Origin of the sequence: Collinsella sp. HCP3S3_D1 (genome assembly GCF_052064015.1) — a bacterium.
Taxonomy (GTDB): domain Bacteria; phylum Actinomycetota; class Coriobacteriia; order Coriobacteriales; family Coriobacteriaceae; genus Collinsella.
This window is the reverse complement of record NZ_JBQHWK010000005.1, coordinates 57672-115342: the sequence shown is the minus strand read 5'-3', so window position 1 is coordinate 115342 and position 57671 is coordinate 57672. Positions and strand designations below refer to the sequence as shown.

Sequence of the window (57671 nt, the reverse complement as noted above, 5' to 3'; positions counted from 1 at the left end):
GTGGCCTGGAGCTCCTCGACCTCGGTGATGACGGCACGACGCTCATCGTCGAGCTCAAAGAACTTCTCGCGATCCCAAGACGTCTGGCGGTTAGCCATGGCGGTATCGATGGCATCGGGGTTCTCGCGAACAAACTTGATATCAAGCATTAGATCCTCCGGCGATATACATTCCATTTAGGTTGCAACCTTGTACATGTATGGGCAAGTATATACTTATGAGCGTTTACGACCCAACTCAACTACGCAAGAAGGCACCCAATGGACGCAGTTTTTTCCTTTTTGTTTGGCACCCGCACCGGTTTTGCCATCCTTTTCGCCGGCGGCATCCTGCTGTTTGCGATTCTTGCCTTTGTAATGGAGAAGCGCACCCATAAGCTCTACGTCGACCGCGGGCCCAAATCCGAAGAAGATCAAGACAGCTTCTGGGACTAACCTGCCATTTAGGGACAGGTTTATTTTGGTCGGTTTTATCTGGGCAAACGCAAGCGCCCCGCAACCGGTATCAACCCGGTTGCGGGGCGCTTTTCGCTATAGAGATAAAACCGCAGGAAAAACCTGCCAAAATAAACCTGTCCCTAAATGGCAGGTTTACTGAAGGGTGGCGTCGATGGCCTTGACCAGGGCGCTGCGCATTCCGGCGTCCTCGAGCGCGACGACGCCCTTGATGGTTGCGCCGCCGGGCGAGCACACGGCATCCTTCATCGCCGCAGGATGCTGCCCAGTTGCAAGCTGCAGTTTCGCCGTACCCAGAACCATCTGGCTCACAATGCGATAGGCGTCGGCGCGCGGAATGCCGTGCTTGACGGCCGCGTCGCCCAGGGCCTCAATCGCCATGGCAACAAATGCCGGGGCACAACCGCCCACGGTACCGCCCACAAACAGCAAGCTCGTATCGAGCTCAACGACAGTGCCAAGCTTTCCGAGCAGGTCGAGCACCACGGCACGCTGCTCGCCGTTGAGCGTAGAGGACTTCTCGCAGGCGATGACGCCCTCGCCCACCGAAACCGGTGTATTGGGGACCGTCGAGATGTGCGCGACACCCGGCAGGACCTGCTCCCACTTGGCACTGTCCCAAGTCCAGGCGACCGAAAGGACGACCTTATCGGCAAGAGTATCCTTGAGCGGAGCGAAGACCTTCTCGATCATGTACGGCTTGACCGCAGCAACCACGATATCGGATACAGCGACAACCTCCGCCGCATCACGACAGGCAAGTATCCCACGCGCCCCACAGCGCTCAACCAGGGCATCGTAACGGCCCGCGCAGGCACACATGTCGCTCGCAGCCACACCGGCGGCAATCCAGCCATCGGCCATAGCGCTCGCCATATTGCCAAAACCGACAAATCCAATCTTCATATCTCATAGTCCTCTCAGACAGGTTCTTCAAATCGAGAGCTATTGTCCCACGGCATTGTTTCGTGTTGCCGACCTATTTGTGATACGGCTCACCACGGCTAATCTTGCAGGCGCGGTAGACCTGCTCCAGCAGCACCACGCGCGCCAAGTTATGCGGCAAGGTAATGCGTCCAAAGCTGAGCATTTCGTCAGCTCGTGAGCGAACATCGTCGCTCACGCCGTCCGATCCGCCAATCACAAAGGCGATGTCGCTGTTGCCTCGCAACATAAGATCATCGAGCCGCGCCGAGAGTTCCTCACTCGAGCGCTCTTTGCCCTCAATGGCCAGCAGGATCACATGCGCTCGGGGCGGCAGGGCTGCAAGAATCGCCGCTCCCTCCTTGTCGCGCGCGGCATCCACGCCGCCCGCCTTGGCCGGGTCGATATCGGCCACCTCGCGCATATCCACCTTGGCATAGGCGCCCAGGCGCTTGGTGTACTCGGCGCAGGCATCCTTCCAAAAACGCTCTTTGAGCTTACCGACGCATACAACGGTGCACTTCACGCGCGCCTACTCCTTCGAATCGTTTTGAACTTTGCCGGCGGTCAGCATCTGCTCGAACATAGAGGCCGACTGCGAAAAGTCGCTCGGCAGCACGACCGTCGATGTTTTACCCGTGCGAGCGAACTCCGTCATCATCTCGGACCATTGCGTAAACATGAACAGCTGGTTGGCCTCATCGTTGCCGACGCCCGTCTCCTGGATAATCTCGAGCGAATCCTTGATACCCAGCGCGATGGCCTTGCGCTGGTTGGCGATGCCTTCGCCAGCCTTTTCCATTGCCTCGGCTTCGGCGGTCGCCTCGGTAACGCGCTTGATGCGGTCGGCCTCAGCGAGCTCCTGCGCAGCAGCGCGCTTACGCTGGGCGGCGTTGATGTCATTCATAGAGTTCTCGACCTCGGTCGGCAGCGCGATCTTGGTGATGAGCGTCGACACGAGGGTAAAGCCGTAGGCGGCCATCTGCTCGGATACGGTGGCGTTGACGTCCTTGGCAATGTCATCCTTCTTGGCAAAGACCTCATCAAGGGTATAGACAGGGATGGAAGAGCGCAGGGCATCGGTAATGAAGTCGCGCATCTGGTCGACGGGCTCCTGCAGCATGTAGTAGCTCTTGTAGATGCCCGAATCTGCCGGGCCGGCTCCCATGTCATAGCTCACGTGGTACTGAGCAGAGACCTCAAGGCCGATAGTCACGTTGTCCTGGGTCTTAACGTCGATCCCAAAACCGTTTTTCATGGTGCGCAGACTCACCGTGGCGGCCTTGCGGTCGATCACGGGCACCTTCATGTGGAAACCCGCGTTGACGATGCGGTTAAACTTGCCCAGGCGCTCGATGATCACAGCATGCTGCTGTTCAACGACATAGCAGGCGTTGGGAAGCAGTAGCAACAAAATGATGATGGGAAGTAGAAGGCTCGTAAGGGCAGCGATAATACCGGATAACAGCATGGTCTCTCCTCCGATGGGCACACGTTGGCACTAGGATACCCGCACAAAGCAGCCATGTGACACCATCAGGAAGCCCATAACAAAAAAGCTCCCATTGCTGGGAGCTCTTTCAATCAATGGTGCGGGCGAAAGGACGTCCGCGTATCCGCTGCGCGGATCCGCACCGGCTTCGCCCGCCTGCCGGCGGACTCGCCAGCTCGCTAAAAACGCTCCGCGTTTTCTTGACGCTCGCTCCTTCGCAGGTTCAAGTCCCTGCGATGGGCCCATAACAAAAAAGCTCCCATTGCTGGGAGCTCTTTCAATCAATGGTGCGGGCGAAAGGACTTGAACCTTCATGGGGTTGCCCCCATACGGACCTGAACCGTACGCGTCTGCCAATTCCGCCACGCCCGCGTGCAGGAATTAGAATAACGGAGCGCCACCGTGAACGCAAGAACTATTTTTGAAAAAGTTTGCGGGCATTGTCCCACGCAGCTTGCGCAATTGCCTCTGCTTTCTCTCCAGTACGATCGACACGGTCGTTAACCAGCGCGTTTGCTGTGATGGAAATCATTGCAGGCTCGCACTCAAGACCGCGAATGGGCTCCGGCGCCATATAGGGACAATCCGTCTCGAACAAAATACGGTCGAGCGGGGTCGCCGCGAATGCCTCGCGCACATCATTGTTGCGCTTAAAGGTGGCCGCGCCGCCATAGGCGATATAGCAGCCCAAACCCACAAAGCGCTCCATCGTGGCGCGATCCTCGCCAAAGCAGTGCAGTACGCAACCGGCCTGGGGCACGCCGACCTCGCGCAACACGTTGTACGCATCCACATGCGAGGAGCGCTCCTCGTCCGTGTCCTCATGACGCAGATGCAGCTCTACCGGCACATTGCGGCGTACGGCAACCTCGAGTTGGCGCGCCATACAGTCGATCTGCACGCTGTGGGGCGCCGGCGCGATGTCGTCGTCGTAATCCATGTGGTAGTCCAGACCTATCTCGCCGATACCGACGCATAAGGGATCATCAAGCGCAGCAACGACCTGTGCATGAATGTCATCGGTATAGTCCGGCGCGCCATAGGGGTGCACACCGGCGAGATACTTTATCTGCGGAATATCCCGCATCGGCAAAATCTCGCACACCAGCCAGTCGCTATAGTCCGTCACGCTGCGTTTGTCGGCAATGGGATCAAAAATCGTCACCAACAGGTCGACGCCTACAGCCTTGGCGCGCACAAGCGTCTCGGGTACTTCCTTGCCCCAAAACGAGAGCAAGTGCGCGTGCGTATCGGCAAGCGGCGCCAAGGGCACGGGGCAAGCAACCGTCTTCTTTTTCTTGGTAAACGTCACGCGCTCGTCATTAGGCATCATGGATTAGCTCCTGAGCCAGACGGACAAAATCGGCAACGCCAAGCGTCTCGGCGCGTGTGGTGGGCGCGATGCCGCAAGCCTCAAAGGCGGCATCGAGCACGTCCTTGGCAAAGCCGTTGGCGCTCATGGAATTGCGAATGGTCTTGCGACGCTGAGCAAACGCAGCGTCAATCACGCGGGCCACAAACTCGCAATCAAGCCCCTCGGGTGCTACGCCGTCAACACGGTCGATGCGCACGACGGCCGAATCCACATGCGGCGCCGGCATAAAGCAGCGCGGCGGCACCTCAAAGCGACCCGTCACCTGCGCATACAGGCCGAGCTTTGCCGTATAGCCGCCGTAGGTCTTGTTGCCCGGCGTTGCGACAATGCGATCGGCAACCTCCTTTTGAACCATGACGACGGCGCGCTTGAGCGCGGGCATCGTCTGGAAGAACTGCAGAATGATCGTCGCTGCCACGTTATAGGGCAAGTTCGCGACAAATACCGTCGGCTCACCGCCCGCGGCCTGCTCAATCTGCTCCGGGCACACCTTGAGCGCGTCGCCCATGATAAAGCGGAAGTTGGCATAGTCGGTGGCATGGGCATCGAGCACCGGCTCGAGCTCGGGATCGGCCTCAATCGACGTGACGCACGCCGCCTCCTGAAGCAGCGCAAGCGTGAGCGTTCCAACGCCCGGACCAACCTCGAGCACGCGCTCATCGCCCGCAAGTTCGGAAAGCTCGCAAATACGCTCGATCACATGGTTGTCGATCAGGAAGTTCTGGCCCAGGCGATGCTTGGTCGCAAGGCCAAACTCCTCCAGCAGCTCCCTTGTTGCCGTGGGGTTTGCCAAAGGCGAAGTTGTCATAGTTGCCTCCTTAGCATGGTGGCGGCGTCTTGAAACAAAAGGGCATGGACCGTTGCGGCCATGCCCTTACACCTAAACAGCAGATTGCCGATATGGCGCGCGGCGTCTTAACCCAGACGCGGGAACAGCGGCTCACCCTTCTCGACGGGCTGACCACCGGCAAGCAGACCCCAAGCGCAAATGCCCTTGAGGTCGTCGCTCGCGGCCTCGTCCTCGCACGACAGGCGGCGCAGGGCCTCGGTAGAAGTCTGGGGCATGAGCGGCATCAGCAGGTGAGCGGCAATGCGGATGGCCTCGAGCAGGTTGTAGATCACAAACGCCAGCTCGTCGGCCTTGGCCTCGTCCTTGGCAAGTGCCCAGGGCTCGGAGTCCTCGATGTAGTGGTTGGCGGCGTGGATGAGCTCCATAACCTCGTCTTTGGCTCCACCGTAATCGAGCACGTCCATCTTGGCCATGTAGCGCTCGGCCAGGCCATCGGCGATCTTTGCCAGCGGGTTATCGAACGCATCGAACGATGCGGGCTTGGCAGGCGCGCAACCATCAAAGTACTTACCGCTCATGTTGAGCGAACGCGAGATGAGGTTGCCCCAGCTGTTAGCGAGATCGGCGTTGTAGACCTGCTCCATGCGATCGAAGCTGATAGCGCCGTCGGTGCCGGGGACCACGTCGGTCATAAAGTAGTAGCGATAACCCTCGACGCCCAGCATGTCGATAACATCCTGCGGGGCAATGGCGTTGCCACGGCTCTTGGACATCTTCTCGGCCTTGCCAGTCTCGGCATTGCGCACGGTCAGGAAGCCGTGGGCAAAGACGTGCTCGGGCAGAGCCTCGCCAATGGCCATGAGCATAGCGGGCCAAATGACGCAGTGGAAGCGAATGATGTCCTTGCCCACAATGTGGAACTGCGCAGGCCAGCGATAGGCCAGCTCGGCACGGGCCTCGTCGGTGTCGACACCGTAGCCGACAGCCGTCATGTAGTTGAGCAGCGCGTCGAACCACACATAGGTCACATGGCCCTCATCGAACGGAACCTGGATGCCCCAGTCAAAGCTCGTACGGCTCACGGAAAGGTCGTTGAGGCCACCCTCGACAAAGCTACGCACCTCGTTCATGCGGAATGAAGGCTCGACGAAATCGGGATGCTCGTCATAGAGCTTGAGTAGCTTGTCCTGGAAGGCGGAAAGCTTGAAGAAGTAGGACTCCTCCTGCACGCGCTCGAGCGGACGATGACAGTCGGGGCACAGGTGCTGGCCGACGCTGCCGTATTCCTCGTCACCCTTCTGGACCTGCGTGTCGGTAAAGTAAGTCTCGTCGGGCACACAGTACCAACCGTCGTAGCTGCCCTTATACAGGTAGCCAGACTCCTTCATGCGCTCCCACAGATACTGCACCGCATGATGCTGGCGCGGCTCGGTGGTGCGGATGAAGTCGTCGTTGGAGATCTCGAGTTTGCTCCAAAGCTCCTTGAAGTGCGGAGCCTGGCTGTCGGTCCACTCCTGCGGCGTCATGCCATGCTTGGCTGCGGCCTCGGCGACCTTCTCGCCGTGCTCGTCCATGCCGGTCAGGAACTTGACGTTATAGCCAGCGGAGCGGCGATAGCGAGCCTGGACGTCGGCGATGATGGTGGAATAAGCCGTGCCCAGATGCGGATCGGCATTGACGTAGTAGATAGGCGTCGTGATAAAGAACGAAGGCTTGCTTTGATCCATGGGGTTTGTCCTCCAGAAAAACGTTGCATACAGGGGATGATTCTAACGCAAGGGCTGGATATCCTCCATCTATTGCATATTGAGCACCATGGCATAGACATCGCGCTTGCGGCGTGAATACTTCTGAGACAGGCGCTTGGCCACCGCAGAGGCGGGCTCCCCCTCCTCGAGCGCGGCGCGGATATCCGCGCGCAGGGCCTCATCGGGATCCGCTGCCGCTGCGCCAACCGGCACGATGCCGGCCTCCTCGTCTTCACTCGGTGGCGCGATGACCAGCGCAATCTCGCCCTTTACTTCGCCACGGGCACGCAGCCCCTCGGCAAGCTGGGCGGCGGGCCCGCGCAAGACCTCCTCGTGCAGCTTGGTGAGTTCGCGGCAGACGGCAACCTCACGCTGGGGAAAGACCTCCGCCACGGCCTCGAGCGTCGCCACGATGCGATGTGGAGACTCGTAGAAGATGAGTGCGCCGGGCACCACGGCAAGGCGCTGCAAACGGCGCACGCGGTCGCCGTGCTTTCGGCCCAAAAAGCCCTCGAAGAAAAAATGCTCGCAGGGAATGCCGGACGAAACGAGCGCTGTGACGCAAGCAGAGGGCCCGGGAATAACTTCGACGGGCACATCGGCCTCACGCGCCGCCTCGACCAGCGCCTGGCCGGGATCGGACACGCTCGGCATGCCGGCATCCGAGGCAAAGGCAAGGGTCTCACCCGCCAGCAGGCGGTCGACCAGACCGGTGGCGCGGCTGGCGATCACATTCTCGTCGCAACGGACAAGCGGCTTGGAAATGCCCAGGTGCATCAGTAGCTTTGAGGTCACGCGCGTGTCCTCGCAGCAGATCGCATCGGCGGCGGCAAACGCCTCGCCAACGCGCGGAGACAGGTCGCCCAGGTTGCCGATGGGTGTTCCGACCACATAGAGTTTGCCCGTATGGGCGCTGTTTTGCGTCATATCAACCTATTCAATCATGCCGCGCTCGAGCGTACCGAGCGCCGCGCGGGCGTCCCATGCTGCGATGCGTTTCTCGGTCTTCCACGTTTGGAAGAACCAACCGGCAGCCGGCGCAAACGAAGCCAGCTGATTGGCGATAAACACGCGCTCGTAGGCATTGCGGCCCTCGGGCGTAACCGACGAGTTGGCAAAGATCGCCGCGCCCGACCATTCGCCCACCAGCACGGGGAACCCAGTTGAAATCGCTTCTTTAAGCTCGCGCTTGTTACGCGAAATCGCCGTCGTCAGCCCGCGGGGGCTCGTGATGTCGAGCGCATGCTCGTCGCGGTAATGGTACAGGTGAAGGTCCATGTAGACGTTCTTGTACTTGGCGCCGCGCATAAAATGCTTCCACTCGCCGGGATGTCCCGACGACGAGAAGACGACGATCTTATCCTCGGGCATATACGAACGGACGAGCTCGTAGGCATCGCGATAGAAGTTGCGCAGGTAGTGCGCCGGAATGCCATCCGTCATGGTAAAGAGACTCTTGCGGACACTCATCTGCGGCGTATCCAGCAGCTCAATGCCCAGCAGGCTTTCGGCTTCGCCGTAGCGATCGGCCAAACGCTCCAGCACGTCGAGCGCAACGTGACGACCGTTGGTGGACGAATGCCACTCGGCAACAGCCTCCGGCGTGGTGGGCGAATCGTTGGAATCGCCCTGGCCACCGGGCACAGTCGCTAGATCGAGCAGCACGCGAATGTCGTACTTGGCAGCCCACTCAATTGCACGGTCAATGTAGTCGATAACCGAAATGTAGGACGCATCGGACTCCTGCGAGCCAAAGGCATACCAGGGCACCGGCAAACGCACGGCATTGAGACCAATCTGCGCCATACGGCGAAAATCATCTTCGCTTACGAATGTCTCATAATGGCGACGCATGCGCTCGTTATAGGCAGCAGTGCCCATGGCTTCTTGCAGTTCCGCCGCATTGGACGCACCTGTCGCCGCGTACAGCGACGGGGTCACCCAAGGCTCGGGAATAAACCAGCCAGAGAGATTAACGCCGAGTATCCTCTCCATCACGGCCCCCTTCGAATCGTGCAGGGCGAACCCGCATCGTATTGCATAGGAAAAGTATCGTTTTGAGTATACCCGCGCACACGGACAGCCGATCGAACGGTCTGCAAAGTGGCGCAAAAGTAGGAGTAATGTCTGGGCGGGCACACCCGAGATGGTACGCCAAGATGTGCACGCGCGCCGAAGGCAGGCGCCGGAAGGCGCATCCCGTTTTTTGCTCAATAATGGAATGCATTTTCCGCCAGCAGGCCCAACCGGAAAGCATGTCCCGTAATTTCACGTCATTCCGGGTCGCATTTTCCCAAGCGCCCCTAAAGCGGAAAGCGCATCCCGCTCAGGATTGAAATTCTGGGATGCGTTTTCCGCGGGTCCACATAAAAGAAAAGGACCCCTTTGCAGAGGTCCTAGTCAATTCAAGGTGGCGGGGAAGGGAATCGCGTCCGCGCGCTGCGCGGACGGACCGCTGCGGCGCTTGCGCGCCTTGCGAGCTACGCTGGCAAACGCTATCGCGTTTCCTCAGCTCCGCGCCCTCGCGGGGTTCGATTCCGTGCGGGGGCTACATAAAAGAAAAGGACCCCTTCGCAGAGGTCCTAGTCAATTCAAGGTGGCGGGGAAGGGAATCGAACCCCTGACACGAGGATTTTCAGTCCTCTGCTCTACCAACTGAGCTACCCAGCCATTTGAGGTGTGCCTTGTTTCAAGGCTTGATTAGTATAACCAAGGACGCGCTCCGGTCAACCGAGAATTTGAAAAAAGTTTTTGGACACCGCCTCGGTTCTGTAAAGCAGCACGTCAGAGACATCAACCGGCCGCAAGAAGTTTTTCGCCCAGGGCCTTCAAGCCTGCACTCGTTGCAAGACATCGGGCGATACAAGGATTGAAGGGCGTTCCAGCACCGCCCAAGCACCGGGACAGGAGCACATGCGCCAGGGGCGGACATTTTCGTAGCGTGCAAGGATATTGCCGCTGCAATCAATAAAGGCAATGTCGATGGGATAAGCCATAAAACAGGTGTGGACCGAAGAGCAGGACGGAAACGCCATGACGAGCGGCAGTCCGTCAGCCGTAATCGGCACGCGGCCCAGCATGCCGCGCAAGCGTGCGCCAAACGATTCTGCCACCATAAACTCTGCCGGCGACCAACCGAGCCTATTGAGCGCACGCGCGTAGGCGATATAAGACAAGACGGCGCTCACATGACCACCCCCGGTCGCCACGGATCGACCGTAACCGCGCGCTCGTGCGACAGCTTCGCCGGCGTCCCCAGAGAAACGCCGGCAATGCTGAGCAATCTAGGCCACGGCTCATAGTACATGACGCAGGCATAGGTCCTAAACGTCCCGGACAGAGAGAGCAAGCCGCCGTCAGACGACGCCGAGCTCTGCTCGCTCGAGACCTCGACCTGCAGATTATAGCCCTGCATAGCCGCCTGAATCTCGGACTGGACACGCACCGAGGCATCGACAGAGCTCTTGTCGCCCTCCCCTTCCGGCGCCACAGCGTGCGCCAGCACGATATCGGGCACCACGCGATCGAAGCGCGCAACGGCGCCGGCAAAGACCATGACGTTGTACACAATGAGCGCAAGCGCCAGCAAAACGGGAGCGACCACTGCCATCTCGACCGTCGCCTGGGCGCGCTCCTCGCGCAGACGCATGCGGATACTCATTACGACCCACCGCCCAGAGCGCCAACCAGCGTGGCGACATCGACGGTAAGCGGGATGGAACCACCGCCGGGCAACGGAATCTCCGCAAGTGTGAACACTGTACCGCTAATGGTGCGTTCGACTTGATATTCCAACGCCTCGCAAAGCGCCTTGGGATCGGTCACGCCCAACGGAATACTTCGCAGTTTGTCTTGCGCTTGAGAGAGACCGGCAATGTCAGACCCCGGACTCTTAATGACGTTAGCGGAATCGGTCAGCACCGGCTTTCGCAGGCGCAAGTCGCACGGTTCCAAACCCAGCGCCGCCACGGACGCCGAAACGGTATCGCCGAGCCACGATGCAATGGAGCCCAACGCGCCGCTGCCCCCTCCTAGGTCTTTAATCATCTCGTCCATAAGTTCGTCGGCCGAACCTTGGATGTCTCCGTATCCCACAAGCAGGCGTCCCCAAACATCCATGACGCCATCGAGTACGCCGGCAACGCCGCCCGAGCGCTCTTCCACTGTCGAGAAAAACTGCGAGAGCACGTTGTTTTGCGCCGTCGCGTTGTCGGGAGCCAAGACCGCGGCAGAGATTGCACCGCGACTGCCAAGCGTAACCGGCTTATTGAATGAAGAGTTGAGCTTACCGGGACTGGTCATATCGCCCGAGACCGCAAAGGCGACCACGCCGTTTCGGCCGGGCGGGGCGATACGCGGCCGCTCGCCCGAAAGCGCCTTGATGGCCTGGTCAAACGCATTACCCGCGCGATCGGCCTCGTCCTCGGTCTGACGCATAAGCTCGAGCTCTTTGTTGCGACATTCGACGTAATCTTCCAGAGCCCTTTTAAACTCGTCAAAGTGATACTCGAAGCCGTTTTCGATAGAAGTCGAAGGCGCTGCAACGGCGCCGAGCGACGAAACGCCAAAATGGCATCTGTTGCATCTGTCCTGCCCGTCATAATCAGCAACCGAGGCTAACCCGCCTGGCGACCCCTTCTTATAGTTGGGGCAACTCGTTCCGTAATGCAGATACGTCTTGTCATCGATGGTACTAATTGGCCACGCCGCATCGGTATAGAGTTCCGTCGCTCGCACCTCTTCAGAGTTGCGCGGCAACAGCGGGATATGGGAAGTGACTTCATCTCCGTCCTCGGTTACATATGCACGATTGACCTCTGTACTCGCATAGGTGTAAAACGCCTTGCGCGCCGCCGACTCCGCCTTCGTCTCGACGCTTGAGCCCTGAGGTGCCTCGTTTGCAAGGCGCGAGCGGTAATAGGCCTTCGCGCGATCGAGCGCCACCTGCGGCTCCCATGTGACACTCGAGGCATAGTGCGGATTCTCAATATCCGAAAGCTTCGCCAAGCTCCTCGCGCGTTCCCACATGCACGAACAGCTTCCGACTGCGCCTCTGTCCGATCCGCCGCAGTCGGCAAACCAGGCGCGTTCCTTGGCCTTTGACGTTTTCTCGGACGCTTTCTTCAGTTCCTTGGCAGCATAGTCAAGGTCTTTTGAGGTGCTCTCGATGGCATCGGTCGAGATCTCTGACCCTTTGAGCGCAGCGAAGTCCGACTCGGATGTCCTGGGCACGGCGAGCGCTGTGCCGGTATAGGTCACGTTATCGGTATCCTGCGCCGAAACAGCCTGCGTAGCTCGCGCGGCAACCAGATACGGCAGAGCCGTTTCGACTTTTTGCAAACCCTCCGACGCACTTTTGGCAAACCTATTGCGCGTTTTAATAATCTCAATCCCGGTATCGACCATATCGCTTGCGGCCATTTTCCCACCCGGCACCAGCATGGCAACCAAGCCGGTGCCGATTGTGGCAAACCCCGCCAGGCCCAAGCTCAAAATGCTCGCATCCACCACCGTGGCCGCTGTATGGTAGGACGATATCACGTTGGCACCCGCCAGAGCACCGCTATCGGCCGCCACCTGGGTATCCCCGGCACGCGACATACTCCATATCGCCGCCGTCGACGAAAACAGCAGCGTAAGCACCACAAGTATGACGACCGCCGAAGAAAGCGTAGTATAGGCACCGTCCTCGATAAACAAGTCGATACCGGAGCGGCCCATGAAGCCGCCCCGCTTGCGGCGGGCATTCGACCGGCAACGGCACACGAGCCCTCGCATCATTCGCAGCAGGCGACGCCTAATCCCACGCGGCAATCCACGAATCATAGTCTTCCTCCAGCCATCCGGGACGCGATCGATACGAAACGTCGACTTTCAACTCAACATTTCCTCCTCCCCCCACATTGCCCATGGCCTGCGCAAACGCGCCGATCACGGGCAGTGGCTTTACATCACCCGCGATAGATACAGACGAAACGCCCCCTGCGTCCGCCCGGCCAAGCTCGATATCCCACGACAGCGGTCCGCCGGCGTGAAAGATCGAGACATCGGGCACCGCGGCGAGACGGCGGAGGGCAAACTCCTTGAGGTCGTCGTCCTCCGCCGTCGTCGTGGTCATGAGCCGCGCCGTCTCGGCGGCGGCAGACTCCATGACCGCACGCGTATAGAGCAGGCACACCGGCTGCAGCGCAAGCAGGATGAGCGTCAAAAACGTCGGCAGCAAAAAGGCAGCCTCGACCGTGGACTGCGCCCAATCCTCGCGCACGATATCAATAGAGCGCGATGTCTTTGGCGCCTGCGGCGGCGTCGATAACCGATGTCGAGGCGACGCCATGGGACGCCGCCCGTGCAGCCAACGCCGCCAAGCGTCCGTCGGTGCCGGCGCGCCAAAGCCCCGCAATCGCCAGCACGATGGAAAGCAGCGCCATGGTGACGATGGCGTACTCAACGGTCGATTGGGCAGACTCCTCGCGCAAAACGTCAAGCATTTCACGATCCCTCCTTTGACCCCGATGCTTGCGGAACCAAGCGCACCGCGCGTAAGCGGCACGAGGCGTCGCCGGCATCCGCGGCAACCGTCACCATATCGACCCAGCCGCGCCCATCGCGCACGATGGCGCCCCATACGTTGCCCTTAATATCGAGATAGCCGCTCAGGGCGAGCTGAGCTGTGGGCACCTCGCGATAGACACGCAACAGGTCCGCGGCAGCCTCGGTCATCGGTCGCTCCTCGGCCCATGTCAGCCGGGCTGCGACTGCGTTGTCCGCAGATGGACCAGCCGCAGCATCCGCCCGTTCGTCGAGGGCGCGCAGAAAAGTTTGTGCCGTGACGGCGGCATCCCTGTCGGCCGTGTCCCGCGCTTTGTCATCGGGAGGCGCCACCGCGCCCGAGCTCCCATCCGCGACGACCCCAGAACGCTGCTGTCGCACGGCATTCAGCCCCCAGAGCGTCGCCGCTATCGCCACAATCAGGCAAGCGAGCACCAGCAGCACGCCAACAGAATGCCCGCCTTCTACAGGCTGTTGATGCCGTCTTTGATCGCGTTCCATAGCTTTTCGACGTTGCCCTTAAATGCAACGATGGCAATGATCGCGATTACCACGAGCACGCCGACCAAGATGGCGTACTCGGTGGTACCCTGCGCGCTTTCCTCCTGTACCAGCGCCTTGGCACGTTGACAAGAACGCATTGCACGGTAAAGCGTCCGGCTCCAAACCCTACCCATAACGTCAGCCATTTTGTTCATGTATTCCTCCCTACATCATCCCGCCTGCTCCCAGCAGCGGGCCCAATATGGATAACAGCAGTGCCGGCAAGATGAGCGTGCCAGTGGGAATCAGCAGCTTGACGGGCGCTCGTTCAATCTCGCGCTCGACCGCGGCACGATGGGCGGCGCGGATCTCGCGACTTTGGGCAGCAAGGGTCTCGGCAAGCGGGGCACCCAGGGCGAGCGCTTGACCCACCGTAATGGCAAAGGTCTCGAGCGCCCGCACGTCCAGGTCCTGCGCGGCCGCCAACAACTCGTCCTCGCGCGCTCCCACGCCCACCTGCCACGCCATGCATGCCCGTTCAAGCCGAACAGTCAGCGCCGATCGACGATTGGCGCAAAAGATCTCGAGCGCCGCATCGAACGAAAGGCCGGCGGAAAGCCCCAGGCGCACCACATCAATCATCTCGGACACCTCACCGAGCGAAACCTGCGCTGAGTTGTCCACGCCAAATGCGCCCCTCACCCACGCAATAGCGGCATCGATCACCGAATGGGCCGCAGCAACGACTAGCACCGCCTCGCCCCTGAAAATCTCCATGGTCTTGCGCACATCCGAGCGCTCCAGGCCCGTCGCGACAAATACGCCGAAGGCGCACAGGCAAGCCGTGGCGGCAACCAGGGCGCTCACAGCTCCACCCGCATAATGCGCCGGATAACCACCAGGGCGACGCCGTTAAGGGCAAGCCCCAGAACCACGGCACCGGCGCCTACCGGCGTTGCGAGACCGTAGCGAAAATCTGCCGAAAGCAGGGCCAGCACCGCGCACATACCCGCCGGCATCGCCGCGACCATATGCGCCGACATGCGCGCCTGCGACGTTTTGACATCCAGGCGGCGCTTGAGCTCGATACGCTCCCCCACCATGCTCGACGCCTCGGACAGCAGATCGGCAAGCGGGGCACCGGTCCGCTGCGACACCTTGAGCGCCAACGTGACAAGCGAAAGCCCGGGGGCGTCGATGCGGACAAGCAGGTCGTCGAGCGCATCGGCAGCCGAAATGCCGCAGTCGATCGCCGCCGCTACCCGCAGAAACTCGGTATGCACCGGCTCTTGCGCGTGAGCGCCCACAAACCGCATGCCCTGGGCCAGCGAATGTCCCGAGGCAAGCGACATGGAAAGTGCCGTAAAGGCCTCGGGCATGGCTTCCTCCACATCGCGCTGCTCGCGTCGGTGGTCAAAGACGTCGCGTGCGGCGCCCGCGGCAAAGGGCGCAACCGCTCCCAAAACAAAGCCGATGGGCGATAGCGACACCACGGCAAGCGCAAGGCAGCAGACGCCACTCGATAGCAACAGGAACGCTAAGCGTGAAGCATCATCCTCAACGACAAGACCGATGCGGCGCACGGGAGCCAACGATGCCCACGAACGGGCGATCTTTTTCAGCAGATCGTTTTCCACCAGCTCACGTGGCAGCTTCTCTGCCGCCGTCTCGAGCGTCTGGCGCACCAGCTCCGCCGGCGGCACCCTCGGCACATGAGGCTCCACTCCGCATACCGTCGCGACCGAAAACCCGGCAAGGCCCCCTACGACGAGGGGCACAACGACCTCCATTCGTCCACCTCCTCCTGTGTAAGCGTTCCCGAGCGCAAGCCCTCTGCGATAAACGGCGGCTCGCGGTTGAGGGTCCAGGTGCGCTCGGCGGCATCGAAGGTCACGTAGCGCTCGAGTTCCACGCCACCCGACGCGCCGCGTCGCACCCCCGAATAGGAGGACACAAAACGCCGGCCGTCCGCATGGCGCTCGGACATCACGATGCCGTCGAGCGCCATAGCGATTTGTTCCTCGATAAGCTCGCTCGGCAGATCGATGCCATAGCGCGCAAGCAGCGTCAAACGCACCACGGTCTCTTGCTCGGTGCCCGCATGAAGCGTGGTGAGCGACCCATCGTGCCCGGTGTTCATGGCCTGCAGCATGTCGCAACATTCCGCACCGCGTACCTCACCCACCACAATACGGTCGGGACGCATACGCAGGGCGTTGGTCACCAGGTCGCGGATTGTCACCGCACCCTCACCCTCAATTGAAGCCTCGCGCGCCTCCAGGCGAACCACATGCGGGTGATGCGCGAACTTGAGCTCGGCGGAATCCTCGATCGTCACGATGCGCTCGCCGGTAGATATCTCGCACGATAGCGCGTTGAGCAGCGTAGTCTTGCCCGACCCCGTACCGCCCGCAACCGCCAAATCTTGGCGCAGCGACACCGCACACGAAAGCAGTTGCGCATACCAAAGCGGCAGCGACCCCAGGCCCACAAGCTCGTCCAACGAACAGATGCGATCCGAGAACTTGCGGATAGTGAGGATCGGCCCATCGATCGCCACGGGCGGAATCACCGCGTTGACGCGATAACCTGTCTTGAGGCGGGCGTTGACGATGGGACTGCGCTCGTCGATACGCCTGCCCAGCGGTGAGATGATGCGGTCGATGAGCACGCGAATCTGCTCGTCATCCTCAAACGCATGCTCGATGGGGTATAAGACCCCGCCGCGCTCAAAGAAAGCCGAGCGGCAACCGTTGACCATAATCTCGGTGACGGTGTCGTCCTCGATGAGCGGCTGCAGCGGGCCCAAGCCCACCACGTCATCCAAGATCTCGTTGATGATGGTCTCACGCTCGGGCGTCGCCAGGTCGGTCGGTTCTTCCACGTTGAGTGCCGCCTCCACCGCAGGACGCAATTCCGAGCGGGCAAGAACCGGATCGATGTAGGCACTGATGCGTGCCACCTCGTCGTAGCCCACGCGGTCCATCACGGCCCGCTTGGTGCGGCGCTTGACCGCACGGTGCCGTCCCACATCGACAGGTGCCGTCGCCGCTGCCGCACCGGCTGCTTTAATTCTCGTTTGCAGGCTCATCGGCAATCACCCTCACGCGACCAGGGAAGGCGGATGCGCGGGCGTTCGGTGCGTGTTGCACGGTCGGCGACCATATCGCTCCAAGGGCCGACGGCGCACCCCAGTTCCACGAGCATCTCACGCGTGGCCTCGCGCACGCTGGTCGCGAAAGCGCTGGTCTGCCCCACTGCCTCGTCAGCGCGCCCAAACGCCATGAGCGCGGCGAGATCCTGCCCGCCATCGGCGATACGAATCTTGGAGCTCAACGCACAGGCAATCTCAAAGCGCATGGCGACATCCTCGTCCGCCCCACGCGCGCCAAATCGGTTGAATACGGCGCTCATGCGCGTGCGCGGCACGCCCACACGGCTCGCCAGCTCAATGACGCGCGCTGCAGACGTCGCGGAAGAAACTGCCGCATCACCCACGACAAGGCAACGGTCGCACGCTGCCACCGCAGCCGCCACGGCATCGCCCCAAAAGACCGAGGTATCGATAAGGACCACGTCGGACTCACGACGCAAGATGTCGAGCAGCAGCTCTACCGGACGCGCCATGAGCTCGGCGCGCTCGGGCGCTGCGACAGGCCCCCAAAGCGTAACGCCTGGGGCAACGCGCATCGATGCAGCGACCACGTCTTGCTCCGCAGGTGCGCCCGCGACCGACGGCTCGATAAGTGTCGCCATGTCATGCGGGGCATCGGCGCCCAGCAAGTCGTAGAGATTTCCAAACATTAGGTCCAAATCGAGTACGGCAGCTCGCAGACCCAGCAACGAAGCGGCATGCGCCATCGTGGCGACAATCGTCGATTTGCCACATCCGCCCGATCCCGAGACGGCGCAGATGACCGGAGCTCGATGCGACGTCGACGCAGTGTCTGCCAGCGGTGCAGGGGCTGACGACGTGGGCGGCAACGTCCCCGTCTCGCCAGCCGCACCCAAGTGCTGCGTCCACGCCGGCACGGCAGGCTGCTCAAACTGTAGGGGCGGAACTGGGGATTCCGCTGTCACGTCGACGTGCGGGCCATCACCCGCGACAAGGCCCTCGACCTCATCGAGTCCATCGGCCAGGCTCACGCCGTGCACGTATCCCATATCTACGGCCAGGAGGTCTTCGCCATACGGCACCGACGCTCCGACGTCACCACATGCAAGGGGGCCCGGGGGGCGCCGAACATGCTCGGCTTCCGCTTTCCCATAGTCATCAACACGCGGGCCTCTTGTAGCGCGAGGCGCCCCGGGTTCCCTATCAACAAAAACATCGGGCTCAGGCGACACGCCCCAATCGGAATCAACCGCTCCCTCGCCCACATGTCCGCTGCCGCATATGCTGTGCGCAGCGATGACCTCGGTCGCCCCCGCGCGAAACAGCCCCTCTATATCCGACGGATCGAGCGCCTCTATCAACACGACGACGCGGCTCACGCGTCCTTCGGCAGTCAGGCGCGCAACGGTCTCTCGCACATCTTTAGTATCAAACAGGGATGCCGCGATAATGGCAGCGCCACGGCGCGAAGGAAACGCCCGAGCCATAGACACCAACCCGTCTAGGTCGCCCACGCGAAGCACCTGCGCGCCCGCATCGCGGCCCTCGACTTCCTGCTGCAGCAGTCCGTAATCGCCACACGCGCAGCACGCAAGCCAGATCGCTTTCATCACTCGTCGCCTCCGCTCTTTTTGCCGCGTGCCGTGGCGGGAATCGTCAAGCTGACCGTTCCCTTGCCCGAGGCTCCCAGCAATTCCTTGACGTCTTTGGGGTCGGCCGCCAGCGTCACCCACTCGACCTTGCCTTCGCGCGTGGCACCGGCCTCGTCGCTGGTATCGATCACATACGCGCCGCACAGCCGATCGGTCACGCCGTCTTTTTGCACGTACACATCCACGTAGCTGCCCACGCCTGCGGCTCCGCCCACCGAATGCTCGGCATCGACCGCCACCGAAACGGCAACCTTGCCCTTGGGCACCTCGAGCGTATGGCTCTCGGCTTTGGTGTAGGCATCGCAGACCACGGCATTTTTGGGAATACGCGAGGTCGTCACGTCGCCACGCACCTGGCGCAGGTCGGTCGCCGCATCGCGCGGCAGCAGGCTCGCGAGCCACTCTTGGGTTACGACATTGGTCTCGTCGAGGGTCTCACCCACATCGATATCACGTGCGGCAACGCAAACTTCGACGCGATCGCCGCCGTATTTGGCCAAGGTTTCGGCCTGGGCCTGCTCAGCCCGCGAACGAACCGATGATCCGTAAACCATGCAGAGTGCCGCGGCGAGCACGCCCGCTGCCAGGCTGATGGCGATGCGCTTGCTCTTGTTCACGGCAGCTCCTCTCAAGACAGCACTGGGCGGATGGGATGCCCGTACCACTATTGTCCGAGCGGCCAAGCAACAAAACAGCGCGATCACCATCTTGGTTTTAAGTGTCAAACCAATTACCAGCCAAGAGCTGACCAACCCGTCAAGCCCGCGGCAAGGTTTTGGTCAGCGCGTCGGCAAAACGCTTATTTAAGGGCGCATCGCCAGTAAAAAAGCCGCCTCCCGCACAGTTGGAAGACGGCTGTCATAGATAAATTCAATTACAGATGGACATCGGGATCGAGCATTTGGGCACTCACACGCATGGATGACGCCAAGTTTTGGAACGTTTCCAGGCGCAGGCCATCGATCTGCCCGGCATCGGCGGCATCGCGAACGGCGCAGCCCGGTTCGTGGGTATGCGTGCAGTCGCCAAACCGACACGCACGCGACGCCTCGACGATCTCGGGGAAGGCACGCGCCAGGCCCCGCTCGTGACCAACGAGTGGCAAACTGCGCAGGCCCGGAGCGTCGGCAATGACGCCGGCGTCGCCCGGCAGCGCCACCATCACGCGCGCGACCGTGGTATGGCGGCCTTGGTCGTCGCGCTCGCGCACGCCACCGGTAGCCAGCGCATCGTGGCCCAGCAGCGCATTGAGCAGCGTCGACTTTCCGGCCCCCGACTCACCCAGGATCATGGCGCACGTTCCCGCCGGAACACAGGCGCGCACCTCATCCAAACCACGGCCTTCGGCAGAGGACGTCACGATAACGCGCACGTCCGGGCCCACCAGACGGCGCACGCGATCCAGATCGCGCTCGAGTTCCGCGGCCTCGCAGCGGTCGGCCTTGGTAAGCACCACCACCGGCTCGGCATCGCAGTCGAGCGCCAACACCAGCGAGCGCGCCACGCGGTCGAGCAGCACTTCACCGGCGCCAAGTGCCTGCACGATCAGCACGCTATCCACGTTGGAACAAAGCACCTGACGCTCGCCGCGGGCGCGGCCACGCCAACGCTCAAAACTCGTGCGTCGCGGCAGGACGCATTCGATTACGCCCATGTCGTGCCCGGGCGCACGACGCACCGCCACACGGTCGCCCACAGCCGGCAGCAGTACCTCGTCCTCGCCGCGCGACTTGGCAAACCCCACGGCATGCTCGGCACGAAAGGTATCGTCGGCCGTCACCACCAGCGGAAACCCGCGATCCAAGCGCACCACGGCGCCCAGTTGCATCTGCTCGGGCTCCTCGGCTTGGGCGCAAAAATCGTCAAATGCCGCCTGCTGAGCCGCGGCGACCGGCAGATCGCCAAACGCCGGAACATCCTGCAGCGCATCGAGTCCCGGCACGCTCGCCAGCAGCTCCTCGGCAGACGCGGGGGCTTCGGTCGCAAGCTTCCGACGACGGTCACGCTTGGCCCGCGCCCCCGTCGTCTTTTTCTTCGCCTTAGCCCTAGCCTTGCCCACAAGCGCCTCCCAGCACCACAAATCACAACTGAGCAGGTATTTTAAATCAAAAGGAGCTGGCCGGGCAAAGCCCTAACTCAAAAAGAGCCGGTCGAGCAAACGCTCGACCGGCTCACAAACTTTCCCTCAGCCCTTTATCATCCGCGCGGGAGAAAAGCCAGCAAGGATGCCGCAGGGCCCGCCCGCCGGGAGGGGTTTCCTAAGGGCACATCCCGCAGCCGCAAAGCGGCGAGGACGTGCCCGTGGAAACCCCGCAGGCGGTCGGGCCCGGACAGGAACGTTACTCTTTTTCGACCGCGCGCATGATCGCCTTGTAGATCTCCATCAGCGGAATGATCAGGAAGGCAAGGCCCAGCGCGGCGATAACGCCCTTGAGCTCAAGCGTCACGGGGCCAAAGAACATCTCGGCAAGCGTCGGCTGCACGGTTACGATCACCGTCAGCACCAGCGCCAGCGCGGCAGAGGCCCACAGCCACTTGTTTTGCTTCTTCATCTTAAACAGCGACGTGCGGCGGCTGCGCATGTTAAAGCAGTGGAAGATCTCGACCATGTTGAGCGTGATGAAGGCCATCATCACGCCTTCCTCGTCGGCGACGCCGGCGATCATATCGGAGATGTGGATGTAGCCCATGTCAAAGTACACGCCCACAAAGAAGCTCGCCAGCACCAGCGCGGCAATGATCAAGCCCTGGACCACGCAGTCCAGACCCATATTGCCGGCAAAGACACCGTCCTTGGCGTTGCGCGGCTTGCGCCTCATGATGTCGCCCTCGGCATCCTCCATGCCCAGCGCGAGCGCGGGGAAGCAGTCGGTGACCAGGTTCACCCACAGCAGCTGCACCGGCTGGAAGATGGTAAAGCCGATGAGCGTGGCGATAAACACCGAGAACACCTCGGCAAGGTTGGCCGAAAGCAGGAACTGGATGACCTTGCGGATGTTGTCGTAGATGCGGCGACCCTCTTCGCAGGCACCGATGATGGTGGCGAAGTTGTCGTCGGCAAGCACCATGTCGGCGACGTTCTTGGTAACGTCGGTACCGGTGATGCCCATGCCAACGCCGATGTCGGCACGCTTGATGGACGGGGCGTCGTTGACGCCGTCGCCCGTCATGGCCACGATCTGGTCGCGCGACTTCCAAGCCTCGACGATACGGGTCTTGTGCTCGGGCTGGACGCGGGCGTACACGCCGTAGTCCTCGATGTGCGCGTCGAGTTCCTCGTCGCTCATGCGATCGAGGTCGGCACCGGTGATGGCATGGCTGCGATCGGTGACGATACCCAGCTGCTTGGCGATGGCCACGGCGGTGTCGATGTGGTCGCCCGTGATCATGACGGTGCGGATACCAGCATCGTGGGCCTCGCGGATGGCGTCGGCGACCTCGGGGCGGACCGGGTCAATCATGCCGGACAGGCCGCAGAAGACCAGGTCGTGCTCGAGCGCGGCGGGGCTGCAGTCGCTTGGGACCTCGGTGTAGGTGCGGCTTGCCAGCGCCAGCACGCGCAGGGCCTCGTCGGCCATGGCCTTGTTGGCGGCCACGAGCTCGGCACGACGCTCCTCGGTCAGGGGGACGACCTTATCGCCCTCGTAGATGTGGGTGCACAGGCCGATCACCACGTCGGGCGCGCCCTTGGTGTATTGCTCGTACTCGCCGTCCAGGGTCTCAACGACCACGGACATCATCTTGCGGCCCGAGTCAAACGGGGCCTCGCCCACGCGCGGGTGCTCGGCAGTCAGACCAGTGAGGCCCGCCTTTCCGGCATCGTTGACGAGCGCGCACTCGGTCGGCTCGCCGACGGCCTCACCCAGTTCCTCGTCCCACTGGGCATCGGAGCACAGCGCCATGCCTGCCAGGAACTTCTCCTTAGGCGCAGCGAGCTCGTGCTTGACGACGGTCATCTTATTTTGGGTAAGGGTACCGGTCTTGTCGGAGCAGATGGTCTGCGTGCAGCCGAGAGTCTCGACGGCAGAGAGCTTGCGGATAATTGCCTGGCGCTTGGCCATCTTGGTCACGCCAAGCGACAGCACGATGGTCACGACGGCGACCAGGCCCTCGGGGATGGCAGCGACGGCGAGCGAGACGGCGACCATAAAGGTGTCGAGCAGGGCAGTCGGGTCGGTAAGGACGTTGCCCACGCCGTGGCGGACGATGTCGACGCCAAAGATCACGACGCAGATGACGATCACCATAATGGTGAGGATACGGCTGAGCTCGGCGAGCTTCACCTGCAGCGGCGTGAGCTCTTCCTTGGCCTCGGCCAGGGCACCGGCGATCTTGCCCATCTCAGTATCCATGCCGGTGCCGACCACGACGGCGCGGCCACGGCCGTACACGACGGTGGAGCCCATGTAGCACATGTTCTTGCGGTCGCCGAGCGGCACGTCATCGGTGCCCGCGGCAAGCTCGATCACGTTGGCGTGCTTCTCGACCGGCACGGACTCGCCGGTGAGCGCGGCCTCTTCGATTTTCATCGTGGCGCTCTCGAGCACGCGGCAGTCGGCCGGGACGGAGTCGCCCGCCTCGAGCATGATCACGTCGCCGGGTACAAGCTCGGCGCTCGGCAGGTGCACGAGTTTGCCGTCGCGTAGAACCTTGGACTGCGCCGCGCTCATCTCCTGAAGGGCCTCGAGGGCCTCCTCGCTCTTGGCTTCCTGGACCACGCCCAGCACCGAGTTGACGATAACGACGAACATGATGATGGCGACATCGGCAAAGTCCGCCTCGCCCTTAACCATGCCCGTGAGCGCGCTGATAACGGCGGCAACGATCAACATGATGACCATGGGATCGGCCATCTGCTCAAAGAAACGCTTCCACAGCGGCGTCTTCTCGGCTTCCTCAAGCTTGTTAGGGCCTGTCTTGGCGAGGCGCGACGACGCCTCGTCGTTGCTCAGGCCGAGGTTCTCATCGACACCTTGGTCGCTGAGCACCTCCGCCGCGGCGGACAGGTATTCCTTTTGCATATAGAGTCCCCTCCTGGGATTCGGGCCACTCAGCAGATTGATGCCCGATCATAATTCCCAGGAGAAGGGCAAGGGCTCATCAAGGCTGCCGTGCTGAGCGGCAGTTGATAGTGGAGCTATGGTACCCCAAAGCGACGCGTCTAGCCAAAACAATCCATTTGGAAATATGGTCCGTATGTAACGATGCGGACCGTGTGATGCTCAATACTGATAAAACGTTTTTTCTTAGGCGCGTCGCCAAACTAAAATATCACCCAGATAGCAGCGGTTAGAGCGGTTGGTAAAGTTTTTTCATATACCGTTTTTCCCGTAAAAAATGAACTTCTAATTCGGCATACGGTCGATTTTTTGGGGTATTCGGTCGGTATTTCGTTATAATCAACTCAGTTTTATTTCTTAAGGTTTATCTATCAGCGCAAGACGATGTCAGATGGAGGTCTGAATGTACAAGCGCACTAAGATTGTATGCACCATGGGTCCCGCCTGCGATAGCGACGAGACCATCCGCGAGATGATCAAGGCGGGCATGAACGTCGCCCGTTTTAACTTCTCGCACGGCTCCTACGACGAGCACCACGGTCGCATCGAGCGCGTCCGTCGTATTTCCAAGGAGCTCGGTATGCCCGTCGGCATCCTGCTCGACACCAAGGGCCCCGAGGTCCGCACCGGTCTTCTGGTCGACGGCAAGAAGGTTGCCGTCAAGACCGGCGACAAGATCGTCGTCACCGCTCAGCCCACGTCCGAGGATTTCCACGGCACCGCTGAGCACATCTCCCTCGACTACCTGGCTCTGCCCTCCGAGGTTGAGAAGGGCTCCCTCATCCTGATCGATGACGGCCTGGTTGCTCTCGAGGTCGAGTCCGTCGACGGCCAGGACATGACCTGCGTCGTCAAGAACGACGGCCTGATCGGCGAGCGCAAGGGCGTCAACATGCCCAACGTCAACATCTCGCTGCCCGCCATCACCGAGCGCGATCGCCAGGACATCCTCTTTGGCCTGACCGAGAACATCGACTACATCGCCGCTTCCTTCATCCGTGACGGCGAATCTGTCCGCGGCATCCGCGAGCTTTGCCGCGAAAACGGCGGCGAGCACGTGACGATCTTCCCGAAGATCGAGTGCGCCCTGGGCGTCGAGAACTTCGATGAGATCCTCGAGGCTTCCGACGGCATCATGGTCGCCCGTGGCGACCTGGGCATCGAGATCAAGCCCGAGCTCGTTCCGCACATCCAGAAGGAGATCATCGCCAAGTGCAACGCGGCCTACAAGCCCGTTATCACCGCTACGCAGATGCTCGACTCCATGCAGCAGAACCCGCGCCCGACGCGCGCCGAGGTTGCCGACGTTGCTAACGCCATTTACGACGGTACCGACGCCGTCATGCTGTCCGGCGAGTCCGCTGCCGGTAAGTACCCGGTCGAGGCCGTCAAGATGCAGGCCAGCATCGCTCTCGAGACCGAGAAGTACCTCCCGGCTCACGCTCCGCTCGAGGTTCCGACCGATGCTCACGGCACCCGCGTCGTCAACAACGTTGTGGGTATGTCCGCTGTGAACATGGCCACCACCGTTGGCGCCAAGTGCATCACCGTGCCGACGACCACCGGCCGTACCGCTCGCCTGATCTCGCACTTCCGTCCCAACATGCCGATCTGCGCGTTCTCCCGCCACGAGTGGGCCGTCCAGCAGATGATCATGTACTGGGGCGTTATCCCGCACAAGGCCGAGATTACCCAGGGCACCGTCAACGGCACGATCGTCAAGGCGATCGAGACCGCTAAGGAGCTCGGCTACGTCGAGACCGGCGATTTGACCGTCGCTACCGCCGGCGATCCCCGTATGAGCGTCCAGCTTGAGGACAAGGTCTCCTCGACCAACGTCGCCTACGTCGCTCAGGTGCGCTAAATCGCACTTGCAAGCACATTTACATTAAAAAGGGCCCGGAGGCTTTGCCTTCCGGGCCCTTTTTCTGTGCGCCGATGCCTACCGCACGGCATGACACGCACCCATTTCTTTACCAAAAGCGCGAAATCCGCCCTCCGGGGCCCAAAAAATAAAGCCCCAAGCGCTAAAAGTGTTCGCCCGGTGGCAAACCCACACCTCACACAGGGCTGATAAATCGTTTTAGCAAGGTCTAAATCGACCACGTTTTCGGAAGTGCGGGGAAAAATTGCCTACCCCCGAGCACAAGCCCTTTTATTTCAACAAAACCCCTGATAAAGTTGGCTTAAATACCGCTTGTGGTTGACCTGTTTGTCTTTTTCCCCGCACTTCCGAAACCGATAGCTTTTCTAGCCCAAACTACGCTCAAACGATCGGATCGCTATGTCATTTCTTGCCTGCGGACCCACGGCTTTTCAGTACTATCGCATACCGCCCCAGATACTGGGACTCTATCCGGCAATCCTGCCGCCCGACCATGACCATCGCTTGGTGCATTACTCAAAACAACCAGTATTTAAAGACTTGCTCGGCACACCAGTCTGGAGATTCGTGGGCGAAAGAAAACAGCGCGCGAATCGGGAGCATTCGTAAAACAGTTTCAGTCCCGGCAGTAATGTCTGCCGGGACTGTTCTTGTATAAATTGAAGCCGTATGTATATGATTAAACAGACCGATAAACTTGAATAGGTCGAATAGATAATAATTTATGGAGGTTGTAATGGTAAGAATAGCAACTGTAAATGATGCGGAGCAATTAAACATCTTAAACAACGAATTTAATGGTGAGGGCGATACAAGCATAGACAATATTAGAAATTCCCTTATGAATAATAAACAGGAAGTTGTTATCGTTGCTGATGAAGATGATATGTTAGTTGGATTTGTTTGTGTTCAGCTTAAAAAATCGTTCTGCTATGATGAATATATGCCTGAAATTACAGAAGTGTATGTTAAACCAGCATACAGAAAAAGAGGCTTAGCGAGTGAGATGATTACTTTTGCAGAGGCTTATTGCAGTAAGAATTATCCACTTGACAAATATGAACTTCTAACAGGACAAGAAAATCTTGTTGCACAAACTGTATATAATAAACTTGGATATGTAGATGATAATGAACTTCATTTATCAAAAAGAGTGAAGAAGTAAGTCAAATTAAGATTTGTCGAACTGATACTAAGGGCGCACTTCTATACGGGTTAAACCCGTATGTGCGCTCTGCGAGACCGAACAGCTCGGCCCCCTGAATATCTGGGGTGCGTCACTGCGTTCCGTACAAGGGGATCCATCCCTTGCGCCGCTATGCGGCTATCCTTACATGAAAAAAGGCGTGATCACTTTCGTCACGCCTTTTGCCTATTTAACTGTCTTACGAACACCCCGCTAACGGAAAGCTATTTCATAGCCGTCTGCTAACCCAAGAGCCGCCTCCTGGGTCGTTTAGGCAGACTGAGCATGGATTTGATGTCACGTCGCCCGAGTTTACGCTGCTCAACCTTGCTACGCAGGTCTCACGCAACCAGTTACTCATGGCTTGCTACGAGATGTGCGGCTCCTTTGCAGTGTTCACGCCTTGTAAACGGGCTCAGCAGCAGCTCGATGAAGCAATTTCGCTTAAGCTCATTCCGCCCGACTGTGGTTGGAAACGTGTTGTCGACACCAAGGGCAATGACACCAACTTGTGGAAGCGCACGCCGCTTCTTTCCGCAGCGGATATCGCCGCGTTCGCCAAGCAGGCCGCAGGCCTGCGCGGCGTTAAACAACTGCGCTGGGCGGCCGAGCACATGACGGGACAGACCGCCTCGCCCTTCGAAGTACAGACCTCCATGCTTGTCTCGCTCCCCCGCAACGAGGGCGGCATGGGCATCAATATCGCAAACAACGTGCGCATCCCACTCAGCGACGCCGCGCGCTCACTGTATGACAAAACCTGCTGCTACGCCGATATCCTCATAGAGAGCAGCACCGACAGCATGGGCGTCATTCTGGAATGCCAAGGCCGCTCCGCCCATGACAGCGAAGCCGCGAGCCTCTCCGATGCCGAGCGCACCACCGCCCTCACAAGCATGGGCTATGACGTTATCCAGATAACCTATGATCAAATCAAGGACACGAAGAGCTTTAACAGCATCGCCGAGCTAATTCATAAAAAGGCGGGGCTCCCTTACGTTCCAAAATCTAAGCTGGAACTCACTGCCGCAGAAACCCTTCGGCGGGAGCTATTGGTCGATTGGGATGAACTGTTCACCGTTACGTCTGCCGGCTAGCAGCTAGCGATCAGAGGGACTGCGGGGACGTCAGAAGCGGCAACGCGGGCGGCAAAACCCGCCTCGGTTAGCTCGACGACCTCGGTAAACGTTGCGTCAAAGAACTCTTCGGTCAGCAGACGGTACGGCGGATGATCCGGATCGCCGGGGTTTTCGCGCACAATCTCGTGCATAACGCCAATGGTCTTGAGCACATACTCTTGTGGAATCGAATACTGACCAAACTGGGCCGCCGCGGTATAGAGGCGATCGGTCGCACGCGGGATAGAAACGATGCCGAGCGTCTTGCCAAACCAGTCAAAGTCTCCCTGCTTCTTAATGCGGAACTCCTCGCACGGCTTGCCGCCGCGCGCCTCGAGGTATTGGTTCACGCGCGTGTTCCACACGGTATCGGCCACCAGATGCGACCAAACGCCCAGCGTCAAATCGAGCAGCGACTGCGCCACGTCATCGGGCGCGAGCGAAAACTCGGCGGCGCCGGGGCCGTCAACCGGCTCGGCGTCTTTGTAGCGCTGCGGATAGTGCACCCGATTGAGCCTTTCACGCTCTTCGACAATCGAGGTCGCTGCAGCCGGCGCACCCGCCGGCGCACCTTTAAGCAACGGCGCCACATAGGTGTCCCAAAACTCATGCTCGCGTGGCTTAGGAATGGGCTCGGGCTTGGCAAAGTGCGTGATGCGATACGGGATGGGGTCGGCAATACCGGGAACCATGTACCCCACAAAAATGTCCGGAACCACGCTGCCAAACAAAAAGGCATTGCGGTCGCGCACGTTATCGGCAAGCGCGCCGGCACGCGCCAGAAGTCGTTCCGTCTGAGCGATATGAATATTCCAACTTGGCATAGCCACCCCCGTAAAAATCCGGATAACTATACCATTCGCAGCAAGTCACGTGCGCGGCCGCAACCCCACTATGCGGCAACTATTCTGCTGCACCGTTTTCGGTTCCATATGATGGCACGGGAGCCCCGACCACGTGGTGATATCGATCGATATAAATCGCACGGGCCCCAAGACGTCGTACTAAATCCTGATGATGCGTGCTCATCAAGACCGTCTTACCGGCAGCAACATAGGCCAGTAGAAAGTTGACCACGATGTCGCAAGAGTCCTCGTCAAGTCCGTTGGTAGGCTCGTCGAGCACCAGAATATCGGGGTTCATCGACACGACGGCAGCCAGCGCCACACGCTTCTTTTGCCCGCCCGAAAGCTGATAGGGCGAGGCATCGACCAGATCGGCAACCTGAAACAGCTCCATGGCATCACGGACGCGGCGCCCGAGCTCGTCCGCCGAAAGCCCCATTTGAGCCGGGCCAAACGCGACCTCCTCGCCGACCGTGGCGCAAAAGAGCTGTGCATCGGCGTTTTGGAACACGAAGCCCACGCGCTGATGGAACCGCTGGGCCGTCGCGGAATCCTTGAGATATGCCGCATCGACCACATGTCCATCAAACAGGTACGTACCCGCATCCGCAAGCTCAAGGCCGTTGATAAGCCGCATGATCGTCGTCTTGCCGCAGCCGTTGGGTCCAAGCAGAGCAACCAGCTCACCGCGATTAACCTGCAGCGACACGCCATCGACCACCGTATGGCCCGCATAGGAAAACACCACGTCGTGAAACTCGATGAGCGGCGTGGCCTTGGCGCCGGCAGCACCGCTCGCACCCATCGCACCATTTGTATCGTTTGCCAAAACGTCGCCCTTCCCTATTCACATCGACGGCTTGACCGCCCGCGCTACAGCACCGCGCACAACACGGCGAGCAGCACCACAACGGCCGCATAGACCGCGTCGCGCCAGCCAAATCCGTTCCGTGCAGGCGCCGGATATGCGCCGGCAAAACCGCGGCAAAGCATAGCCTCGTCCATCGCGCGGCTGCATTCCATCGCCTTGATAAAGGTCATGCCCATGATACCCGCGATCGAATCGGTACGCGAAAATCCTGCAGGCGCACGGCCAACGCTGCGCAGCAAGACTGATTCGCACAGGTCGTGCGCCGTGCGACCCAGCACCTCGATGTGTTTGAGCGCCATATCAAACGTAAAGATAACCTCGTCGGGCAGGTGCAGCATCTTAAGCGCCGCCGACATGCGACTCCAGGTAAGCGTCCACGAAACGCCCAGCACCAATGACACATTAACAAAGGTCTTGAGCGCAATCTTGAGCATGGCGTCCGTGGCAGAAGCACCCAGCAGCAGGGCAGGAAGCGCCAAAACCACGGCAAACCCCGCGGCAGCCAACGCCGGCACAAAGGTCGCGTGCAGCCCGCGTGCGGGGCGAACCGCAACGAGCACCAACGCGATCGCTGTCATCAGCATCAAGTACAGCGGGCTCTGCGTCAGGCATACGCACAGGACGCAGACGAACATCCCCACCAAACGCACTGGCGCCGAAACGGAAGAAAGGGCGCGGTCGATAATCGACCCGCCCTTATGCACGCCGCCACCTAGGCGAACCCGCTCAAGCAGGCTCGCCAGGTGCAGGACATTCTTTTGCATCACACGATGCCGAGCCCCCGCGGGCTCATAACGCTGCTCGGCCGCAAGCCAGCTAGGCAGCTCGACCGTCGCCATGGGCTCCGCTTTCCTTGACCGTTAGCGAGACCAGACGGAATGCGATGGTGAGCACCGCCACGCCAATCACGCCCGAAAGAATATACATCGCGGCCTGGCCGGCAAAGCCAAGGCCCTGCTCCTCGGAATAGGCCTGCAGATAATCGCCCGTGGGCAGGGCATCGGCAAAGGTCGGGGTATCGAGACCGACCGAAGTCTGCAGACTGTCGTCACCAGCCTCCTGAACGGCGGTCGCGGCGCCCTCAGCGTCCCACTCGCCCCAGGCGTCACCGGTGGCCAGCAAGCCGAGCGGCGTGGCCACGACAAGCACGGCGACCAGGATGAGCGTGGGAACCAGCGAGGTCTTCTTGGCAGTAGCGCCCTCGGCAGCAAACTGGCCATCGGCGGCCTCGGGCCCGACGATAACACTCGGCGCCGTCTTCTTAATGAAACCGTAGATGGCGGCCGTCGCCACGCCCTCGACCACGCCGGCTACCAACATGTGCGGGATCATCATGGCCGGAATGGCAATAGAGAGCGGGAAGGGGCAGTACAGCGGCGCGCCCGAAGCGTTGGTAAAGAACATCGGCTGAATACCAAACTCGATCGCCGTGCACAGGGCCGCCAGGCACAGGCCGACCCAACCGCTTACGACGGCCGAAACCGAGGTGCCCCAGCTCTTGTCGTGCAAACGGCTGTTGAGCGCACGGAACACGATAGCGGCGGCAAACGGCAGCACGAAGGCCATGTTAAAGCAGTTGGCGCCAAAGGACAGGATGCCGCCGTCGCCAAACAGCAGCGCCTGCAGCGCCAGCGCGACCGAAACCGCGATGGCCGCGGCCTCCGGGCCCAGCAGCAGCGCGATGAGCGCGCCGCCGACGGCGTGACCCGTGGTACCGCCGGGCAGCGGCACGTTGAACATCATGAGCAAGAAAGAGAATGCGGCGCAGATACCCAGGAACGCCATGTGCTCGCGGTCGAGCGTGGCGCGCACCTTTTTGATGCAGTGAACCCAAACGGGCACCATCGCCACTGCCATGAGGACATCGGTCTGCGGGGACAGATAATTATCTGGAATGTGCATGTACGCCTCCCGGTTATCGGCGCACAGAATTACAACGCCGCTTAAATCACCTTGCCAGTGTTACGTATTGTCAGATTCGTAACACGCCACGGGCTATCATAGCAAAACGGCGCACTGCCGACAAAGCAGTACGCCGTTATGCAATGCGCGTGTCATATATGCAGGCTCAGCAGCGCCTTATACCGAGGATAGCAGTCACGTAAGGCTCGGCATCAGCCACCGCTGACCCATACCCCAGTGCAGGACCTAGCCGCGGACCTCGCCGTTTACGCCCTTGCACACCTTGGTGACAATCTTCTGGTGCGCTTTTTCGACCTCTTCGCTGGTAAGCGTGTGGTCGTCGGAGCGATACGTAAGCGCAAAGGCCATGGACTTCTTGCCCACGCCCACGCGGACCGGATCGCGGTAGACGTCGAACAGACGCACACCCTCGAGCAGCTTGCCGCCGGCGCTGGTAATGCGGCGCTCAAGGTCCTCGCAAGTCACGGAGTTGTCGACCACGATAGCAAGATCGTGCTCAACAGCCGGGTACTGCGAGAACTCGCGGTAGTTCTCCTGGTTGCGGGCGCCCTTGATCAGCTTGTCCAGGTCGAGCTCAAAGGCAACGACGACCTCGTCGATACCCATGGCTTCGCGCGCCTCGGGGTGGATCTCGCCGACCCAGCCCAGCACGGTGCCGCCAGACAGAACCTCGGCGGCACGGCCCGGCTGCAAGAAGGCATAGCCCTCGCCCTCGACGGGACGGAAGCGAACCTTCTCGATGCGCAGCTGGGCGAGCAGCTCCTCGACGATGCCCTTGCCAAAGAAGAAACGCAGCTTGCGGTACTTCATGTTCCAGGACTGCTCGCTCCACTGGCCCGAGAGCACGCCCGCCACGGACTTAGTCTCCTTGGGCAGGCTGGCGTTCTCGCGGCCGTGGAACAGGCTGCCGACCTCGTACAGGTGCACGTTGGGCGTGCCATGGGCCTCGTTATAGGCCACAGACTGCAGCAGGCCCGGCAGCAGCGAGCGGCGCATCTCGGTCTGCTCGGCCACCAGCGGGTTCATAAGTACCACGGGGCAGCCGCGGCCCTCGGTGGACATGCCGATCTTCTCCAGGTCGCCCGGCGCGGCAAAGCCAAAGGTCGTGGTCTCGTTGAGGCCGCAGGCACGCAGGATCTCGCCGACCTTGCGGGTAAGCTTCTGCTCGCGGGTCAGGCCACCGATGTGGTTCTTGGCAGCCGGGATGGTCGCCGTCACGCGGCCCATGCCCCACAGGCGCAGGACCTCCTCGATCAGGTCGATTTCACGCGGCAGGTCGGGGCGGAAGCTCGGCGGGGTAACCATAAAGTCCTCGCCGTCGCGCTCGACGGTGCAGCCCAGGCGGGTGAGCGAGCGCTCGATAAAATCGGGCTCGATGTCGGCGCCGCAGATGGCGTGCACGCGGGCCAGGCGCAGCTTAATGCTGTCGATGGTCTTGGGCGCGGGGAACACATCTACGTAGCCGGGAGCGACCTCGCCGCCGGCGATCTCCTCGATGAGCGCGCAGGCAACATTGGCCACATCCACGCAGCCGGTCTCATCGACCTGGCGCTCAAAGCGGATGGAGGCGTCGGAGATCAGCGACAGATCGCGGCTGGTGTGCGAGGTGCGACCGGCGTCGAAGCAGGCGCTCTCGACCATCACGTCGACGGTGTCGTCCTCGATCTCGGAATCCATGCCGCCCATAACGCCGGCCAGCGCCACGGGGCGCTCGCCGTCGGTGATAAGGCCCATGCCGGCGTCGAGCGTGCGCTCCTCGCCGTCGAGCGTCGTGAACTTCTCATCCTGCTGGGCGGCGCGAACCACCACGCGGCGCCTGCCATCGCGCTCGGCAAAGGTGTCCAGGTCAAAAGCGTGCAGCGGCTGACCGGTGAGCATCATCACATAGTTGGTGATGTCGACGATGTTGTTGTGCGGGCGCACGCCCAGGGCGTTAAGGCGCTTGACCATCCAGTCGGGCGACGGGCCGACCTTCACGTTGCGCACGATGCGGGCGACATAGCGGTCGCACAGGCCCTCGTCGGCGATCTCGACCGAAAGCTCGTCGTCGGTCGCGCGGCCGGTCTCCGCCTTGATGGCGGGCAGCTCAACGTGGAAGTCGCGATCGAAAATGGCACCGGTCTCACGGGCCATGCCGATCATGGACAGGCAGTCGGGGCGGTTGGGCGTGATCTCGCAGTCGAGCACGGTATCACTCGAGCCCACATACTCGGCAAACGGCATGCCGCAGGGCGTATCCTCGGGCAGGATCATGATGCCGGAGTGGTCGCCGCCCAGGCCGAGCTCGCGCGCGGAGCAGTTCATGCCCATGGACACGACGCCGCGAAGCTTGCTCTTCTTGATCTTGACGTCACCGGGAAGCACGGCGCCGATCATTGCCGTGACGATGTGGTCGCCGGCCTCAAAGTTCTGAGCACCGCAGACGATCTGCAGCGGAGCGGGGTTGCCGTCGGCGTCGAGGTTCTTGTCACCCACGTCGACCGAGCACACATACATATGGTCGCTATCGGGGTGCGGGGTCTTGGTGAGCACCTTGGCGGTCACCACGTGGTCGAAAGACTCGCCCACGGTGTCGATCGCCTCGACCTCGGTGCCGGTACGGATATATTCGTCCGAAAGGGTCTTGGGATCCTCCGGAATATCGATCATGGTCTTGAGCCAGTCGTAAGAAACACGCATCTAACTGGTCTCCTTTCATCTGTAACGTCTGCAATAAACAGACGGAAAACTCCAGCTACGGAGACGGGTTTCCGAGGTGCCGCAGATTGCCCCGAAAGAGGAGCGCCGCGTACTTGGGTACGCAAGCGACGGTTTGAGGGGCAAGGTGCGGTGGCTCGGGAAGCCGCCGGGACAGGTCAACTTAAAACTGATTCAGGAAACGCATATCGCCTGTCATGAGCGTTCTGAGGTCGGGCAGGTCGTAGCGCAGGGCCGCGACGCGCTCGGCGCCAATGCCAAAGGCGAAGCCGGTGTACTTCTCGGGGTCGATGCCGCAGTTGATCAGGACGTTGGGGTCGACCATGCCGCAGCCCAAGATCTCGATCCAGCCGCTGTGCTTGCAGAAGTTGCAGCCCTTGCCGCCGCAGACGTGGCAGCTCACGTCCACCTCGCAGGAAGGCTCGGTGAAGGGGAAGAAATGCGGGCGGTAACGCGTCTTGCGGTCCTCGCCAAACATGCACTTAACAAAGTAGTCGAGCGTGCCCTTAAGATCGCCAAAGGTGATGCCCTCGTCGACGACCAGGCCCTCGATCTGGTTGAACTGCGGCAGGTGACAGGCGTCGGCCGTGTCGGGACGGTAGACGGTGCCCGGGCAGATCATGTAGATGGGCGGCTTCTGCGACTCCATGGTGTGAATCTGCACGCCCGAGGTCTGGGTGCGCAGCAGCACATCGGACTCGCCGTGGGCATGCGCCTCGGGGTGCGCGACGCTGCCGGGGTTGTTGTCGACCACATAGAAGGTGTCGCGGGCCGAGCGGCTCGGGTGATCCATGGGGGCGTTGAGCGCGGTGAAGTTGTAGTAGGAGGTGTCGACCATGGGACCGGACTCGACGGTGTAGCCGATACCGCTAAAGATATCCTCGGCCTCCTCGATGATCTGCTTGATCAGGTGCTGGTGGCCGATCTGCGGACGAATGCCCGGCAGCGTGATGTCGACGGCCTCGTGCTCCAGTGCGTGCTTGAGGGCGGCGGCCTTCATCTCGGTGGTGCGCTCGTCGAGCATGCCCTCGATCAGCTGGCGCATCTCGTTGGCGCGCTTGCCCATAACGGGGCGATCCTCGGGGGCGAGCTTGCCCATCATGCGCATCAGGCCGGTAATACGACCCTTGCGGCCGAGCAGCTCAACGCGCGCAGCCTCGAGCTTGGCGGCGTCGTCGGCGCCTGCGACGAGCTCCTTGGCCTCTTCCTCGAGTTTGACCAGATCATCAATCAGACTCATGTCTTCCCTTTCGTCTCTCGCGTTCCCCGCTCGCCAGGACGACTGCCGCCGTCTGGCGTTGCAAAAACGCGGCCCGGTTCGGTAACAAAAAACCGTCCTCGGGCATGTGCATTGCCCAAGGACGGTTGAATTCCGCGGTACCACCTTGTTTGACCCGGCGGATGTCTGGCCCGCCGTGCCCACTCTATGCCCCTTATCGCGAGGCTCACGGCTTCCCTACTGGGGCTTCGCCGCCGCTGGCCGCGCGCCCGTTGAGGTTGCTGCTCGGGAGTGAACGCTTGGCCCTTGCCACCGCAGGAAGGCTTGCAGCCCATGACCTTCCCTCTCTTGCCGGCGACGCGGCGGGCAAAACCCTCTCCGTCAACGCATTGGGCTATAGGATAACACATTCTGCGAGCATATCGCCGCGTTCCGTTTTGTTCGCACTGGGTACAAGGCGGGTAGCTGTGCAAACTGGCCGCACGCCCACCCGTGGCGTCCGGTCTGCGAGATCAAGGATATAGGTATGGGAAAGAAACTCGATAAGAAAGCCAAGGCCGCCGTGGCCAAGGCCTCTAAGAACGCCAAGGCGGGCAAGGGCATCAAGAAGCTCCGCAAGCTCGAAGGCAAACTATGGACCCGCGAGTACCTGCTCAAGATTGCCGAGTTCGATGGCGCGACGATTGCCCCCGCCAACGGCGCTGCGGCCCGCGCCGATGCTATGGGCACCCTTGCCGGCGAACATCACAAGCTCCTGACCAGCAAAAAGTCCGTCGAGCTTGTAAGCTCGCTGGCACACGAGACCGTCGCCGGCGGCAAGATCGACGACCCACAGCTGCTCGACGAGATCCGTGTGCTCGGCCGCGACCAGCGCGAGGCAAGCGCCATTCCCACCGAAGAGGCCGAGGCCTGGACCAGGCTCACCTGCGAGGCCGACGCCGTGTGGCACAAGGCCAAGACGGCCAACGACTGGGCGAGCTTTGAGCCCTACGTGGATAGAATCGTCGCCCAGCTCAAGCATCAGGCCGAGCTCATGGACCCCAAGCACGACCCATACGATGTTTGGCTCGACCAGTACGAACGCGGCCTTTCCGCCAAGAGCTTCGATGCGTTTTGTGACGAGGTCAAGGCCACCGTCGTGCCGCTCGTTCACGCCATCGGCGAGCGCGGGCAGCAGCCTACTGCCGACTTTTTGCACGCGCATGTGCCCGAGGCCGCCCAGCGCGCCATGAGCTTCGACCTGATGAAGCTCGTCGGCCTTAACCTGGACGACACCACGCTCGCCTTTACCGAGCACCCGTTTAGCGAGGGCTTCTCGGTGGGCGATGCGCGCATCGCCACGCACATCTACGAGAACGACTGCATCTCCAACGTCTATAGCATCATCCACGAGGCGGGGCACGCCATGTACGAGCTGGGCGTCAATCCCGCTTACGCGCGCACGTGTCTGGAGGGCGGCACCTCCATGGGCATTCACGAGAGCCAGAGCCGCTTTTTCGAGAACACCGTAGGCCGCAGTCGCGCTTTTATGGGCCCGCTGCTCGAAGTGCTGCGCCGTCACGCGCCCGAGGTCTACGGCAACGTGGACGAGGACACGCTCTACCACGCCGTGAACATCGCTCAGCCGTCGCTGATCCGTACCGAGGCCGACGAGCTCACCTACCCGCTGCATATTATGGTGCGCTACGAGATTGAGCGCATGCTGTTTGCCGGCGAGGCCACGGCCAAGGACATCCCCGCGCTTTGGAATCGCTTTATGGACGAGTACCTGGGTATTCCTGTTCCCGACGACACGCGCGGCTGCCTGCAGGATACGCACTGGAGCGGCGGCTCGTTTGGCTACTTCCCCACGTATGCGCTGGGCAGCGCCTACGATGCCATGTTTGTGCCGGCCATGTGCCGCGACGGTGTCGACCTTAACGGCGCCTGTTCGAGCGGCGATTTGGCACCCGTCCGTGCTTGGCTGGGCGAGCACATTTGGCAGTGGGGCCGCGCCAAGGACGCGCCGGAGCTCATCAAGGGCGCGTGCGGTATGGCATTCGATGCCCGCTACTACTGCAGCTACCTGCAGGACAAGTTCACCACGCTGTACCAGCTGTAAGGATTGACCAGCACGCCATCGCCATCGCCAACCATGTTGACGTCGATGTCTTGGCAACGTCAGCGAAAACGGCCCCAAGCGAGCAAGGTGACGTGAAATGAAAGGGCGCTGACCTTCTGGTCGCGCCCTTGAAATTGAACGCCAGATTGCCGCTTGGGGCCGTATGTAGCGTCGAGCGGTTACGCGGTTTGGTAAAACTGCGTAACTACAGAGCCTCCAGCGCGGCGGCGATGCGCTTCATGGCGGCGTCGGCGGCGTCTTGGTCGGGGGCCTCGGCCAAAACGCGAATCACCGACTCGGTTCCGCTCTTGCGCACCAGCACGCGGCCCTCGCCTGCCAGCAACGCCTCGGCCTCGGCGATGGCGGCCTGCACGCCCATGTTGCCCAGCGCAGCATCCTTGTCCGCCACGCGTACGGCAACCTGCGCCTGCGGCAGCAGCTTGCACGGCACCGCGAGCTGCGAAAGCGTCTCGCGTTCGGCACGAATCACTTCCATCACACGCAGCGAGGTCATAATGCCGTCGCCCGTACGCTCGATATCGCCAAAGATCGTATGGCCCGTCTGCTCGCCACCCAGGCTGTAGCCGCCCTCGCGCATCTTGGCATACACGTGGCGGTCGCCCACGCCGCTGGTCACGGCACTCAGGCCGGCAAGCTCCAGCGACTTAATCAGGCCAAAGTTGCTGGCGATCGTCGGCACCACGGTACCGCCCGAGAGGCGCCCGTGCTTGTTAAGATACACGCCGCACACGTACAGAATCTGGTCGCCGTCGACCACGCGGCCGCGCTCGTCCACTGCCAGGCAGCGATCGGCATCGCCGTCGTAGGCAAAGCCCACGTCCAAGCCTTGCTCCACCACATGGCGCTGCAGGCGCTCCATATGCGTAGAGCCGCAGTCGACGTTAATGTTAAAGCCGTCGGGTGCGGCGTTAATCACGCGCACATCGGCGCCGAGCGCATCGAACACCGGCTTGGCGACAGAGGACGCCGAGCCGTTGGCGCAGTCAATGCCAATCTTGACGCCCTGCAGCGAAAAGTTCGCGCTTGCAATGAGCGAGGCAATGTAGCGGTTGCGGCCCTGCATGTAGTCAACCGTGGCGCCAATGTGGTTGCCCGTGGCCAGCGGCACCTCGCTCTTGCCATCGATGTAGTCCTCGATGAGCTCCAGCACGTCCTCGTCCATCTTAAAGCCGTCGCTGTTAACCAACTTAATGCCGTTATCGCAAAACGGGTTGTGGCTCGCACTGATCATGATGCCGCAATCGAAGCAGCCCTCCACGGTCTGGTGCGCCACGCCCGGCGTAGGAATCACATGCAGCATATAGGCGTCTGCGCCGCTCGCAACCAGACCGCTCACCAGCGCCGCCTCGAACATATAGCTCGAGCGACGCGTGTCCTTACCCACGATCACGCGCGCCTTGGCCCCGCGCCTGGCGCCGTAATACCAGCCCACAAAGCGGCCGATCTTGTACGCGTGCTCCACGGTCAGCCCAACGTTGGCCTCGCCGCGAAATCCGTCGGTGCCAAAGTACTTCATATCTTACTTATCCTGTTCGAACGTTTGAGCGGTCGGCGTGGTACGAACCTCAAGCTCTTTGTGCCCAGAGTCCTTCGAAGTCGTGACCGTGTACTCAACCTTTATGTCTTGTCCAAGAAGCATGTGGACGCCGCCCCATGCAACCTTCAGGCCATCGTGCGTCGCTTCGCTCATCTCGATAGAACCGGAGCCCGAAGTCTTAATGTCCGAAATGCTGCCTCCCGCGGGAGCATAGAGATAGAGTCTCAGCACCTCGTCATCAATATCCTGGCTAATGCCGTTATGGCCCTGGAAATAACCAGGCATCTCGGCCTTCTCCTGGGGGGTCATCGTGTTCTTGAGCGTAGTGGTCACTCGATACGTCGTCGAACCGTCGGCATTTTCAACCGAAGAATCGATGGTGACTCGCTTATCGAGAAACCAATCCATCTTTGAGTAACTGTAGTTGTTCACATAGACGCCCAAGATCGGAGCCTCCGACGTATCGGTTTGGAGAGCGCCGGAGATGCCAAGGGCCTTCGCGGCCTTTTCCTCGTCGTCGTTTCTCGAATACATCAGGATGCGACCCTCGGAAGCACCCTTTTCGATGGCGGCAGCGATCTTAGTAATATCGCTGGAGCCCAGTTCGTCCACGATCTTGTTAAAAGCCGATCCGGCAACCGCCGCAAAAATGGCGTCCTGTTCCTCTGCCGGGTAATTCCAATAAACATCGTGCATCAGTACCTTTGCAGCGTTGCTTCCGTCGACGACGGTGCCGTCGGGAAGCTGCGTGCCGCCTACAATGCCGAGCATATACTGCAAAAATACCGGATCGACTGCAAATACGCCGTCGATGTCATCTCCGACAATGGCCTTCTGCATATCGCTGACAAGCTGAGCCGCACGCGGATAATCGGGCGTCATCGTAACGTCGCCCATCGTGTATCCGAGCGTGTTGAATCCCGTCAGGCCCCATCCGGTCGTGAACAAGTTTGCCTCTTCATCGGTGATGGGAAGCGGACTCAAAGGCTCTTTCATCAAGTCGACTTTGACAAAATCGCCCAGTTCGAGCTTACCGTCAGTCACCGACATCACGCCGCGAGAACCCGGGAAACCGCCGCAGGCGCGGATCTCGACATTGCTCATCGCGAGCACAAGATAATGGCGCGTCTGGCCGTTGACGCCGAGCATCTGGGGCAGAACGGGGGCGATCTTCTCTGCCGCGTCGACTACACCGTCCAGAGTGGCAAAGCCGTCCTTTGCCTTATCGACCAGCTCGGTCACCTGGGCGATATGCGTATCGCCAATACCCTGCACCTTTTTGTTGGCGCTCTTGAACGCCTTCGAGCTATCGGAGAGCGAATCGGCGACCGCCTGCAGCGCGGACACGTTGATTGTCCCGTCCTGGAACAGCTTGCCAGGCGTTGCCTGAGCGAGATTATCGGCCATGGGGACCAGCGCGCCGCTCGAAACATCGGACAGAGCGTCGACCATGGTGCGGGCGGCGCTAATATCGCTGCCATACACCGGAATGAACGAGGCCATCGTCCACACCGGGCTCGAGGTCTCCGCCTTCATGCTGCTGCAAAGGTCGTTGATCTTCTTCGCATCGTCGGGCAGGGTCGAAAAATCGCCCGACGTGACCTTACCCTTAAGGTCTGCGACGATACCCACGGCCTCCTTTGCCTGGGCCTTCACGGTCTTTGCCGAGTTAAAGAACATGAAGCCGCTCACGCCAAGTGCAACGAGGACAACCGCGACGACAGCAACGACCGCTGTGGCGGCATAACGGTTCTTGTTCTCGCCCTTGCGATGACGATGACGGACCAGCCCGTCCGACGTCGTGCTCGACGAAGTGCCGCCGCCGTAGTTCAGGCCAAAATCGTAATAGTCTTCTTTGGAACCCGAGCCCACAAACTCGGCACCGCTATCGTCCAGACGGGCAAACGTGCCGGTCTCGGAAGCTCCCGTGTAAATCGTGCCCAAGTTGCCCGTGATGCCTGCATCCTTGAGCGACGAGGTGTTGCCGGCAGCATTGGCGCTGCCTGCATTGCCTGCGGGATTTGCGGAGACCTCGCGCGGTGGCACTGCGGGGGTAGCCCCGGTCGCAGCGGCCTGGCCGTTTGCGCGGGCCGCCTTTTTTGCCTTCTGAGACTGCTCATACAGAGCGGTGAACATCGCCGTCTCGCCCGGAGACGTGCGATTGCCGGCGCCGTTCTGGCCAATGCCACCCGGAGCGCTGGGCCTTCCCGCCCCGTTAGAACGCGGCGGGACCGCAGAACGGCCGTCTCCGCTACCTTTAAAATGATTTCCAGCCATAGAGAAATCCTCGCAATACAAAAGTCGATAAACGTTATCAGTTTATGTCATATTGAACGCGCGCAGCTAAACTCCAGACATGCGTCCTGATTACACGCAACATGCGCGAATCCCTATTCAGTTTTTAACTTGTATCAGCCGCTGCGTCGACTACACCGTTAAAAACATCATTACGATAATCATGGCAAAGCCGATAAGGTCGGTCGGCAAAAATACCGTGCCCAGCATAACGGCGCTGGTAACGGTTGCCGAGACCGGCTCCACGGTCCCGATGAGGCTCGCGCGCACCGAGCCGATGTCCTTGACGCCCTGCATATAGAGCATGTACGCCAAAAACGAGCCCACGACCACAAACACCGCGAGCGCCTCGACGCCGGCGGCATCGAGCGCCGGCATATGGGCCCACGGCTGCACGAAAACGCACGAGACCACGCCTGCCGTGAGCATGGCAGAGCCTGTAACGATGGGGCTGCCGTATTCGGGCAGGATCTTGGCGGGAATCACCGCCATGCAGGTGGCGCTCACCGCGCACATAAGACCCGCCACCAGACCGAGCGGCGAGATGCTCAGGCTCGTGGGGTCGCCGCCGGTGGCGATCAAAAACGTGCCGCCAAGGGCCAGGCCAATACCGATAACCTCGCGCATGCGCGGTTTGCGGCGATCGGTGATGCAGGTATATCCCATGATGATGACCAGCTGCAGGCACTGAAGGACCGTCGCGGTTCCGGCGTTGGTCAGGCGCACGGCCGAAAGATAGCAAAACTGGTTGAACAGCAGGCCAAAGGCGGTAAAGAGCAACAGCTGCTTGCGGTCGGTCGGCGTCGTCCAAAGCTTAACCAGGCGTGCGCGGTCGCGCGTGACAACCACAGCCATAAAGAGCAGGCCGGCGAGAATCTGTCGTATGCTCATAAGCCACAGCGTATCGACATGGTAGGTATCGAACAAAAAACTCGCGCTGGTGCCCGAGAAGCCCCAAAACGAGCCGCCCACGAGCGTAGCCAACATGCCCACGATCATCTTGCGCGTCTGGGCATCGTTGAGGCGGTCGCGCCATGCACGGCGGGTGCTGCGGCTGAGCTCATCGGTGCCCTCGGGCACATCAATGTTCGATATATCGGTCATCGGCACCGAAGTCCCTGTGCCTTCGACCTGCTCGACACGCTCTTTGCTCATCCCGCTCCCCCGAAACAGCCTGGAAACAATTCGGCTTACCTTACCACGGCGAAGGCACCAGCTGGGGGCTTGTCCGCTTATCGGTAGGACAATTCCGCAGACGTCTCTTCCATGGTTCGGCATCGCAACGGCTTTGCATTATGCGACAGCCAAATCACGGCAGCGAGCTCTTTTAAAATGGGCGCGACAAAGCCCTTTGATTCCACAACGTTAGCGATTTTAAAAAATATTCTTGCCACCGAGTTCAAGCTCCGTTATATTATCCCTTGCGCACTTGCGCACCCTTGATCGGGCGTTTAGCTCAGGGGGAGAGCGCTTCCCTGACACGGAAGAGGTCACAAGTTCAAATCTTGTAACGCCCACCAAATGTTCGCAGCCCAGATGCTATGCCTCTGGGCTGTTTTGTTTTATGTGCTAAGCCAAAAGGGCGCCGTGGCACCCAAATCCGCTTCGGCAGCTCCAATAACCATCCCAATCGAGGCTGATACCGCCTCTACATAACCGGTAATCATCCCGGCAGACCCCAAGTTGCTTCGGTATCGCCGGCAATTACCCCTGCCACACCCAAAGTCGCCCAGACAACCCCGGCGACCGCCCCAACCAGCCCCAAAATCACCCAAACAGCCTTGGCGACCGCCCCGATCTGGCCTTCGCAAGCCTCGCGGCCACATCCGGACAGCCTTCCCATAACCAGGTCTAATACTTTTCCCGAGAAGTGAACGACCTTATTTGGACCCCTGAAGCATCCACACTTTTTACAGCCAAAACCGCAGGATTCCAATGATAAAACCGCAGGAAATAAGCCACCAAAAGTGTCGATGTTTCGGGGGTCCGTTTTGACTCGTTCACTTCTCGGGAAAAGTATTAGACCTGACAATGAGGCCCTTGGTCCCATGCCCAGCAACCGCCCCTACCAATGTTGACGCGCCTCGATTACGACCTGCCAAAGCTTAAACCGCTTCGCTTCGACGCGCTTGAGGGCAAAGTATCGCTGCTCCTCGCTCATGGGCTTGTTAAAAATGGGTCGCTTGTTCCGATGCAGCTTCCGTCGGATGCGTTCGCACAGCCGGATGAGCTTGTCGTAGTCATTTGCCTGCTCAGTCGTCACGGTGAAGTGTGCCACGCCGCTCAACAGCTCCAACTCGTTGCGGCGCTCGGCATCCTTGTAAATCTTCTCGCGTCCGTCATGAATGGCATCGCTATCGTAATCGACCATCGCGGTCAGCACCTCTGGCAGCAGCCCGGCCTTTACTTTATCCATGCCCACCTCGACTTTAGCCGTAAGCGTTATGTCGGGTGTGCGCTCCAACACGCGAAGCTTGTGATCACGTCCGTCATTGTATCCATCGCGAATGAAGACCTTCTTGTTAAGTTCGGCCTTGCCCAATGCATACCCGCCGTAGCGCGCAGGCAGCGACATAAACATGCAGAGCCCCGACTCCCTCGGAGAGCGCGACCCCTCGATCACATATGCAAGCAGCGCCTTTGCCTTCGCGATACCCCTCACCTTGGGTGACTTCTCGATATACGCCTCGATGAGCTCCTTAGTCGTGAGCCTGCTATCGCGCATGCCCGCATCCCTGCCTGTTACCCCACCGGGAGCAAGGTTATCCAGCCGGTAATCCGATGTCATCGCATAGCCGGCATAGACGGCCGCTGCCACATCGCCATCGTGCACAGCCTGCAAAAACGCCAGCTCGGGAGAGCACACATACGCATCAAGGTCGCCCATCCAGTGGCCCAGCGAGATAAACGAACCCGCCGGGAGCTCGTTGGTGCACAGATGCGTCTTAACATGCTTGCTCTGCCGACGGCCGGCGCGCGACGGCACCAGCAAATCCAGCGTTTCGATCCCCAGGTCATAGCGATCGATAACCTCCTGCGCTTCTTGGTCCAAGAGCGCACAGGCACCTGCAATCGACACGACCTCTGGCTCCGAATCCCCAAAGCGAGGGTTCGGCATGTGCGCCAACAGCGCCAATGCGGCGTTATGTGAAACGATAAAGTACCTCATGGCGCGAAGATAGCACGCACGCCGGCGGGGGCTGGCGGTCCTGTTAAGTTTCCGGTAAACGACCGGCGGTTTTTTCGCCGAGGTGCGCCAAAGTGTTCATTCGCCGATGCCCAAACCGCAATCCGTCAAGTTTTTGGCAAGGTTGCCGCCCAACTGGCCAAAAGCCGACCATCTACTTGCCAGTTTATCCAAGGCGTAACCAACCAGTCCTCACCGCGGCTTCTCGGCAAAACGCCACAACGTCCACACCCTGCGGTATCCTTGAGCCACTTACACCTGTAGCACCAAGGAGCCACCATGCGCACCGAGCTCGATGTTCCCTTTTCGCGCAAAGAAGAAGCCAAGGCGCTGGGCGCCAAATGGGACCGGACCAAGAAGATCTGGTATGTACCCAGCGGCGTCAACCCCGAGCCCTTTGCCGAGTGGCTGCCCGGTGTTGACCGATCCGACCCCTCTGCGCCGTATATATATCTAGTACTGGGCAAGCGCGAATGCTGGAAATGCCACAAAGAGACCTCGGTCGCGGCCTTCGGCATTCCCTATCGAGCCGATGACAGCGAGGGCATCGCCATCGCGCACGCACCCAACAAGGCCGGGCACATTGCCATCGACACGACCAATGCCAACGCGCTCGCCATTGTTCCCGCTCTTGGCTGCGTCCCGGGCGAGATCCGCGACTATCTTTCTAAGCGCTGTGGCTACAAGCCCGTAGGCGCGCGAGCCTCCAAAGCCCCATCACTCGGCAACACGTGCACCAGTTGCGGCGCGCTGCAAGGCAGCCGCTATCTGTTCGAAGAACCCACGTCCCCGTTTGCCCTCACTGCCATCAACAAGCTGCCGGCACTGGAGTTTGTGCGCGTCGAAGTTGCCGGCGTCTTTGGCGTTCCGGCCACGCATACCAATTTTGACCAGGCACTCTTTACCTGGGCACGCGACCATCACGCCGAGTTCCACAAGCAGCTCGGTGAGGGGGTTTATTTGTAGAGACGGAGAGGCCTTCACAGCCAGCTCCTCCGCATCACCTATCCCCCGTCGCAAACGTCATACACGATATCGAGGCCGCAAACAGGGCATTTCTCCGGATACACCGGCATATGAACGCCCGTCCGTTTTCTCACTTCGTCGCTGAGTCTGTCGCGCGCATCGATGAACCGAATATCGAGACACGATATTTGTGAGCCGCAATAAGGACAGGAGACGGCAAACGACCCGCAATCAACCTCTACGCCCGGAAACATATTGTTGTCGATAAGGGCACACGGCAGTTTTCCGTACTTCCCCATCGCAATATCGCCTCTCCAGCTCACACGCGCTCCTCTCTCGCTATCCAAATCAGGAAGAGCATGCACCGGCGGGCGTGCACGAGATTGCATCGCCACGCGATCCGATCAAACAACACGATCGTAAAAGACCGCCAAAGCCAAATACGCTAATACGGCAGAAGCCCCGCCTTTTCACGCTTCTTTTCCGAGCGATCAAACTCAATGCGATGGGCCTCGAGAAACACCGCATTGGGTCGCCACTGACGCTCATTCGGCTGCCTTAGCGTCGCACCTGCAAAGGAAGCGTAGTCGGTCTTATCCAGCAGGTACGATCCGCACAGCCGATATTCGCCGCAAACAGGCTCAAACGAAATCAGATGAGCATCGAATAGAGCATGAAAATCGCGCCGAAGCAGAATGCCATTGCTGGCAACCTGTGATTTGGGTCCCGAGTAATTCTCGATATGTGCAGCCTCCAGTGCCTCGTTAACCCCACAACCCGACACCGCGCAGCGACCATCATAGGCGGCAATGAGCTGCTTGCGGAACCATTGCTGCCCCAATCGCTCGCGTCTCAACGCATAGCGAACTTTTTCGTCATCGGTCGCACTCTGTCCGGCAAACTCAATGTCGACTGGCATGTGCTTCAGATAGCTCATGTCGGATGCAAAACGAGGGTCCGGTCCGCCTTTATGAACGGGACCATGCAGAACAAACCAGCCGTTTTCGGGCTCAAACCGTTCAACAAACGCAAGGCCAAGCACCTTATAGCCCACCTCGGTTGCAAATATGACTCCGACTGGTACGCCATATTCCATGCAGTTGAGCATTTTACGGTTGTAATTCTGGTCTCGAGAACCAACGGCGCCTGGCGCTTGAACCGAATACTTAATGACCCACGTACCGTCATCCAAATAGAGCGGAGGAACATCGGTGTAGAAGCTCTTTTTAGAGTTATGGACCGAAAGCGCAAAGATCTTATTGGGATCTTGCTTCACCCGGTTCTGGCCCGGCCAGAAGATCCCTGAATCCCGCGTTACGGGAAAGAAGTCCGCGCCAATTCTCAAACGATACTGATACTGAGGGCTATCTTCCTTGGTGCGGTGCGGAAGGCTGGTCCAAACGCCGCCGCGCTGTTCCTCACCCAGAAACCACTCCCATGCCTCAACGTATTCGGAAGGCACGAGACTGCAGGCACGGTCATAGCTTGGTCCATCCATCAACGGAACAGCAAGGTCAATGTCGTTCATCGCCAGCACCTACAACCATACGAACGCGAGTCATGCCCCTCAATAATATGGCCGAGAGTCAATTATTACGAGATCTCATTCCGCGATCGGCACATCGTTGATGCTCTCGGTTTGCCGCTGGCGCGCTCATACCCCGCTATCCCACTCCCCTGTATACTGATGTAGCACGTGTTTCATCCGGGCTTGTTGGGCCGGATTGTTCATGGGAGGGTCTTATGGCTGCTTCGAATCCGCCTAAGGGAAGCGTTTCTTCTTCGTCCATCAAGCCGGTGACGCGCAAGGCCGTGCGCTGCCAGCGCGAGGTCGCTTGGCTTGTCACGCAAGCGGCGGGCAGGCTTGTGGCGACCACTCAGGACGTCAATGCGCCTACGCCGAGCTTTGTGTTAGCGGCGGCGCTGGATTTTGTGCGCCAATTGGAGCTTGCCGCACAGGATGCCAGCGGCCACCTCGACTACCAGAATGTTATGGCGCCCGACCTGCAGACGTTCTGCCACATGGCCAAGTTGCCCGCCGCGCCCAATGCGCTTTCGGACGCGGGCTACATGTTTACGCTTTCGGGCGCGGACCTTATCCGCGATATCTACGCATACTGCAGCGAGCTCGCCGAGCGCCACGTCTTTGACGCGGCAGAAGTCAAACCGGGATATGTCATCAAGCTGGTTCTTAGGCTGTTCTTGATGGACGGGTTCGGGGCCATGCCGGCGTAAGCCGAATCTTCAGCATCACCGTCGACTGAGCAACAACCGCCTTACCTTAGTGGGCGCCAATTGAGGGTCGATTATTGGGTCGCCTCGTCCACTAACGCATTTATTCCACGCGCTCTGACAGTCGATACTTGCGGTTGCGGCTCGTCGCCGGCGCCGTGGGCTCAAGCTCGCCTTGAGCAATGAGCGCGTTGACGCGCGACCTAACCTGGGAAATTGTAAGCCCCGTGCGTTCTGCCAGTTCACGCGTCCCCAGCTCGCCGTAGTGTTTGAGTGCCGTCACAATTAAGCCCCCGCCATGATCGACCGGCTCGATCTTTGAACGGTAAAGTACGACCTTGAACCGATCGAACCCCGGGCAGAACAGGGGCTCGGCCAGACCATGCGCGCGCATGGCATCGATCATCATCGGGATGCCCGAGCCATTGCCCTCAGCCGGCGAACCTGCGCCATCCGGCAGCGGAACAATCGACATGAGTTTCATGAGCGTCGCGTTGCGGCACCGGGAGCTGCCGTCAAACAAGTTCTCGCGAGTCTTTCCTCCGTATAGGCCGCCGGGGTTCGTCACTTCGATACGGTCATCAAAGACGTCAACAGCGATCGACTGCCCACAGAACCGATCTCCGTATTCTCGGTGGATTACGGCGTTGGCGATTGCCTCGCGCAGGACCTCCTCGGGAATCTCCAGCGAGTCGACACGCGAGACGCCTTGGATCGTCGAGGTTCGCCGCAAATTCTTGGCGACTGCCGCGACGGCATCCGAGACCATTTCGCCCAACGTTCCCTCGCAGATCGTACGGTCCATGAACCTCAACGACCCCGCCGCGCCCTTCTGCGTTCCGGCATAGACCGCCACATCGATAAAGAGCTTAGGATAGAACTGCTGAGGATAGGCACTCGCAGCCAGGAGCCCGGCCTTAGTAACTTTGCCCTGGAAGTCGAGGAAATTCAGACGCTCCATCTTTGTCTTCTTGTCCGCCGCACCGCGCATCGCTCGAGGCGTCAACGAATAGGCACGCTCTATCGTGCGGTCGACCAGCGACTCGTCGAGATCGCCCGCACTCGTGCCGGGCACCGCATCGCGATCGCTAGGACTCGTCCGTTCATATGACGACAGTGCCAAAACCTCGGTCGACGAAAGGGGTACGTCTTTGTCATCGACGCGCTTGTAGCTGCCGCCCTGGGCGCCGCGTTCTATTACATAGCAGGGCTTGCTCGACGGGTCGAGCTCCTCAATCGTGATAACGAGAACCACGGTGCCCCGAAGCTCCACGCGCTCAATAGTGTATTTGGGCGGATTGGCCAGTTTTCCGCGACCGCCGGCATCACCCATGCCTGCGACAAATTGGTTGAGCACCTTCTCGGTCTCAAAGTCCTCAACCGGGACAAAGCCCGCGCGCTCGCTCACGCCGAGCACGATAATTCCGCCGGCGGTATTCGCGAATGCGCTAACCGTTTCCCATACGTCGCGAGAAAGCGTCGTGGCGCTCTCCTTGACCTCGACGCTAAGATCGTCCGAGCCCATGCGCCTTAAAGACTCGAGCAGACCGATCAGTTCGTTCTCGTTCATCTGCACGTCCTTTCGCTCGGTCCGGCGGAGAATGCCGCGAATAGATTTCCTTCGTCTCTCAGTTATCTCTCGTAATTATCTCTTGTCTCTCTGTTATCTCTCGTATTAGAGATGAGTGAAAGATGAGAGATAAGATATCTACCATCTGTTTCATTTAAACATGTTTTTGCTGGTAGAACAATCAGTATTGAGACAATACCGTGATTTCTTGTCTCTTTGCTGCTCAGTTATCTCTCATATTCATCTCTCGTCTTTCTGTTATCTCTCGTATTAGTGACGAATGAGAGATGAGAGATGCGTAAGCAATGGACGAGCGTGGATTTTTGGACAGTCGGAAAATCCCTCAAAAAAACGGGGCCGGCCTTACGCCGAGCCCCGTTTTCAAACGGTCAGTTAGCTATCCAACGCGCGAGCATAGGAGTTAACATTACGCCGCCGCGAACACTCCCAAGCCCGTTCCGATGATGCAGATTGCAAAGATGCCCAAGATGATCCAAATGGTCTTGACGCCCTTTTTGTACAGGGCGACGCAGGCAAAGGTTGCCAGCAAGGGCAGCAGACCGGGGAAGATCGAATCGAACAGATCCTGCAGGACAATCTCCGAACCGCCCACGTCAAAGGTCAAGGCAGTGGACAGTGAGACCTGTGCCGCAATCATGGCGCCGATAACGGTCATTCCGAGGACACCGGCAGCATGCGTCATGCGAGACATAAGGTTGTTCTCTTCGGACTGCTGCAAAAACTTGGTTCCCAGGTCGTATCCCAGATGGGCTGCGACGATACGCGTTGCAAAGTTAATCACGGAGTAAATGAGCGCGTACACGATGGGGCCGAGCGGGTTGCCCGTCGAAGCGATACCAATACCAATGCCGGCAGCGACCACGCGGAACGTACCCCAGTAGAACGAATCGCCAATGCCGGAAAGCGGTCCCATGAGGCCGACCTTCATGGCGTTAATCGAGGACGTGTCGAAGTTCTTATCGGCAGCCGCCTGCTCTTCCATCGAAACCGTTAGGCCGGCTACAAACGGAAGCACATGAGGCGTGATGTTAAAGAACTCAGTATGGCGATCGAGCGCCGCATAGTAATCGTCGTCGTTGGGATAGATCTTTCGCAGGGGCTTCTGAATGGTGTACATGAAGCCCATTGCCATCATCTTGTCGTACGACTGCGAGCACTGGCTCGTAAACTGGCGAAGGAACATGCTCCGATACATATCGGGAGTCATAATCGCATCCTTCTTGGCCTCTTTGAGGTCGGTGTTCTGGGTAGCCATTAGAAGTCCTCCTCTTCATCTGCAGCAACCGCCTGCGGACCGGACGAGCCCTCGCGGAAGGCCAGGAGCAGCGCGACGCAAATGGCAGCTGCGGCGACGCCGACCACGTCCATCTTGAGGTAAATGACCATAATGAAGCCGATGAACAGCCAAGGAAGAAGCTTGTTGTCGCCCATGGTCCTAATAAGAAGAGCGAAGCCGATGCAGACCATGACGCCGGACGCAACGTTGAGGCCGTCCATCACAAACTGCGGAATAGCGTTAAGCGCATTGTTGATGAGGTCGGCACCAAAGAACAGCGAGCAAAACACCAGCAGTGCAGACGGAATGCCAATCGACAGCGGCACGATGGTCAGATGGTACAGATTCGCCTTGGCAAGATCGCGATTTGCCAGAGCGGTCTCAATCTTCTTGCAGGCAAAGGCACCCGGAACGGCGTAGCAGAAGTTGCGCCACACCTGAAGGAAGACGGAGACGGGAAGGGCGAGTGCGACGGCAGTTGCCGTGCCCGTACCCGTAATGACGGCAAACGCGCAGCCAAGCACGCCGGAGGCATAGACCTCGGGAGGAACCGCCGCGCCGACCATGATGGCGCCCATGAACATGGACTCCAAAGCAGCGCCGACGATAACGCCCTGCTGGACATCGCCAAGAATCAGGCCGACAAACAGGCTCGTAAACAGCGGACGACCAAGCATCGTAATGCCAAATAATTGCTCGTCCATGGACGCAATAAATGCGACCAGTGCAATTAGAAGATACTGGACAACCATTTAGATCAACCCCAGAAACAGGTCTGCAGGCGAGGCATTCTGCGCAGCTCGTCTGCAGACAACCACAGCAATTTGAGAGGATTAGTAGTTCATCTGGTGATAGTAACGACGCGTGGTGAGCGGGTGGTTACGGACGTGCTCGAGATGGCAGCTCAGACGCTCGGTGATGGTGTAGGTGACCATCGGGGAGACGATCTTGCGGAACTCGGGGTCGCTGAACGGCAGCTCGACCTCGGCGGTGTCAAACTTGTTCACGCGGACGTTGACGCCCTTCTCGTCGGCGAGCATGTGGGTGAAGTTGTCCACGCGGTCCATGAGCTTGCGGGTGTCGTCCTCGCCGTAGAGCATGATGAGGCTCGTGCCCTCCTCGCACAGTTCGATGGTGCCGTGGAAGAACTCAGCGGCGTGGATAGACTTGGTCTTGATCCACTGCATCTCCTCGAGAATGCACATAGCGTAGTCGTAGGCCTCACCCCAGAGCATGCCGGAGCCAATCACCATGTGGTAGTCGGTGTCCTTGAAGTCCTCAGCCATGGCGGCGCAGCGCTCGTCCTGGGCGTCCTTGGCCTTGATGAGGTACGGAGCGATGTTGCCGAACTCCTCCATGAAGGTGTCGTACTTGGGGAAGGCGCCGGCGTTCTTGAGGAAGCGGGCGACCAGCGTGATCTGGTAGGTGTAGATGGCCTCGCACAGAACGTCGTCCTCGGCGAAGCTGAAGAACTTGTAATCGGCGTACTCAGTGGCCGGGGTGTTGTCGTTGGAGACATACATCAGCGTGCGGGCGCCCTGCTCCTGGCAGAACTTGGCGGCCTCGATGATCTCGGGGGTGGTGCCGGTACGGGTGGAGAAGACGCAGACCGAGTCCTTGTTGAAGGTCTTGGGCGGGCATGCGAGGAACTCAGCGGCGATCTCGCAGTGGACGTCGACGTCGGCCGTGGTGGTCTCGACCCAATACTTCATCGGGAGCGTGTGGGCCCAGGTGCCGCCGCAGCCGATGAAGAAGATGTTGGAATAACCCTGCTCGCAGACCTCGTCCACGGCAGCCTCAATCTGAGGACGGAGAGCGAGGGCATCGCTCACAACCTTCTCGTAACGAGGCTCATCGAAATTGAACATCCCTTACTCCTAACTCACTTGGATGAACCCTTCATTCATCCCATGACGTTATAATACTTTATATAACTAACTATGCAAGAACTATTTCAGATTTTTTTGATTTTTCTTTAATAAAAAGCCCGCCGATCAAATAATCGACGGGCTAAAGAAAGGAGGATCTAGTTAATAAATGCTAGACAATGGCATGTTTCCAGCTAGAAAACGTCCTTGGCAAATACCTTTGAGTCATTGGGAACCTGACGGATTTCGATAACCACGCCATCGTTCACAAGCTCTTGGATATGCTCGGCATCGGTTTCGGTCGCAAAGATCGCGGGGGTCGGATGAAGCGTGGTCTCGGGAGACTTTCGAGTTCCGCCCAAATTGATCTCCTTGATGTCTTTGCAACCCTTAGCAAGGCGATAGGCATCCTCGATCGTCTCGACAATGATAAACAGCGAATACTTGTCGGTGACGCCGCTGTTGAGCGCCTCGATGGCCGCGTTTACGTCTTTTATGACGAGCTTCACGCCGTTGGGACGAGCCAGCCTCAAAGCGGCTTTTCTCATGTCGTCTTTTGCCACGGCATCGCTGGCACACAGGATGCAATCGACATCCAGCGCATGCGTCCAAGACATGGCGACCTGGCCGTGAATCAATCGGTAATCGACCCTCGTAAGCTTAATCATCGTAATCATCTCCGCGCGTAATAAAGGTAATGACAGGGTTGAATTATTCGTTGAAGCTTGAGCTAGAACTCTTCTTCTTCGACATCGGCAAGCATGTCCGCCGCCTCGCAAAGCTGAATAAACGAACGCGACCCCTCGACCGCGGCTTTGGCCTTGTCCGCATCCAGGGAGTCCAGCTGTGTAACCATTTCCACCAGCAGCGGCAAGTTCATTCCGGCGATCAACGTAAACGATCCGGTGGTCTGTCTCTGAATGAATTCGTTGTTTACAGAGCCGCCAAAGATGTCAGTTACGACAAACCACGTGTCGGCCGGATCCTTCGACTCCATCCAAGCATCGATAAGCGCTGCGACATCCCTCGTGTCGTCATCGACATAGGCGCACAGACACTCGATTCGGTCGTTGGCGCCCATCAGAATCTCCAGAGAGCTTTTCATACCTTGGGCGAGATAACCATGACTCGCTAGCAATATCTTATTCATAGTTCTCCAATATCAATAAGACGTACTATATTGTCATAACAAAGTATATAAGCAATTTCCTTTTTGCGGTGCGTTAATTCTCTAATTCCGCGAACGGTAACAATTGGTCGGTAAAACGGCCGCTCCTTTTACAGAACGGCCGCCCTTGCTTACAGATAGAACTTCAGTCGCTCGGTGCAGTACACCTGACGGGAGATGAAAAGCGGCTCGCCGCTTGGAGCATAACGTTTATCGACAAACAGAAGCAGCGGAGAGTCCAGCTCCACGTTAAGGTATGCCGCCTCGAGCTCGCTCGCATAGCAGACCTCGAGCGTACGCGTGTTGGGGCCCATCTTGATCCCCTGGCGATCGAGTACCGCCATCAGCGAATCCTCGAGGGATTCATGCTCCAAAAAAGAAAGCGCAGCGGAATAGCTATTGGTTTCCAGCATCGTGGGCTTGTCATCCACAAGGCGCAGACGACGACTACGCAATACCTTTTGGGTATCGTCTACGCCCAGGAACTTCGCGTCTCGCAGGCTTGGGAAGTCCCAGCCCATTGCGAGAACCCTGGTAGACGCCTGTTTTCCCGCAAGCTGGCACGAATGGGTAAAGCTCTCACGGTCGTCCGCGGCATACATCTGTGTGTCCGACGAAACGAACGTGCCCTTGCCGCGGGCCCTCTCAACAAGCCCAGCATCTTCCATTTCTTTAATTGCGGATCGAACCGTTATTCGGCTCACGCCAAATTGCTCGATGAGCTCCGCCTCGGTCGGGAGCTTATCTCCCGGGCGGTACGTGCCGTTGGCGATCGAATCAGAAAGCGCACGAACAATCTGTTTGTACAGGGGGATAACGCTATTTGCTTCAACCATATCAACCATACCTTTGCAAGGAATCAGCAGCTTATAGATAGATGACTTATATTGTATTAGAACTTTTTAGGAGTCCATATATTTCCTAAATGATTCGGTAAACGGGGTGTTATTTCACTTTAGCGGGATGCAGCGGCTACCCGCGGCATTCGTTATCAACCTAGCTAGGCTAGTCCACCCACATCGTCTCCAGTTCGCCGCAGAGCCGCGGCCTCATATGGGTATACTCTCGAGGATTCGACTCGATTCGTCCCCGCTGGGGCGTCAAAGGAGACTGCATATGTCCACCACCTTAACCGACCCGCGCGCCGCTGCCGCCGCGCTGCTGGTGCCCGGCACCACCTGTCACGGCTTTGCCGTCGAGCGCTGCGAGACCGTGCTCGAGCTCGACTCGGACGCCTACGTGCTGCGCCACACCGCCTCGGGCGCCCGCCTGCTGTACCTGGCGTGCGACGACGAAAACAAGGCTTTTGCCATTGGCTTTAAGACGCCGCCGGCCGATTCCACCGGCGTGTTCCATATCCTCGAGCACTCGGTGCTGTGCGGATCGGCCAAGTTTCCCGTCAAGGAGCCGTTTGTCGACCTGATCAAAAGTTCCATGCAGACGTTCCTCAACGCCATGACCTACCCCGACAAAACCATCTACCCCGTTGCCACCACCAACGAGCAGGATCTGTACAACCTGATGGACGTGTACCTGGACGCGGTGTTCAACCCGGCCATCTACACCAAGCCCACCATTTTTGAGCAGGAGGGCTGGCACTACGAGCTGGACCTGCCGGAGGGCGCCGAGGGCGAGGGCAACGGCAGTTCCGCAAGCCTGCGCGAGGGAACGCTACGCTATAACGGCGTGGTTTTCAATGAGATGAAGGGCGCGCTGTCCGACCCCATGAGCGTGCTGGACGACGCCGTCAACGCCGCGCTTTATCCCGACACCGCCTATGCGCACGAGAGCGGCGGCGACCCGCGCGCGATCCCTGCGCTCACCTACGAGCAGTTCCTGGACACGCACGCGCGCCACTACAATCCTTCCAACTCCTACATCACGCTCTACGGCGACCTGGACGTGGACCGTGCACTGGCCTTTTTGGACGAGCGCTATCTGTCGCAGCCGAGTGCCGCGAGCCGCCGCATGGACGCAGCCGTCGCCGCCGGCGAGGACCCGTCCACGCTGGCGCCCAATCCGCTGGTCGTGCAGGCGCCCGTGACCTGCGAGTACAAGCGTGTCGAGATGGCAACCACACCCGAGAACGCCCTGGTGGGCCTGGGTCTTGTGCTGGGCAGCGCGCTCGACCGCAAGCGCACGATCGCGGCGGACATCCTGTTCGAGGCACTGCTGGGTTCCAACGAGGCGCCGGTTAAGAAGGCCATTCTGGCCGCCGGCCTGGGCGGCAACGTGGTGAGCTACACCGCGGCCGAGAGCCTGCAGCCCAACGAGCTCATCATGCTGCAAAACGCTCAGCCCGGCGTGGCGCGCGAGCTGCGCCGCGTGTTCCAGGACGCCTGCCGCGACCTGTGCGAGCACGGCGTTCCGCGCGAGCGCCTGGAGGCCATCATCAGCAGCAACGAATACGACCTGCGCCAGCGCGACTACGGTATCGCCGACGGCGTGGCCATTGCGTGCGACGCGCTGAGCACCTGGCTCTACGATGACGACGCCGCGACGCTGGCGCTCAAATACGGCCCGGTGTACGAGGAGCTGCGCGGCGAGCTGGACGGCAGCTATTTTGAGGACCTGCTGCGCGAGCTCGTGCTGGAAAACGACCACATGGCGCTGGTCGAGCTGGTGCCGGTGGATGCCGCCGAGGGTTCGGAGGGTGCCGAGGCCGCCGAGCTGGCAGCCAAGCGCGACGCCATGACCGATGCCGAGCTGGCCGATGTGGTCGAGCGCACGGCCGTGCTGCGCGCCGCGCAGGAGGCGGATGACGCGCCCGAGGCCAAGGCCACGCTGCCACGCCTGCGCGTGTCCGACATTGGCGAGGCGCGCCCCGAGCCGCCGCTGGTCGTGGACACGACCGCGCCCATCCCCTGCCTGCGCCACGGCATCCCCACCAACCGCTTGGCCTACGCCATGCAGTATTTCGACCTGAGCTGCGTCGCGTTTGAAGACCTGCCCTATGTGACCCTGCTCTGCCGCCTGCTCAAACAGCTACCCACGAGCGAACACTCGGCCGAGGAGCTCGACAACCTCATCGCTGGCAGGCTGGGCTTTTTGAGCTTTACGACCGAGGTCATGACCCAGCCCGACGTGGACGGCGTGCGCCCCTACCTGCTGGTGAGCGCCGGCGCCCTGTCCGAAAAGATCGATGCGCTGGCGAGCCTGCCGCGCGAGGTGTGGTCGAGCACGCTGTTGCTTGATGCCGACGCCGACCGCGTGCGCGACGTGCTCACGCAGATTCGCATTGGGCTTGAGCAGGGCTTTATCAACAACGGTCACTCGGCGGCTCTTGGTCGCGCGATGAGCTACAGCTCGCCTTCGGCCGTGGTGCGCGAGCAGCTTTCGGGCGTGGACTTCTACCTGTTCCTGCGCGATCTGCTCGACCACTTTGACGAGTGTCTGGACGACCTGCGCGCCAAGCTTGCCGAGCTGGCAGGCCGCATCTTTGTGGCCGACGGCTGCCTGGCGAGCTTTACCGGCAGCGATGAGGACTTTGACGCGTACTGGGCCGCCGCGGGCGACCTGGGGTTGGGCGCGGGCGACGGTGCTGTTGCCGGCCGCGACACGCTCGTGGTGCCGACGCCGTGCGACCGTCACGAGGCTTTCGTCATCCCCAGCGACATCTGCTTTGCGGCAAGCGCATGCGACCCGCGTCGCCTGGGCATTGACGTGACGGGCGCCTGGGCGGTTGCCGCCAACGCGCTCTCCTACGACTACCTGTGGAACGAGATCCGCGTGAAAGGCGGGGCGTACGGCTGCGGATTCCGCGCGGCAGGCGAGCGTCAGGCCGCGTTCTACACCTACCGCGACCCGGCAATCGACCCCTCGATTGAGCGCGTGGCGCGCGCAGGCGAATGGCTCGGCAGTTTTGAGCCCGACGTGGCCGCCTTTGAGGGCTTTATCGTGAGCTGCGTGAGCGGCATGGACGCGCCGGTGAAGCCGTACGCGCTCACCAAACGCCGCAACACGACCTACTTGGCCGGACTCGATCCGCATGCACGCGAGGAGCGCCGCGCCCAGATGCTCGCCGCCACGCCCGGTGAGCTGC

Annotated in this window: 49 protein-coding genes and 3 tRNA genes (2 of these 52 cut by a window edge); 9 read left to right on the top strand and 43 right to left on the bottom strand. The window is 60.0% G+C overall.

All coding sequences use genetic code 11. The features are described 5' to 3' along the window. A protein-coding gene (serS, locus tag ACTNDJ_RS02790; protein WP_441083270.1) for a serine--tRNA ligase crosses the window boundary here: on the bottom strand, positions 1-149 show its 5' portion. 1135 nt of this gene lie to the left of the window's left edge; 149 of the gene's 1284 nt are visible here — the first part of the coding sequence; it begins with the start codon at positions 147-149; its stop codon lies off the left edge, out of view. A 111-nt stretch (positions 150-260) separates the two neighbouring features. Here serS and ACTNDJ_RS02785 point away from each other — a divergent pair, with 111 nt between their 5' ends. Continuing rightward, complete coding sequence (locus ACTNDJ_RS02785; RefSeq protein ID WP_195838594.1) at positions 261-434, top strand: DUF6724 family protein; 174 nt, start codon at positions 261-263, stop codon at positions 432-434. A 156-nt stretch (positions 435-590) separates the two neighbouring features. Here ACTNDJ_RS02785 and proC read toward each other — a convergent pair whose 3' ends face one another. The 24 genes from proC to ACTNDJ_RS02665 all read right to left on the bottom strand — a co-directional run bounded on the left by proC (position 591) and on the right by ACTNDJ_RS02665 (position 23604). Continuing rightward, on the bottom strand, positions 591-1361 hold the full coding sequence (gene proC / locus ACTNDJ_RS02780) for a pyrroline-5-carboxylate reductase (protein ID WP_441064120.1): 771 nt from the start codon (positions 1359-1361) through the stop codon (positions 591-593). Between the two features lie 73 nt (positions 1362-1434). After that, positions 1435-1905 carry a 23S rRNA (pseudouridine(1915)-N(3))-methyltransferase RlmH gene (rlmH, locus tag ACTNDJ_RS02775; RefSeq protein WP_370450649.1) on the bottom strand — a complete coding sequence of 157 codons (471 nt, stop codon included), beginning with the start codon at positions 1903-1905 and terminating at the stop codon, positions 1435-1437. Positions 1906-1911: 6 nt separating this feature from the next. Then, positions 1912-2850, bottom strand: a complete 939-nt coding sequence (locus ACTNDJ_RS02770; protein WP_117848150.1) for an SPFH domain-containing protein — start codon at positions 2848-2850, stop codon at positions 1912-1914. Between the two features lie 306 nt (positions 2851-3156). Beyond that, positions 3157-3243, bottom strand: a tRNA-Leu gene (locus ACTNDJ_RS02765). 43 nt (positions 3244-3286) lie between these two features. Continuing rightward, complete coding sequence (locus ACTNDJ_RS02760; protein WP_441064122.1) at positions 3287-4204, bottom strand: TatD family hydrolase; 918 nt, start codon at positions 4202-4204, stop codon at positions 3287-3289. Then, entirely contained in the window at positions 4194-5054 is an 861-nt protein-coding gene (gene rsmA, locus ACTNDJ_RS02755) for a 16S rRNA (adenine(1518)-N(6)/adenine(1519)-N(6))-dimethyltransferase RsmA (protein WP_441064124.1), read from the bottom strand. Before rsmA ends, ACTNDJ_RS02760 begins: the two co-directional genes overlap by 11 nt. 107 nt (positions 5055-5161) lie before the next feature. After that, positions 5162-6763 carry a methionine--tRNA ligase gene (metG, locus tag ACTNDJ_RS02750; RefSeq protein ID WP_441064126.1) on the bottom strand — a complete coding sequence of 534 codons (1602 nt, stop codon included), beginning with the start codon at positions 6761-6763 and terminating at the stop codon, positions 5162-5164. A 69-nt stretch (positions 6764-6832) separates the two neighbouring features. Then, a complete protein-coding gene (rsmI, locus tag ACTNDJ_RS02745; RefSeq protein ID WP_441064127.1) occupies positions 6833-7711 on the bottom strand; it encodes a 16S rRNA (cytidine(1402)-2'-O)-methyltransferase in 879 nt (292 codons plus the stop codon). Positions 7712-7717: 6 nt separating this feature from the next. Beyond that, positions 7718-8779, bottom strand: a complete 1062-nt coding sequence (locus ACTNDJ_RS02740; RefSeq protein ID WP_427728410.1) for a glycoside hydrolase family 5 protein — start codon at positions 8777-8779, stop codon at positions 7718-7720. Between the two features lie 602 nt (positions 8780-9381). Beyond that, positions 9382-9454, bottom strand: a tRNA-Phe gene (locus ACTNDJ_RS02735). A gap of 158 nt (positions 9455-9612) precedes the next feature. Beyond that, entirely contained in the window at positions 9613-9972 is a 360-nt protein-coding gene (locus ACTNDJ_RS02730) for a DUF192 domain-containing protein (RefSeq protein WP_427748305.1), read from the bottom strand. Then, positions 9969-10445: a hypothetical protein gene (locus ACTNDJ_RS02725; protein WP_154517658.1), complete on the bottom strand. Its 477-nt coding sequence runs from the start codon at positions 10443-10445 to the stop codon at positions 9969-9971. The genes ACTNDJ_RS02730 and ACTNDJ_RS02725 overlap by 4 nt, the downstream gene beginning before the upstream one ends. Then, a complete protein-coding gene (locus ACTNDJ_RS02720) occupies positions 10445-12610 on the bottom strand; it encodes a hypothetical protein (protein WP_441083269.1) in 2166 nt (721 codons plus the stop codon). The genes ACTNDJ_RS02725 and ACTNDJ_RS02720 overlap by 1 nt, the downstream gene beginning before the upstream one ends. Continuing rightward, entirely contained in the window at positions 12582-13049 is a 468-nt protein-coding gene (locus tag ACTNDJ_RS02715; RefSeq protein WP_441064130.1) for a TadE/TadG family type IV pilus assembly protein, read from the bottom strand. The genes ACTNDJ_RS02720 and ACTNDJ_RS02715 overlap by 29 nt, the downstream gene beginning before the upstream one ends. A 4-nt stretch (positions 13050-13053) precedes the next feature. Further along, entirely contained in the window at positions 13054-13272 is a 219-nt protein-coding gene (locus ACTNDJ_RS02710; protein ID WP_154517649.1) for a hypothetical protein, read from the bottom strand. Position 13273: 1 nt separating this feature from the next. After that, positions 13274-13504, bottom strand: coding sequence for a hypothetical protein (locus ACTNDJ_RS02705; protein ID WP_154517646.1), 231 nt, complete (start codon positions 13502-13504; stop codon positions 13274-13276). Between the two features lie 293 nt (positions 13505-13797). Next, positions 13798-14031 (bottom strand): hypothetical protein, encoded by a 234-nt coding sequence (locus ACTNDJ_RS02700; RefSeq protein WP_427719148.1) that lies wholly within the window; start codon positions 14029-14031, stop codon positions 13798-13800. Positions 14032-14041: 10 nt separating this feature from the next. Continuing rightward, positions 14042-14683, bottom strand: a complete 642-nt coding sequence (locus ACTNDJ_RS02695; protein WP_441064132.1) for a type II secretion system F family protein — start codon at positions 14681-14683, stop codon at positions 14042-14044. Beyond that, entirely contained in the window at positions 14680-15606 is a 927-nt protein-coding gene (locus tag ACTNDJ_RS02690) for a type II secretion system F family protein (protein WP_441064134.1), read from the bottom strand. Before ACTNDJ_RS02690 ends, ACTNDJ_RS02695 begins: the two co-directional genes overlap by 4 nt. After that, positions 15579-16907, bottom strand: coding sequence for a CpaF family protein (locus tag ACTNDJ_RS02685; protein WP_441064135.1), 1329 nt, complete (start codon positions 16905-16907; stop codon positions 15579-15581). The genes ACTNDJ_RS02690 and ACTNDJ_RS02685 overlap by 28 nt, the downstream gene beginning before the upstream one ends. Further along, entirely contained in the window at positions 16904-18541 is a 1638-nt protein-coding gene (locus ACTNDJ_RS02680) for an AAA family ATPase (protein WP_441064136.1), read from the bottom strand. The genes ACTNDJ_RS02685 and ACTNDJ_RS02680 overlap by 4 nt, the downstream gene beginning before the upstream one ends. Continuing rightward, positions 18541-19200, bottom strand: coding sequence for a Flp pilus assembly protein CpaB (gene cpaB / locus ACTNDJ_RS02675; protein WP_441064137.1), 660 nt, complete (start codon positions 19198-19200; stop codon positions 18541-18543). The genes ACTNDJ_RS02680 and cpaB overlap by 1 nt, the downstream gene beginning before the upstream one ends. A gap of 257 nt (positions 19201-19457) precedes the next feature. Further along, positions 19458-20411, bottom strand: a complete 954-nt coding sequence (gene rsgA / locus ACTNDJ_RS02670) for a ribosome small subunit-dependent GTPase A (RefSeq protein ID WP_441015710.1) — start codon at positions 20409-20411, stop codon at positions 19458-19460. Positions 20412-20922: 511 nt separating this feature from the next. Beyond that, on the bottom strand, positions 20923-23604 hold the full coding sequence (locus ACTNDJ_RS02665) for a cation-translocating P-type ATPase (protein WP_441064138.1): 2682 nt from the start codon (positions 23602-23604) through the stop codon (positions 20923-20925). 442 nt (positions 23605-24046) lie between these two features. On the opposite strand from ACTNDJ_RS02665, the gene pyk reads away from it, so the two are divergent. The 3 genes from pyk (at position 24047) to ACTNDJ_RS02650 (ending at position 27811) form a co-directional block, all read left to right on the top strand. Further along, a complete protein-coding gene (gene pyk, locus ACTNDJ_RS02660) occupies positions 24047-25507 on the top strand; it encodes a pyruvate kinase (RefSeq protein ID WP_427793920.1) in 1461 nt (486 codons plus the stop codon). Between the two features lie 745 nt (positions 25508-26252). Further along, the gene (locus ACTNDJ_RS02655; protein ID WP_079268190.1) at positions 26253-26693 is read left to right on the top strand and encodes a GNAT family N-acetyltransferase; all 441 of its coding nucleotides are present in this window, start codon (positions 26253-26255) and stop codon (positions 26691-26693) included. Between the two features lie 380 nt (positions 26694-27073). After that, positions 27074-27811 carry a hypothetical protein gene (locus tag ACTNDJ_RS02650; RefSeq protein WP_441063984.1) on the top strand — a complete coding sequence of 246 codons (738 nt, stop codon included), beginning with the start codon at positions 27074-27076 and terminating at the stop codon, positions 27809-27811. On the opposite strand, the gene ACTNDJ_RS02645 is transcribed toward ACTNDJ_RS02650, so the two are convergent. The 6 genes from ACTNDJ_RS02645 to pheS all read right to left on the bottom strand — a co-directional run bounded on the left by ACTNDJ_RS02645 (position 27808) and on the right by pheS (position 35408). Then, positions 27808-28656, bottom strand: coding sequence for a hypothetical protein (locus tag ACTNDJ_RS02645; RefSeq protein ID WP_427795218.1), 849 nt, complete (start codon positions 28654-28656; stop codon positions 27808-27810). The genes ACTNDJ_RS02650 and ACTNDJ_RS02645 overlap by 4 nt on opposite strands. Positions 28657-28735: 79 nt before the next feature. Further along, the gene (locus ACTNDJ_RS02640; RefSeq protein ID WP_441056586.1) at positions 28736-29506 is read right to left on the bottom strand and encodes an energy-coupling factor ABC transporter ATP-binding protein; all 771 of its coding nucleotides are present in this window, start codon (positions 29504-29506) and stop codon (positions 28736-28738) included. Between the two features lie 44 nt (positions 29507-29550). Further along, positions 29551-30387 carry an energy-coupling factor transporter transmembrane component T family protein gene (locus ACTNDJ_RS02635; protein ID WP_441056584.1) on the bottom strand — a complete coding sequence of 279 codons (837 nt, stop codon included), beginning with the start codon at positions 30385-30387 and terminating at the stop codon, positions 29551-29553. Continuing rightward, positions 30365-31450: a cobalt transporter CbiM gene (cbiM, locus tag ACTNDJ_RS02630; protein ID WP_441083268.1), complete on the bottom strand. Its 1086-nt coding sequence runs from the start codon at positions 31448-31450 to the stop codon at positions 30365-30367. The genes ACTNDJ_RS02635 and cbiM overlap by 23 nt, the downstream gene beginning before the upstream one ends. 246 nt (positions 31451-31696) lie before the next feature. Continuing rightward, positions 31697-34150: a phenylalanine--tRNA ligase subunit beta gene (pheT, locus tag ACTNDJ_RS02625; protein ID WP_441083267.1), complete on the bottom strand. Its 2454-nt coding sequence runs from the start codon at positions 34148-34150 to the stop codon at positions 31697-31699. 181 nt (positions 34151-34331) lie between these two features. After that, positions 34332-35408: a phenylalanine--tRNA ligase subunit alpha gene (gene pheS, locus ACTNDJ_RS02620; protein ID WP_154517607.1), complete on the bottom strand. Its 1077-nt coding sequence runs from the start codon at positions 35406-35408 to the stop codon at positions 34332-34334. A gap of 505 nt (positions 35409-35913) precedes the next feature. Between pheS and ACTNDJ_RS02615 the strand changes: the two genes are divergently transcribed. Next, complete coding sequence (locus ACTNDJ_RS02615; protein ID WP_441083266.1) at positions 35914-37488, top strand: carboxypeptidase M32; 1575 nt, start codon at positions 35914-35916, stop codon at positions 37486-37488. A gap of 205 nt (positions 37489-37693) precedes the next feature. On the opposite strand, the gene glmM is transcribed toward ACTNDJ_RS02615, so the two are convergent. From glmM to ACTNDJ_RS02600, 3 genes are all read right to left on the bottom strand, one after another. Further along, a complete protein-coding gene (gene glmM / locus ACTNDJ_RS02610) occupies positions 37694-39025 on the bottom strand; it encodes a phosphoglucosamine mutase (protein WP_441056577.1) in 1332 nt (443 codons plus the stop codon). A 3-nt stretch (positions 39026-39028) separates the two neighbouring features. Further along, positions 39029-41323 (bottom strand): DUF4012 domain-containing protein, encoded by a 2295-nt coding sequence (locus ACTNDJ_RS02605; RefSeq protein ID WP_441056575.1) that lies wholly within the window; start codon positions 41321-41323, stop codon positions 39029-39031. Between the two features lie 150 nt (positions 41324-41473). Beyond that, a complete protein-coding gene (locus ACTNDJ_RS02600) occupies positions 41474-42496 on the bottom strand; it encodes a DMT family transporter (protein ID WP_441056573.1) in 1023 nt (340 codons plus the stop codon). Positions 42497-42786: 290 nt separating this feature from the next. Here ACTNDJ_RS02600 and ACTNDJ_RS02595 point away from each other — a divergent pair. Beyond that, a tRNA-Val gene (locus tag ACTNDJ_RS02595) sits at positions 42787-42861 on the top strand. Positions 42862-43406: 545 nt separating this feature from the next. On the opposite strand, the gene ACTNDJ_RS02590 is transcribed toward ACTNDJ_RS02595, so the two are convergent. Continuing rightward, positions 43407-44420, bottom strand: coding sequence for a hypothetical protein (locus tag ACTNDJ_RS02590; protein WP_441063971.1), 1014 nt, complete (start codon positions 44418-44420; stop codon positions 43407-43409). Positions 44421-44807: 387 nt separating this feature from the next. On the opposite strand from ACTNDJ_RS02590, the gene ACTNDJ_RS02585 reads away from it, so the two are divergent. Continuing rightward, positions 44808-45494: a DUF5710 domain-containing protein gene (locus tag ACTNDJ_RS02585; protein ID WP_441056569.1), complete on the top strand. Its 687-nt coding sequence runs from the start codon at positions 44808-44810 to the stop codon at positions 45492-45494. 445 nt (positions 45495-45939) lie between these two features. On the opposite strand, the gene ACTNDJ_RS02580 is transcribed toward ACTNDJ_RS02585, so the two are convergent. Next, positions 45940-47022: an HNH endonuclease gene (locus ACTNDJ_RS02580; protein WP_441056567.1), complete on the bottom strand. Its 1083-nt coding sequence runs from the start codon at positions 47020-47022 to the stop codon at positions 45940-45942. A gap of 215 nt (positions 47023-47237) precedes the next feature. Between ACTNDJ_RS02580 and ACTNDJ_RS02575 the strand changes: the two genes are divergently transcribed. Beyond that, complete coding sequence (locus ACTNDJ_RS02575; RefSeq protein ID WP_226790459.1) at positions 47238-47729, top strand: hypothetical protein; 492 nt, start codon at positions 47238-47240, stop codon at positions 47727-47729. A 100-nt stretch (positions 47730-47829) separates the two neighbouring features. Here the strand turns inward: ACTNDJ_RS02575 and ACTNDJ_RS02570 are convergent, their stop codons facing one another. The 7 genes from ACTNDJ_RS02570 to ACTNDJ_RS02540 form a co-directional block, all read right to left on the bottom strand. Further along, positions 47830-49296, bottom strand: a complete 1467-nt coding sequence (locus ACTNDJ_RS02570; protein WP_441056565.1) for an ATP-binding protein — start codon at positions 49294-49296, stop codon at positions 47830-47832. Between the two features lie 427 nt (positions 49297-49723). Beyond that, a complete protein-coding gene (locus ACTNDJ_RS02565; protein WP_138339748.1) occupies positions 49724-50572 on the bottom strand; it encodes a PTS system mannose/fructose/sorbose family transporter subunit IID in 849 nt (282 codons plus the stop codon). Beyond that, positions 50572-51345: a PTS mannose/fructose/sorbose/N-acetylgalactosamine transporter subunit IIC gene (locus ACTNDJ_RS02560; RefSeq protein WP_152067325.1), complete on the bottom strand. Its 774-nt coding sequence runs from the start codon at positions 51343-51345 to the stop codon at positions 50572-50574. The genes ACTNDJ_RS02565 and ACTNDJ_RS02560 overlap by 1 nt, the downstream gene beginning before the upstream one ends. 81 nt (positions 51346-51426) lie before the next feature. Beyond that, entirely contained in the window at positions 51427-52461 is a 1035-nt protein-coding gene (locus ACTNDJ_RS02555; RefSeq protein WP_117640663.1) for an SIS domain-containing protein, read from the bottom strand. A 194-nt stretch (positions 52462-52655) separates the two neighbouring features. Next, positions 52656-53129 carry a PTS sugar transporter subunit IIB gene (locus ACTNDJ_RS02550; RefSeq protein WP_138339750.1) on the bottom strand — a complete coding sequence of 158 codons (474 nt, stop codon included), beginning with the start codon at positions 53127-53129 and terminating at the stop codon, positions 52656-52658. A 62-nt stretch (positions 53130-53191) separates the two neighbouring features. Continuing rightward, positions 53192-53611: a PTS sugar transporter subunit IIA gene (locus tag ACTNDJ_RS02545; RefSeq protein WP_152067324.1), complete on the bottom strand. Its 420-nt coding sequence runs from the start codon at positions 53609-53611 to the stop codon at positions 53192-53194. A gap of 149 nt (positions 53612-53760) precedes the next feature. Continuing rightward, positions 53761-54465 (bottom strand): GntR family transcriptional regulator, encoded by a 705-nt coding sequence (locus ACTNDJ_RS02540; RefSeq protein ID WP_152067323.1) that lies wholly within the window; start codon positions 54463-54465, stop codon positions 53761-53763. Between the two features lie 280 nt (positions 54466-54745). Here ACTNDJ_RS02540 and ACTNDJ_RS02535 point away from each other — a divergent pair, with 280 nt between their 5' ends. Further along, positions 54746-57671, top strand: partial view of an insulinase family protein gene (locus tag ACTNDJ_RS02535; protein WP_441083265.1) — the 5' portion only. It continues 119 nt past the right edge of the window; 2926 of the gene's 3045 nt are visible here — the first part of the coding sequence; it begins with the start codon at positions 54746-54748; its stop codon lies off the right edge, out of view.

What these genes read in the sequence shown, in the direction of transcription:
- ACTNDJ_RS02725 (WP_154517658.1), bottom strand. Translation starts at nt 10,445, where the DNA reads ATGAGTATCCGCATGCGTCTGCGCGAGGAGCGCGCCCAGGCGACGGTC.
- ACTNDJ_RS02585 (WP_441056569.1), top strand. Translation starts at nt 44,808, where the DNA reads ATGCGCACCGAGCTCGATGTTCCCTTTTCGCGCAAAGAAGAAGCCAAG.
- metG (WP_441064126.1), bottom strand. Translation starts at nt 6,763, where the DNA reads ATGGATCAAAGCAAGCCTTCGTTCTTTATCACGACGCCTATCTACTAC.
- ACTNDJ_RS02685 (WP_441064135.1), bottom strand. Translation starts at nt 16,907, where the DNA reads ATGAGCCTGCAAACGAGAATTAAAGCAGCCGGTGCGGCAGCGGCGACG.
- ACTNDJ_RS02710 (WP_154517649.1), bottom strand. Translation starts at nt 13,272, where the DNA reads ATGCTTGACGTTTTGCGCGAGGAGTCTGCCCAATCGACCGTTGAGTAC.
- ACTNDJ_RS02615 (WP_441083266.1), top strand. Translation starts at nt 35,914, where the DNA reads ATGGGAAAGAAACTCGATAAGAAAGCCAAGGCCGCCGTGGCCAAGGCC.
- ACTNDJ_RS02740 (WP_427728410.1), bottom strand. Translation starts at nt 8,779, where the DNA reads ATGGAGAGGATACTCGGCGTTAATCTCTCTGGCTGGTTTATTCCCGAG.
- rsmA (WP_441064124.1), bottom strand. Translation starts at nt 5,054, where the DNA reads ATGACAACTTCGCCTTTGGCAAACCCCACGGCAACAAGGGAGCTGCTG.
- ACTNDJ_RS02700 (WP_427719148.1), bottom strand. Translation starts at nt 14,031, where the DNA reads ATGAACAAAATGGCTGACGTTATGGGTAGGGTTTGGAGCCGGACGCTT.
- ACTNDJ_RS02720 (WP_441083269.1), bottom strand. Translation starts at nt 12,610, where the DNA reads ATGATTCGTGGATTGCCGCGTGGGATTAGGCGTCGCCTGCTGCGAATG.
- cbiM (WP_441083268.1), bottom strand. Translation starts at nt 31,450, where the DNA reads ATGCACATTCCAGATAATTATCTGTCCCCGCAGACCGATGTCCTCATG.
- ACTNDJ_RS02690 (WP_441064134.1), bottom strand. Translation starts at nt 15,606, where the DNA reads ATGGAGGTCGTTGTGCCCCTCGTCGTAGGGGGCCTTGCCGGGTTTTCG.
- ACTNDJ_RS02545 (WP_152067324.1), bottom strand. Translation starts at nt 53,611, where the DNA reads ATGAATAAGATATTGCTAGCGAGTCATGGTTATCTCGCCCAAGGTATG.
- pyk (WP_427793920.1), top strand. Translation starts at nt 24,047, where the DNA reads ATGTACAAGCGCACTAAGATTGTATGCACCATGGGTCCCGCCTGCGAT.
- ACTNDJ_RS02575 (WP_226790459.1), top strand. Translation starts at nt 47,238, where the DNA reads ATGGCTGCTTCGAATCCGCCTAAGGGAAGCGTTTCTTCTTCGTCCATC.
- ACTNDJ_RS02570 (WP_441056565.1), bottom strand. Translation starts at nt 49,296, where the DNA reads ATGAACGAGAACGAACTGATCGGTCTGCTCGAGTCTTTAAGGCGCATG.
- ACTNDJ_RS02770 (WP_117848150.1), bottom strand. Translation starts at nt 2,850, where the DNA reads ATGCTGTTATCCGGTATTATCGCTGCCCTTACGAGCCTTCTACTTCCC.
- ACTNDJ_RS02600 (WP_441056573.1), bottom strand. Translation starts at nt 42,496, where the DNA reads ATGAGCAAAGAGCGTGTCGAGCAGGTCGAAGGCACAGGGACTTCGGTG.
- pheT (WP_441083267.1), bottom strand. Translation starts at nt 34,150, where the DNA reads ATGCGTGTTTCTTACGACTGGCTCAAGACCATGATCGATATTCCGGAG.
- ACTNDJ_RS02680 (WP_441064136.1), bottom strand. Translation starts at nt 18,541, where the DNA reads ATGAAAGCGATCTGGCTTGCGTGCTGCGCGTGTGGCGATTACGGACTG.
- rsgA (WP_441015710.1), bottom strand. Translation starts at nt 20,411, where the DNA reads ATGCAACTGGGCGCCGTGGTGCGCTTGGATCGCGGGTTTCCGCTGGTG.
- ACTNDJ_RS02785 (WP_195838594.1), top strand. Translation starts at nt 261, where the DNA reads ATGGACGCAGTTTTTTCCTTTTTGTTTGGCACCCGCACCGGTTTTGCC.
- ACTNDJ_RS02565 (WP_138339748.1), bottom strand. Translation starts at nt 50,572, where the DNA reads ATGGCTACCCAGAACACCGACCTCAAAGAGGCCAAGAAGGATGCGATT.
- ACTNDJ_RS02665 (WP_441064138.1), bottom strand. Translation starts at nt 23,604, where the DNA reads ATGCAAAAGGAATACCTGTCCGCCGCGGCGGAGGTGCTCAGCGACCAA.
- ACTNDJ_RS02635 (WP_441056584.1), bottom strand. Translation starts at nt 30,387, where the DNA reads ATGGCGACGGTCGAGCTGCCTAGCTGGCTTGCGGCCGAGCAGCGTTAT.
- ACTNDJ_RS02650 (WP_441063984.1), top strand. Translation starts at nt 27,074, where the DNA reads ATGGCTTGCTACGAGATGTGCGGCTCCTTTGCAGTGTTCACGCCTTGT.
- ACTNDJ_RS02560 (WP_152067325.1), bottom strand. Translation starts at nt 51,345, where the DNA reads ATGGTTGTCCAGTATCTTCTAATTGCACTGGTCGCATTTATTGCGTCC.
- glmM (WP_441056577.1), bottom strand. Translation starts at nt 39,025, where the DNA reads ATGAAGTACTTTGGCACCGACGGATTTCGCGGCGAGGCCAACGTTGGG.
- ACTNDJ_RS02655 (WP_079268190.1), top strand. Translation starts at nt 26,253, where the DNA reads ATGGAGGTTGTAATGGTAAGAATAGCAACTGTAAATGATGCGGAGCAA.
- ACTNDJ_RS02605 (WP_441056575.1), bottom strand. Translation starts at nt 41,323, where the DNA reads ATGGCTGGAAATCATTTTAAAGGTAGCGGAGACGGCCGTTCTGCGGTC.
- proC (WP_441064120.1), bottom strand. Translation starts at nt 1,361, where the DNA reads ATGAAGATTGGATTTGTCGGTTTTGGCAATATGGCGAGCGCTATGGCC.
- ACTNDJ_RS02555 (WP_117640663.1), bottom strand. Translation starts at nt 52,461, where the DNA reads ATGTTCAATTTCGATGAGCCTCGTTACGAGAAGGTTGTGAGCGATGCC.
- ACTNDJ_RS02540 (WP_152067323.1), bottom strand. Translation starts at nt 54,465, where the DNA reads ATGGTTGAAGCAAATAGCGTTATCCCCCTGTACAAACAGATTGTTCGT.
- ACTNDJ_RS02580 (WP_441056567.1), bottom strand. Translation starts at nt 47,022, where the DNA reads ATGAACGACATTGACCTTGCTGTTCCGTTGATGGATGGACCAAGCTAT.
- rsmI (WP_441064127.1), bottom strand. Translation starts at nt 7,711, where the DNA reads ATGACGCAAAACAGCGCCCATACGGGCAAACTCTATGTGGTCGGAACA.
- ACTNDJ_RS02550 (WP_138339750.1), bottom strand. Translation starts at nt 53,129, where the DNA reads ATGATTAAGCTTACGAGGGTCGATTACCGATTGATTCACGGCCAGGTC.
- ACTNDJ_RS02645 (WP_427795218.1), bottom strand. Translation starts at nt 28,656, where the DNA reads ATGCCAAGTTGGAATATTCATATCGCTCAGACGGAACGACTTCTGGCG.
- pheS (WP_154517607.1), bottom strand. Translation starts at nt 35,408, where the DNA reads ATGAGTCTGATTGATGATCTGGTCAAACTCGAGGAAGAGGCCAAGGAG.
- ACTNDJ_RS02760 (WP_441064122.1), bottom strand. Translation starts at nt 4,204, where the DNA reads ATGATGCCTAATGACGAGCGCGTGACGTTTACCAAGAAAAAGAAGACG.
- ACTNDJ_RS02705 (WP_154517646.1), bottom strand. Translation starts at nt 13,504, where the DNA reads ATGACCGAGGCTGCCGCGGACCTGTTGCGTGTCTATCGCGAGGTGCCC.